This is a genomic window from Sphingobium fuliginis (assembly GCF_015074805.1).
Classification (GTDB): domain Bacteria; phylum Pseudomonadota; class Alphaproteobacteria; order Sphingomonadales; family Sphingomonadaceae; genus Sphingobium; species Sphingobium fuliginis.
Window position 1 is genome coordinate 339,857 of sequence record NZ_CP060037.1, and the last position, 47,736, is coordinate 387,592.

The 47,736-nt window shown below is 63.0% G+C and carries 49 protein-coding genes (1 of these 49 running past the window's edge); 26 read left to right on the forward strand and 23 right to left on the reverse strand.

What is annotated here, in order from left to right:
* Positions 1-340, reverse strand: the 5' portion of a protein-coding gene (locus H5V43_RS23090) for a hypothetical protein (RefSeq protein ID WP_146001642.1). The gene continues 47 nt to the left of window position 1, outside the view; 340 of the gene's 387 nt are visible here — the first part of the coding sequence; it begins with the start codon at positions 338-340; its stop codon lies off the left edge, out of view.
* 227 nt (positions 341-567) lie between these two features.
* Entirely contained in the window at positions 568-1,134 is a 567-nt protein-coding gene (locus H5V43_RS23095) for a hypothetical protein (RefSeq protein ID WP_021245252.1), read from the reverse strand.
* A 221-nt stretch (positions 1,135-1,355) separates the two neighbouring features.
* Between H5V43_RS23095 and H5V43_RS23100 the strand changes: the two genes are divergently transcribed.
* The 20 genes from H5V43_RS23100 to H5V43_RS23195 all read left to right on the forward strand — a co-directional run bounded on the left by H5V43_RS23100 (position 1,356) and on the right by H5V43_RS23195 (position 19,042).
* Positions 1,356-2,117, forward strand: coding sequence for a helix-turn-helix transcriptional regulator (locus H5V43_RS23100; RefSeq protein WP_022684250.1), 762 nt, complete (start codon positions 1,356-1,358; stop codon positions 2,115-2,117).
* A gap of 16 nt (positions 2,118-2,133) precedes the next feature.
* Positions 2,134-2,877: a LuxR family transcriptional regulator gene (locus H5V43_RS23105; protein WP_021245254.1), complete on the forward strand. Its 744-nt coding sequence runs from the start codon at positions 2,134-2,136 to the stop codon at positions 2,875-2,877.
* Between the two features lie 72 nt (positions 2,878-2,949).
* The gene (locus H5V43_RS23110; protein WP_021245255.1) at positions 2,950-3,561 is read left to right on the forward strand and encodes an acyl-homoserine-lactone synthase; all 612 of its coding nucleotides are present in this window, start codon (positions 2,950-2,952) and stop codon (positions 3,559-3,561) included.
* Positions 3,562-3,571: 10 nt separating this feature from the next.
* A complete protein-coding gene (locus tag H5V43_RS23115) occupies positions 3,572-4,519 on the forward strand; it encodes a phytanoyl-CoA dioxygenase family protein (RefSeq protein WP_099186291.1) in 948 nt (315 codons plus the stop codon).
* A gap of 50 nt (positions 4,520-4,569) precedes the next feature.
* Positions 4,570-4,911, forward strand: a complete 342-nt coding sequence (locus H5V43_RS23120) for a hypothetical protein (protein ID WP_021245257.1) — start codon at positions 4,570-4,572, stop codon at positions 4,909-4,911.
* The gene (locus tag H5V43_RS23125; RefSeq protein WP_021245258.1) at positions 4,908-5,576 is read left to right on the forward strand and encodes a lytic transglycosylase domain-containing protein; all 669 of its coding nucleotides are present in this window, start codon (positions 4,908-4,910) and stop codon (positions 5,574-5,576) included. The genes H5V43_RS23120 and H5V43_RS23125 overlap by 4 nt, the downstream gene beginning before the upstream one ends.
* The gene (locus H5V43_RS23130) at positions 5,573-5,911 is read left to right on the forward strand and encodes a TrbC/VirB2 family protein (protein ID WP_021245259.1); all 339 of its coding nucleotides are present in this window, start codon (positions 5,573-5,575) and stop codon (positions 5,909-5,911) included. The genes H5V43_RS23125 and H5V43_RS23130 overlap by 4 nt, the downstream gene beginning before the upstream one ends.
* On the forward strand, positions 5,908-6,258 hold the full coding sequence (locus H5V43_RS23135) for a VirB3 family type IV secretion system protein (RefSeq protein ID WP_021245260.1): 351 nt from the start codon (positions 5,908-5,910) through the stop codon (positions 6,256-6,258). The genes H5V43_RS23130 and H5V43_RS23135 overlap by 4 nt, the downstream gene beginning before the upstream one ends.
* Complete coding sequence (locus H5V43_RS23140) at positions 6,251-8,662, forward strand: VirB4 family type IV secretion/conjugal transfer ATPase (RefSeq protein WP_021245261.1); 2,412 nt, start codon at positions 6,251-6,253, stop codon at positions 8,660-8,662. The genes H5V43_RS23135 and H5V43_RS23140 overlap by 8 nt, the downstream gene beginning before the upstream one ends.
* Before the next feature lie 3 nt (positions 8,663-8,665).
* Complete coding sequence (locus tag H5V43_RS23145) at positions 8,666-9,382, forward strand: TrbJ/VirB5 family protein (protein WP_025546718.1); 717 nt, start codon at positions 8,666-8,668, stop codon at positions 9,380-9,382.
* Positions 9,382-9,585 carry an EexN family lipoprotein gene (locus H5V43_RS23150; RefSeq protein WP_076605730.1) on the forward strand — a complete coding sequence of 68 codons (204 nt, stop codon included), beginning with the start codon at positions 9,382-9,384 and terminating at the stop codon, positions 9,583-9,585. The genes H5V43_RS23145 and H5V43_RS23150 overlap by 1 nt, the downstream gene beginning before the upstream one ends.
* A gap of 17 nt (positions 9,586-9,602) precedes the next feature.
* The gene (locus H5V43_RS23155) at positions 9,603-10,547 is read left to right on the forward strand and encodes a TrbL/VirB6 family protein (RefSeq protein WP_021245263.1); all 945 of its coding nucleotides are present in this window, start codon (positions 9,603-9,605) and stop codon (positions 10,545-10,547) included.
* Between the two features lie 334 nt (positions 10,548-10,881).
* The gene (locus H5V43_RS23160) at positions 10,882-11,580 is read left to right on the forward strand and encodes a VirB8 family type IV secretion system protein (protein WP_021245264.1); all 699 of its coding nucleotides are present in this window, start codon (positions 10,882-10,884) and stop codon (positions 11,578-11,580) included.
* Complete coding sequence (gene virB9, locus H5V43_RS23165) at positions 11,577-12,434, forward strand: P-type conjugative transfer protein VirB9 (RefSeq protein WP_021245265.1); 858 nt, start codon at positions 11,577-11,579, stop codon at positions 12,432-12,434. Before H5V43_RS23160 ends, virB9 begins: the two co-directional genes overlap by 4 nt.
* A gap of 3 nt (positions 12,435-12,437) precedes the next feature.
* On the forward strand, positions 12,438-13,661 hold the full coding sequence (virB10, locus tag H5V43_RS23170) for a type IV secretion system protein VirB10 (RefSeq protein ID WP_021245266.1): 1,224 nt from the start codon (positions 12,438-12,440) through the stop codon (positions 13,659-13,661).
* Between the two features lie 3 nt (positions 13,662-13,664).
* A complete protein-coding gene (gene virB11 / locus H5V43_RS23175; protein ID WP_007684605.1) occupies positions 13,665-14,669 on the forward strand; it encodes a P-type DNA transfer ATPase VirB11 in 1,005 nt (334 codons plus the stop codon).
* Positions 14,653-16,614, forward strand: coding sequence for a type IV secretory system conjugative DNA transfer family protein (locus tag H5V43_RS23180; protein WP_021245267.1), 1,962 nt, complete (start codon positions 14,653-14,655; stop codon positions 16,612-16,614). The genes virB11 and H5V43_RS23180 overlap by 17 nt, the downstream gene beginning before the upstream one ends.
* Positions 16,604-17,467, forward strand: a complete 864-nt coding sequence (locus tag H5V43_RS23185) for an LPD7 domain-containing protein (RefSeq protein WP_015449348.1) — start codon at positions 16,604-16,606, stop codon at positions 17,465-17,467. The genes H5V43_RS23180 and H5V43_RS23185 overlap by 11 nt, the downstream gene beginning before the upstream one ends.
* A gap of 45 nt (positions 17,468-17,512) precedes the next feature.
* Positions 17,513-18,205 carry a HEPN domain-containing protein gene (locus tag H5V43_RS23190; protein ID WP_015449349.1) on the forward strand — a complete coding sequence of 231 codons (693 nt, stop codon included), beginning with the start codon at positions 17,513-17,515 and terminating at the stop codon, positions 18,203-18,205.
* Positions 18,206-18,265: 60 nt separating this feature from the next.
* Positions 18,266-19,042, forward strand: coding sequence for a protein NO VEIN domain-containing protein (locus H5V43_RS23195; RefSeq protein ID WP_050983539.1), 777 nt, complete (start codon positions 18,266-18,268; stop codon positions 19,040-19,042).
* A gap of 36 nt (positions 19,043-19,078) precedes the next feature.
* On the opposite strand, the gene H5V43_RS23200 is transcribed toward H5V43_RS23195, so the two are convergent.
* Positions 19,079-20,053, reverse strand: coding sequence for a helix-turn-helix transcriptional regulator (locus tag H5V43_RS23200; protein ID WP_235600804.1), 975 nt, complete (start codon positions 20,051-20,053; stop codon positions 19,079-19,081).
* Here H5V43_RS23200 and H5V43_RS23205 point away from each other — a divergent pair.
* Positions 19,934-21,769 (forward strand): DUF3320 domain-containing protein, encoded by a 1,836-nt coding sequence (locus H5V43_RS23205; protein ID WP_235600805.1) that lies wholly within the window; start codon positions 19,934-19,936, stop codon positions 21,767-21,769. The two genes, H5V43_RS23200 and H5V43_RS23205, sit on opposite strands and share 120 nt — an antisense overlap.
* A gap of 168 nt (positions 21,770-21,937) precedes the next feature.
* On the opposite strand, the gene H5V43_RS23210 is transcribed toward H5V43_RS23205, so the two are convergent.
* Positions 21,938-22,207: a hypothetical protein gene (locus H5V43_RS23210; protein WP_017182168.1), complete on the reverse strand. Its 270-nt coding sequence runs from the start codon at positions 22,205-22,207 to the stop codon at positions 21,938-21,940.
* Positions 22,208-22,329: 122 nt separating this feature from the next.
* Here H5V43_RS23210 and H5V43_RS23215 point away from each other — a divergent pair, with 122 nt between their 5' ends.
* Entirely contained in the window at positions 22,330-23,007 is a 678-nt protein-coding gene (locus tag H5V43_RS23215; protein WP_007684587.1) for a hypothetical protein, read from the forward strand.
* On the opposite strand, the gene H5V43_RS23220 is transcribed toward H5V43_RS23215, so the two are convergent.
* The 9 genes from H5V43_RS23220 to H5V43_RS23260 form a co-directional block, all read right to left on the reverse strand.
* Complete coding sequence (locus tag H5V43_RS23220; protein WP_017182166.1) at positions 22,987-23,619, reverse strand: DUF6088 family protein; 633 nt, start codon at positions 23,617-23,619, stop codon at positions 22,987-22,989. The genes H5V43_RS23215 and H5V43_RS23220 overlap by 21 nt on opposite strands.
* 138 nt (positions 23,620-23,757) lie before the next feature.
* Entirely contained in the window at positions 23,758-24,864 is a 1,107-nt protein-coding gene (locus H5V43_RS23225; RefSeq protein ID WP_017182165.1) for a relaxase/mobilization nuclease domain-containing protein, read from the reverse strand.
* Complete coding sequence (locus tag H5V43_RS23230; RefSeq protein WP_017182164.1) at positions 24,857-25,393, reverse strand: plasmid mobilization protein; 537 nt, start codon at positions 25,391-25,393, stop codon at positions 24,857-24,859. The genes H5V43_RS23225 and H5V43_RS23230 overlap by 8 nt, the downstream gene beginning before the upstream one ends.
* A 251-nt stretch (positions 25,394-25,644) precedes the next feature.
* A complete protein-coding gene (locus tag H5V43_RS23235; RefSeq protein ID WP_015449366.1) occupies positions 25,645-26,577 on the reverse strand; it encodes a ParB/RepB/Spo0J family partition protein in 933 nt (310 codons plus the stop codon).
* Positions 26,577-27,341: a ParA family protein gene (locus tag H5V43_RS23240; protein ID WP_021245271.1), complete on the reverse strand. Its 765-nt coding sequence runs from the start codon at positions 27,339-27,341 to the stop codon at positions 26,577-26,579. The genes H5V43_RS23235 and H5V43_RS23240 overlap by 1 nt, the downstream gene beginning before the upstream one ends.
* Positions 27,342-27,354: 13 nt before the next feature.
* A complete protein-coding gene (locus H5V43_RS23245; protein WP_017182162.1) occupies positions 27,355-27,531 on the reverse strand; it encodes a hypothetical protein in 177 nt (58 codons plus the stop codon).
* A gap of 183 nt (positions 27,532-27,714) precedes the next feature.
* On the reverse strand, positions 27,715-28,107 hold the full coding sequence (locus H5V43_RS23250; RefSeq protein WP_021245272.1) for a DUF3768 domain-containing protein: 393 nt from the start codon (positions 28,105-28,107) through the stop codon (positions 27,715-27,717).
* 423 nt (positions 28,108-28,530) lie between these two features.
* The gene (locus H5V43_RS23255; protein WP_017182161.1) at positions 28,531-29,052 is read right to left on the reverse strand and encodes a hypothetical protein; all 522 of its coding nucleotides are present in this window, start codon (positions 29,050-29,052) and stop codon (positions 28,531-28,533) included.
* Between the two features lie 93 nt (positions 29,053-29,145).
* Entirely contained in the window at positions 29,146-29,310 is a 165-nt protein-coding gene (locus H5V43_RS23260) for a hypothetical protein (RefSeq protein ID WP_007682673.1), read from the reverse strand.
* A gap of 306 nt (positions 29,311-29,616) precedes the next feature.
* Between H5V43_RS23260 and H5V43_RS23265 the strand changes: the two genes are divergently transcribed.
* On the forward strand, positions 29,617-30,051 hold the full coding sequence (locus tag H5V43_RS23265; protein WP_025546704.1) for a thermonuclease family protein: 435 nt from the start codon (positions 29,617-29,619) through the stop codon (positions 30,049-30,051).
* A 75-nt stretch (positions 30,052-30,126) separates the two neighbouring features.
* On the opposite strand, the gene H5V43_RS23270 is transcribed toward H5V43_RS23265, so the two are convergent.
* From H5V43_RS23270 to H5V43_RS23290, 5 genes are all read right to left on the reverse strand, one after another.
* The gene (locus tag H5V43_RS23270) at positions 30,127-30,534 is read right to left on the reverse strand and encodes a single-stranded DNA-binding protein (RefSeq protein WP_007682669.1); all 408 of its coding nucleotides are present in this window, start codon (positions 30,532-30,534) and stop codon (positions 30,127-30,129) included.
* 432 nt (positions 30,535-30,966) lie between these two features.
* Positions 30,967-31,602 (reverse strand): hypothetical protein, encoded by a 636-nt coding sequence (locus H5V43_RS23275; RefSeq protein ID WP_017182158.1) that lies wholly within the window; start codon positions 31,600-31,602, stop codon positions 30,967-30,969.
* Between the two features lie 110 nt (positions 31,603-31,712).
* Entirely contained in the window at positions 31,713-32,654 is a 942-nt protein-coding gene (locus H5V43_RS23280; protein ID WP_017182157.1) for a DUF2493 domain-containing protein, read from the reverse strand.
* Positions 32,655-33,211: 557 nt separating this feature from the next.
* Positions 33,212-34,396 (reverse strand): Na+/H+ antiporter NhaA, encoded by a 1,185-nt coding sequence (gene nhaA, locus H5V43_RS23285; protein ID WP_021245275.1) that lies wholly within the window; start codon positions 34,394-34,396, stop codon positions 33,212-33,214.
* A gap of 167 nt (positions 34,397-34,563) precedes the next feature.
* On the reverse strand, positions 34,564-35,868 hold the full coding sequence (locus tag H5V43_RS23290; RefSeq protein WP_017183728.1) for an SLC13 family permease: 1,305 nt from the start codon (positions 35,866-35,868) through the stop codon (positions 34,564-34,566).
* 307 nt (positions 35,869-36,175) lie between these two features.
* On the opposite strand from H5V43_RS23290, the gene H5V43_RS23295 reads away from it, so the two are divergent.
* Positions 36,176-36,838, forward strand: coding sequence for a hypothetical protein (locus tag H5V43_RS23295; protein ID WP_235600929.1), 663 nt, complete (start codon positions 36,176-36,178; stop codon positions 36,836-36,838).
* A 290-nt stretch (positions 36,839-37,128) separates the two neighbouring features.
* Here H5V43_RS23295 and H5V43_RS23300 read toward each other — a convergent pair whose 3' ends face one another.
* The 5 genes from H5V43_RS23300 to H5V43_RS23320 all read right to left on the reverse strand — a co-directional run bounded on the left by H5V43_RS23300 (position 37,129) and on the right by H5V43_RS23320 (position 45,785).
* The gene (locus H5V43_RS23300; protein ID WP_031291232.1) at positions 37,129-38,049 is read right to left on the reverse strand and encodes an ArdC family protein; all 921 of its coding nucleotides are present in this window, start codon (positions 38,047-38,049) and stop codon (positions 37,129-37,131) included.
* Positions 38,050-38,139: 90 nt separating this feature from the next.
* The gene (locus H5V43_RS23305) at positions 38,140-40,152 is read right to left on the reverse strand and encodes a ParB/RepB/Spo0J family partition protein (RefSeq protein ID WP_022684360.1); all 2,013 of its coding nucleotides are present in this window, start codon (positions 40,150-40,152) and stop codon (positions 38,140-38,142) included.
* A gap of 111 nt (positions 40,153-40,263) precedes the next feature.
* Entirely contained in the window at positions 40,264-44,463 is a 4,200-nt protein-coding gene (locus H5V43_RS23310; RefSeq protein ID WP_193666903.1) for a strawberry notch-like NTP hydrolase domain-containing protein, read from the reverse strand.
* Between the two features lie 66 nt (positions 44,464-44,529).
* The gene (locus tag H5V43_RS23315; protein ID WP_022684358.1) at positions 44,530-45,396 is read right to left on the reverse strand and encodes a DUF7146 domain-containing protein; all 867 of its coding nucleotides are present in this window, start codon (positions 45,394-45,396) and stop codon (positions 44,530-44,532) included.
* A 62-nt stretch (positions 45,397-45,458) separates the two neighbouring features.
* Entirely contained in the window at positions 45,459-45,785 is a 327-nt protein-coding gene (locus tag H5V43_RS23320; protein ID WP_017183648.1) for a single-stranded DNA-binding protein, read from the reverse strand.
* Here H5V43_RS23320 and H5V43_RS23325 point away from each other — a divergent pair.
* Both H5V43_RS23325 and H5V43_RS23330 read left to right on the forward strand, forming a co-directional pair.
* The gene (locus H5V43_RS23325; RefSeq protein WP_128830639.1) at positions 45,769-46,065 is read left to right on the forward strand and encodes a hypothetical protein; all 297 of its coding nucleotides are present in this window, start codon (positions 45,769-45,771) and stop codon (positions 46,063-46,065) included. The genes H5V43_RS23320 and H5V43_RS23325 overlap by 17 nt on opposite strands.
* A gap of 386 nt (positions 46,066-46,451) precedes the next feature.
* Positions 46,452-47,540: a replication initiation protein gene (locus H5V43_RS23330; protein WP_017183650.1), complete on the forward strand. Its 1,089-nt coding sequence runs from the start codon at positions 46,452-46,454 to the stop codon at positions 47,538-47,540.
* Positions 47,541-47,736: the final 196 nt, after the last annotated feature.

Genomic DNA, 47,736 nt, shown 5'->3' on the forward strand with positions numbered 1-47,736 from the left:
CCTTCACGCCGAGCGGCCGTCGCTGCGGCTCGAAAGTGCCCGCGCTGGCGGCCAGCGCGAGTATCGCCGCCGGCGCCTGATCGGGGACGATCAGGCCGGAGCCGCCATCGGCATGGTGGTGATGACCGCCGGCAAGATGCCCGACAGGATCGTCGTCGCTGTCGTCCGGCTGCGGGCTGTGATGATCGTCGGCATGATCCAGCTCGAGCGAAAGATCGCCCAGGAGCATGTGCTCATGGGCGATCGGCGCGCCCGGCGCATGCTGGATTCGGTCCATGGAGTTAGACAGCGACATCCCCGCAAACACGAAGACGAGCGCGATGCAGAGCATCGCGGTCAACCGCTTTACGATGGAGGTTTCGCTGGTTTGCACATTGAGTCACTAACCGTCCGCTTGTTTTCAGGCAAGCCAACTCGGCATGAGCAAAGCAATCTTGGCTTTTCTAATGAAGCGGGCGCGCTTTGCTTCGCGGATTGCCGTTGTAACAGCACGACGACAGTTAGCTCTGAAAACTCCAAGCCATCGGCAGGATCTCTGCCGGTGGTGCAGGGCGGACTGGCGTATCCTCACCTCATAAGAGCGAGTTCGCCCTGTGCGGCATGTTTCGTGAGACTGGTCGCAGACACGAGGCCCCGGGCGTCGCCGATCAAGGTATAGACGGCGTGGCGCTGCCCGCCGCGGTTTCGATGGTCGACGTGATAGCCCTGATAATGACGGCGCATGAGATCGGCGTTCACCAATTCGGAGACGGCGCGGCTGAGGTTACTCTTCCCGGTGGTTCGCATGCGTGCGCGCATTTCCTCTGCGATCGTTCGTTGCGTTTCCTGTGCATCGCCGGTGAGCATTCCACTTCTGTCCAGATCCCTACGAACGCGATCTGCCAACGCTGCGCTGCGGGATACTCGATGAGACATCGGTGTGAGCGCGTCGCAGAGCCAGTCGCGCAGCGAAACAAGCTCGTTGTCCCGCTTGATCCAGGGACCGGCGCTCCCGTCGGGGCCGGCGACCTGCGCAATCAAGTTGAGCAGCATGAAGGCATAGCGGGGACGGCTTGAGACCTGCGCCAATCTCTCGAGCACGGCTGCGATATCGCAGCTGCTGGAAGATTGGAGAGGAGCGCCGGGATGAAACATAACGCGACTGAATCAAGCACAGACGAGGATCAATGTGAATCCGAAATTCGCACCGTGGAGCGTCCTTTGTCGCCTATGACACTTTACCAGCAGGCAAAGTGTCATAGGCGATTCATCCAAGCAGGTTTGTTGCGAATCGTTCTCAACTCACCGTGATAATCGCGGAGCTGGCCGCTTAACGCTGGACGAGAAGTTCTTTTGGCGACGAGCTTCGACCGTCTATGGCGAACAGGATAAGAGACTGCGGCCGCCTGGACGACCTCACGCGTTTCGCACAGGAATGTGCGCGTGCTGGAAACCTCGGCGATTTGCAAGGCACGATCGATGCGGCCGTGCGCGAACTCGGCTTCCGCTGGTTCACGCTGCTCCACAATGTCGATCTTCGGCACGGAGGCGGGCAGCGCCTGTTCCTCACCACCTATCCGCCGGCCTGGCTCGAAGAGGTGCTCGAGGAGCGCCACTATATCGAGGACCCCATCCACGCGGCCTGCGCCCGCACGCCATCGGGGCTCGCCTGGGATCGGGTGGGCGACGTGCTTGAGCTTTCGTCGCGCCAGCGAAGCATCCTGAAACGCGCCAGGGATCATGACCTTGCAGCGGGCTATAGCTTGCCGATCAGGACGCCGGGTGAGCCTGAGGCGATTTTCACCGTCGCCCGACCGCGTGATGAACCGCTGGATGCGGCGGAAATTCTCACCGCCCGGTTGCTGGGATCGGTCGCTTATGACCGGGCGCGCGAACTGCTCGGCGAAGAGATAAGGACCTTGGCGTTCGTTTCCCTCAGTCCGCGCCAGGTCGAGTGCATCGCGTTCGTGGCCCAGGGTAAGAGCGATTGGGAGATTGCCCAGATTCTCGGGCTTAGCCGCGACACCGTGCATGAATATGTTGAATCCGCGCGTCGGCGCTACGGTGTGCGGCGCCGAACGCAGCTGGTGCTGCGCGCGGTTCGCGACGGTCATCTCAATATGGACGCGCTCCTGTGATCTCGCTCGGGCCGTGATGATCGGGCTTGGGCAAGTTCAGGACTTCTGCGCGGTCGCCGCGATAATCAAGGACAGCCAAGCACTGGCCGGCCTGATGGCCGAAATTACGCGTGCGATGGGCTTTCGGTACGTTTCTCTGGTCCACCATATCGACCTCAAGCCAGCGGTGAGCTCTGTCCATATCGTCGATTATCCACCAGAATGGGTGGAGCGTTTCCAGGCGCGTCGCCTCTATGCCAGTGATCCGATCCACCGGGCCAGCCATCGCACTAATATCGGCTTTGCCTGGTCGGCAGTGCAATCCCTTATCACGCTTAGTGCTGCTGATCGGTCGATCCTGGCGGAGGCGCACGACGCCGGGCTGGGCGATGGTTTCACGGTTCCTGCCCATATTCCGGGGGAAGTGAATGGGTCCTGCTCATTCGCCATGGGGTCAGGCGACGTGCTCGATCAACGACAGCTCCCGCTCGTCCAGCTGATCGGCAGCTTCGCATTCGAAGCCGCGCGCAGGCTTTCCCGTCAAACCCCAGCTCCATGCGAAGGCCCGTGCCTGACTGAGCGGCAGGCCGAATGTGTGGCGCTGGTAGCACGCGGGAAAACCGACTGGGAGATTAGCCAAATCCTCGGCATTGGGCAGGAAACGGTGATCCAGCATGTCAAGGATGCACGCGACCGCTACGGCGTGACGAAGCGCACGCTGCTGGCGATCCGCGCATTGTTCGATGGACAGATCAGCTTCGCAGATGTTTTCGGGCGATGATCTCCCCAGGACAGGGGATAACCGAAAGAACGCGGGCCTGATCGACTGACCGCCTCACCAAAGGAGGCTGTCATGCATATCGCAACCGGCGCTGCCCGCGCCATGGAAAACCGCCTGTTCTGTTCGATGTTCGAGGAACGCAAACGGGTATTCGTCGATCTTCTGCGCTGGGACGTGCCGGTCTTTGCCGGTCGTTATGAAATCGACCAGTTCGACAATGACCGTGCCGTCTACATCGTGATAGCCGACGCCGAGGGCGAGCATCTTGCCTCGGCGCGGCTGCTTCCGACGACCGGTGACCATATTCTCGGCACCATTTTCCCCGAGCTGTGCGAACAAGTGCCTCCCCGGGGTGGTGCGATCCTCGAGATCACGCGCTTTTGTCTTGCACGACGATTGCGCGCACGAGAGCGCCTGGAGGTGCGCAATCGGCTGGTGTCCGCGCTCGTCGAATATGCGCTCGGCAATCATATCGACAGTTACACCGGCGTTGCTGAGTGGTTCTGGTTCCAACAGATCCTGAGCTTTGGCTGGGCATGCCGTCCCCTCGGCCTGCCCGCCTCAACAAGCAGCCGCTGCCTTATCGCCTTACAGATCGACATCAATGGCAGCACCCGCGAGCAGCTGCAGGCCAGCGGCATCTGGCGCTCGGTCGGCCTTGCCGATCTTGCCAAGGCTGCTTGAAGAGGGCACCATGACAAATCTCTCCCCCTATCGCCCAGCTGCCGAACCTGCGGTCGATGACGATTTACAGCGGCACGGCTTCTGCGTGTTGCGGGACATCGCATCCAAGACAGAGGTCGCGGAGATCGATCAGGCCCTCGATCCGCGGTTTGCCGCCACACCCTTTTGCCAGGGCGGCTTCTACGGTCCGCTCACCAAGCGCTTTGGCGGCCTTTTGAAACGCGTACCCACTGTCGAGCGACTCGTGCGCCATCCTGCGATCATGCGCCTGGTGCGGTCGGTTCTCGACCCCTGGTGCGATACCATCCAGCTCAACCTCACGCAGGCGCTCGAACTGCATCCAGGAGCGCCGGCGCAGTTTCCTCACAGGGACCAGGATATGTGGCGCGGCCCGGCCGGCGAGCTCGAATATCTCGTCAACGTGATGTGGCCGATTTCTCCGTTCAAGGCTGAAAACGGCGCCACATTGATCTGGTCCGGGAGCCATAATGCCGGCTCCATGGTCAAGGACGCGCAGCCCATGGCGGTTGAGGCGGAGCCGGGCTCGGCGATCCTCTTCCTCGGTTCTACGCTGCATGGTGCCGGCGCCAACATGACCGGCGCGATCCGGCGTGGCATCATCGTCAGCTATTGCCTGGGCTGGCTGAAGCCCTACGAAAATAAATGGCTGACCTATCCGCCCAATGCGGCCCGTGCGTTCGATCCAGACCTTGCCGCGCTGGTCGGCTACCAGCAGCACCGTCCCAATCTCGGCAATTATGATGGCCAGTGTCCGTCCGTCCTGCTTCGGGGCGAACCGCCGGAATATCTGGCTGCCACCGATGCTCTGCGACCCGATCAGGAAAGTGCGCTGGCCGAATTTCTGGACCAGCAACGCACGAGCCTACTCCCCCCGGCTGGGGGGATTGCCGAAATCGGGGCCGGGCGGAACAAAAGAGAGGTGAAATCCAACGGATAGCTGACGCCAATTCCCGACGCGGGAGGTGTCTCTCACGGGGGAATGACCCGATGCAACGCGTGACTCTCAGCCTGGCGGTGCTCGCCATGGGCACCGCCCTTCAACCGACTCCCGCGCGAGCGAATGACTTGGGCTGCCAGGTTCTCCTGTGCCTTTCTAATCCTGGTGGCGCGACGCAATATGCCCAGTGCGTCGCGCCCATGACCAAGTTGTGGCAGCGCTTGGCCACCGGCGGCTCTTTTCCCGGCTGTAGCGGCGGCGGTGTTGCTCGTACCAAGGTCCACGATCGCGATTCCGCAACGCGGCGCCGGGTTGTCATGACTTTCAGCGATGGACGCCGCGAGACCTACTCGCTGGCCCATATCGAGCGGCTGCAGGATCTCGCTCGATGATCCTCGACGTCGCCAGTCTTCTCGCCCTTGCAGGCTCATGCGCGCCAAGCGTGGCGCCTGAGACGCTGATCTCGATCGTTCACACGGAAAGCCGATTCAACACGCTGGCGATCGGGGTCAACAGTCCGGGTGCGCGCAAGCCGGTGCCGGCGACGAGGGCACAGGCGATTGCCGCCGCGCGTCGCCTCATTCGCCAAGGCTACAACATCGATTTGGGCTTGGGGCAGATCAACAGCGCCAACCTCGGATGGCTGGGTCTGTCGGTGGAGGATGCCTTCGAGCCGTGCCGCAACCTTGCCGCCGCCGCGCGGGTGTTGACGACCAACTATCAGTCGGTGGCGCACTCCGCCCAGAGTTCGGACCATGCGATCGCAACAGCGCTCTCGCTCTACAATACTGGCGATCGGCGGCGCGGCTTTCGCAATGGTTATGTCGCCCGGGTCTATGCCAGCGCGTCAACCGTCATTCCCCTGATCCGCGGCAGGCACCCAGCGTCGGTGATGACCGCGCCTGTCCGGCTTGCCGATGCGGTGATCGCCAAACCGCAACCCACTGCGCTCGCTGCGACGCAGGCCGCTGGTTGGAACATCGCCGCAGATGCCCGGCAAGCCTCGCTCATGGTCTTCGGGGACGGGACAACTTCTCAGAAAGGACAGCATCCATGACAGCGATCACCGCCCGCCTGGGCTCCCAGCCCCAATGGGCGCGTCTTCTGCTGCGCATCGCCGGCATCGTCGGCCTGGCGATGCTTCTCTCGTTGCTGCTGAGTGATCCTGCTCATGCGCAAGGTGCGGACGGCATCACCTCCATGGCCGAGAACATCAAGACCTGGCTAACGGGAACCTTTGCCAAGACGATTGCGGTGATCGCCGTCGTCATCGTCGGCTTCATGTTCTTCACCGGACGGGCGAGCCTCGGCCTTTTGGTGACGGTCATCGTCGGCATTTTCATCGTCTTCAGCGCGCAGTGGATCGTCGATACCATCACCGGTGGCGCGTGAAGGAGGCCGCGCCCTCGAACGAGCGGCTGCGCGAGGAAACGCTTTTCCTTGCGGTGACCCGGCCGACGATGTGGCTGGGCGTGCCGCTCGAAGCATCCTTGCCGATTGCGCTTGCTGCCTGTCTCACCCTGATCGTCAGCGGCAATCCGCTTTACGCGGGGGCGATCGGCGGCGCGTGCCTCGCGGTGGCGCGCCTCATCGTGCGCCACGACGCCAATGCCTTTCGCCTGCTATGGTTATGGACTTTGACCAAGGCGCGCTGCCGGAACCGCGGCTGGTGGGGCGGCAGTTCCTATTCGCCGCTGCCGGTCGCGGGGATGAAGCGCAAGGGTTTCGCGCGTGGCTAGCGCCGCCGCCCAGCTGCCGCCGCGCAAGACGCCTTGGCGGGTTCTGACCCGAGAAGCGGAGCCCGGGCGCTATCTTCCCTATGCCCGCCATGTGACGCCCGATGTGATTGCGCTTGATAGCGGCGATCTCATGATGATGTTCCGCCTCGAAGGCATGGCTTTCGAGACGGCTGATCCGATCCACCTCAATGATTGGCACGAGAAGCTCAACGGCACTTGGCGCAACATCGCCGACGATCGGCTTGCGATCTGGACCCACATCGTCCGCTCAGCCGTAGGGGACTATCCCGAAGGGCAGTTCCGCTCAAAGTTCGCCGCCGAGCTCGACGCTAAATATCGGGCGCGCGTCACCGCCAAGCGGATGTTCGTCAATGAGCATTATCTGACGCTTCTCATGCGTCCGGCAGTCGGATCGGCCGACCGGACCGGGCTGCTGCTCAAGCGGATCGCGAAAGCCAAGGCCGCAGAGGAGGAGGTCGATCCCGATGAACTGGCGCGCTTCGAGGAGAAGGCGCGCGACATCGAGAAGCTGCTCCGCCGCTGCAGTCCGGCGCGCCTTGCTCTCTACGAGCATAATGGCCTGATCTTCTCCGCCCCGCTTGAGGTGCTCGAGCAAGTGATGATGGGTGCGCGATCCAGGGTTCCGCTCGTCCGCGGGCATCTGGGATCCGCGCTTTACGGCGAGCGCGTGATCTTCGGACGTGAGACGGTCGAGATCCGTGCCCATGACACGAGCCGCTGGCAGGGAATCTTCGGCATCAGGGAATATCCCGCGCTGACGCGCCCGGGACAGATGAATGCCTTGCTCGGCCAGGATTTCGCCTTCGTCGTCTCGCAATCCTTCACCTTCATGGGCAAAGCGCGGGCAGCCGAACGTCTGCGCCGCCGGCAAAACCAGATGGCCTCGACCGAGGATGCCGCAGCGAGCCAGGCGCTCGATCTCGCCGATGCAGCCGACGATCTGCAAAGCAACCGGTTCGTGCTCGGGGAGCATCATTTCTCGCTGGCGGTCTTCGCCGACAGCCAAAGGCGACTTGCCGACAATCTCTCGGCCGCGCGCGCGGCACTGGCCGATGCTGGTTTGGTGGCGGCGCGCGAAGGACCAGCGCTCGAAGCAGCGTTTTGGGCGCAGCTGCCCGGAAATTTCGCATGGCGGGCGCGGCCAGCGGCGATCACCTCGCGCAATTTTGCTGCCTTGGCGCCGTTCCATACCTATCCCGCAGGCCGGGCCAAGGGGAACCATTGGGGGCCTGCGATCGCCATGATGAAGACGGCCGCGCAATCGCCCTATTATTTCAACTTCCATGTTGGCGACTTGGGTCACACACTGATCATCGGTCCTTCCGGCGCGGGCAAGACCGTCGTCCAGAATTTTCTGATGGCGCAGCTCGAGAAGACGGGCGCGCAGCAGATCTTCATCGACAAGGACCGCGGCGCGGAGATCTATGTCCGATCCGCGGGCGGGATCTATCTGACGCTGAAGAATGGTGAGCCTACGGGTTTCGCTCCGCTGCGGGCACTCGACTATGGTCCGCGCAATCTTGTCTTCCTGGGGCGCCTGATCCGGCAGCTGGTGACGCCGGTTGGAGGCCAACTCGGCGTCACGCAGGAGCGCATGATCGATGAGGGGCTGGCCTCGCTCGGACGCCTTGCGCCGGAGGACCGCTCCATTCTCGCGCTTCGCCAGCTGCTCGGTCAGCGCGACCCGGAAGGCATCGGTGCCCGGCTGGAGAAATGGGCGCGGGGCGGTTCGCTCGGCTGGGTGTTCGACAATGAGATCGACGCTTTGTCGCTGGAGGCGCCGTTCGTCGGCTTCGACATGACCGATTTTCTCGACAACCCCGAAGTGCGCACGCCGCTCATGATGTACATGTTCCACCGGATCGACGGTCTCCTCGACGGCCGGCGGCTTGTGATCGATATCGACGAATTCTGGAAAGCCTTGGGGGACGATGCGTTCCGCGCCTTCGCGCAGGACGGCCTCAAGACCTACCGCAAGCAGAATGCCTTTCTTGTCTTCGGCACGCAAAGCCCTGCGGATGCGCTGCGTTCGGACATTTCGCACAGCATCATGGAGCAGGTTGCGACCAAGATACTGCTTCCCAACCCCTATGGCCGCGAAACGGACTATGTCGATGGACTGGGTCTGACCCAGGCGGAATTCAAGCTCATCCGCCACGATCTGAATCCGGAATCCCGCCGGTTCCTGGTCAAGCAAGGCCATGACTCAATCGTCGTCGAGCTCGATCTTGGCGGTCTCTCCGACGAGCTGGCAGTTCTCTCGGGCACCACGGAAACGGTGACGCTGCTCGATGCCATCCGCGCCGAGGTCGGCGACGATCCCGAATACTGGCTGCCCCTCTTTCACCAGCAGCGTCGATCTCCATCGAGCAGGAAAGGATGAGCTATGCGTAAAGGCGGATTCGCAGCGATCGGTGCGATTATCCTGGGAACGGCGGGTCCGGCCGCCGCCCAGGGCATACCGGTCTATGACAGCTCCGGCTATTTGCAGGCGCTCGCCACGGTCAAGAACACCCTGTCCATGATCGACCAGGGCAAGGAGCAGATCGCCGAGGCCAAGCAGCTCTACGGTAGCTTCAATCAGGTCACCGACGTCAATGGCATTGCCCCGTCGCTATCGACCGATGCCATGCGCCATCTTCTGCCGCCTGAGGCCCGCGACCTCGGCAGGCTGATGTCGTCGGAAAATGCCAGCCTGGGATCGCTTGGCAGTGCCGCGACCCGCATTCGCGATGCCAACCGCATTGCACTGCCGGAGCTGCGGCCTGGCGCATCCGCTTATGAACGGGCGTCGCGCGACAACCTGTTGCGAAACGGCGATCTGGCCGCCCGCGATGCTGCGATAGCGGAGTCGGCCTACGGCGTCTCGGCCCAGCGCACCGCAGGCTTGGAAGAACTGCGCACCTCGCTCGATACGGCTTCGGACGCCAAACAGGTCATGGACATCCAGGCAAGGGTAGGGGTCGAAAACGCCCATATCCAAAATGATGCCCTGCAGTTGCAGGCGCTGCGGATGCGGCAGGAGTCAGGACGTCGTCTTCAGATGCAGCGCGACGATGAGCAGGATTTAGCCGACCTATCGGCAAGTTTGGGAGGCTCGTAATGCTCCGGGCCATTGTCGTAAGCGTTACTTTGGTTGGCTTGCTCGGGTGCAAACCGCCGACCGGAAAAGATGAGTATCGCAGTAACTCCGATCTGCGGAATCAAACGCTCAGGGATTGCGCGAACGGAACCCATCCAAGTTCCCGCGAGTGCGTCAATGCTCAGGACGTTAAAGATCTCGATGACCTGAAGCGGTCACTTTGACGGCGAGCTGACCCGCAATGGCCTCTACACTGTTCAACGATTTCTATATGCAGGTCGACAATCAGTTAGACCTGTTCCTCAACGAGCGTCTTCAAAACGTCGTTGAGGTTGTTCGCGGGCCGCTCGCCGTTGGGCTTGTTATTTATATCGCTTTGTTCGGCTACATGGTGATGCGCGGCATTATTAGCGAACCCTGGGGCGAACTATTCTACCGAATGGTCAAGCTCTGCCTGCTGTATATTGCCGCAACGACGGTCGCCTATTCCGAGTGGATCACCACGCCTCTTTTTCATGGGATGCCGGACGCACTCTCGCAGGCACTCTCCGGGCGGACCATCACCAGCGTGGGCGCTGCATTTGATGACTACTTCAATCAAGTCGACAGCATAGTTCTCATAATTCGCGCCAAAGCTGCGACGTATATTGAAATTAATCCGATGCGTTTGGTGCTGATCGCTCTAGCCGTTTGCCTCTACGCGCTGGCAGGATTGTCTGCCGCGATCGGTTTTTCAATTACTATTTTTGCCAAAATAGCGCTGGCCATTATTATAGCTCTCGGGCCAATTTTCATTGCACTTGCATTGTTCGAACCTACGCGCCGCTTCTTTCATGGATGGCTCGGGCAGGTCTTCAACTACATAGTCCTCATGGGAGTGATCATCGCGATCACGACGCTCATTTCTGATTTGGGCAGCATCGCAATCGCGGCTGCAGAATCAAAAGCTGATGTGACAATCGGTGCGGTTCTTTTCGCCGTTTATCTCTTCCTCGGGACCATTTTCTTTTTCCAGGCTCCGGCCATTGCCACCGGCATTGCGGGCGGCGCCGCTGCGGGGGTTGGTGCCTTCGCCGGGACCGCCTGGGGGACGATGGCATCTCCCCTCCGACAACGCCGCATTGCGCGCAACAGCCGCAATCTGGAGCGCGCCGCTCGTCGGGGCGGCTCCATCGAAGCGGCATAGTGAGACATCACCATGACCTTGCCCTGTCCTCAAAAATCGACGTTCACCATCCGCCAGGTTACTTTCTGCCTGATCGGCAGCCTTCCACTGCTGGGCCTCGCGGCATGCGCGTCCGGACCCAAGAAGCTGGCCGTTTGCAACGGGCACCATCTGCGTGACGTGAACATCTATGGGAGCGTTCTGCCCGGATCGCCGGTGCGGGCGACTACAGCGCCGCGCCCTGCGCCGCCCATTCCTCCCTTGTCTCATCCGCAGGTGGGCGATCCACCGCCTCCGCCCGCAGTGCCAGCGCCTCCGGACGACAAGGTTTCCTTTGCGCCAAAGGACATTCGTTATGCGAGTTGCTGACGATGACGCGGAGGCGGTGCCTACTTCCGGGCTCAAACGCTATTTCCAGGAAGCGCGAAGCTGGGACCAGGACAGGGTTCGATCGGCATTGCGATCGACGCGTATTGCTTGGACCGTGGCGACGGTAACCTCGATCCTTGCGGCCGCATCCATTTTTGCTGTCGCCGCGCTGGCCCCGCTCAAGACCGTCGTGCCCTATGTCATTCGGGTCAATCAGACTACGGGCGCGGTGGATGTCCAGACGGCGCTGACCCAGCGGCCGATGCGCTATGATGAAGCGGTCACCAAATACTTTCTCGCGCAATATGTCCGGACGCGTGAAAGCTGGATACCGGCGGCTGCCGAGGAGAATTTCCGCTTCGTGACAATCCTGTCGCAGCCGGCGGAGCAGCAGCGCTGGGCACGCTTCTTCAGCAACAACAATGCTGCCAGTCCCCAGAACGCCTGGGGGAAAAACGCAGTCGTCCAGGCGCGGGTGCGCAACATCGCCTTCATCAATGATCGGGTTGCCAATGTGCGATTCACACGGATCGTCCAGACCGAGACGGATACGCAGAGCAGCGATTGGATCGCCACGGTCACTTTCGCCTATGCCAACGCGCCGATGGCCGAAGGTGATCGCTATCGGAACCCGCTCGGCTTCCAGGTCGAGAATTACCGCTCCGACCCGGAGGTAGTCCGATGAAAACATTGGTCGCTGCGGTTTTCATCGCGTTTGCATCCCTTTCTGCTGCCCATGCGGTTGAGGTCCCGCGTGGCGCTGCGTCTGACCCACGCGTCAAGTTCGTCGATTATGAGGAAGCGCAGGTCTATCGCATCGTCGGGACCTTCCGGACAGCAACCCAGATTGTCCTCAGCGAGGACGAAACGATTCAGCACGTAGCGCTGGGCGACACCGTCTCCTGGGAGGTGGCGGTGGCCGGCCACATCTTGTTCCTCAAGCCGCGCGAACGCGCTGGACCGACCAACCTTATCGTCACCACGTCTCGCGGCGGAACCTTAAGAAGCTATGCCTTTGAACTCACGGCTCGTAGTGGTCCGATCATCGGCCGCAACGGCCAGGCCTATTTCCAGGTCCGCTTCCGCTATCCGCGGGACGAGGTGGCGCGGGCCGAACGCCTGAGAGCGGCACAGATCGCGATGCAAGCGGCGGCGCTGGAGGCCCAGGCTGTTCGCGGTGCCCTCGACCATGCGGTGATCGAGGGTCCGCGCAACATGAATTATAAGGTGCAGGGTTCGAGCGATTTGCAGCCGTCGGAGGTCTCCGACAATGGCCAATTCACGGTTTTGCGGTTTCCGGCGAACCGGGAAGTTCCTGCCATTTATCTGGTGAGGCCAGACGGGTCCGAAACCCTGGTTCCCTTCGACGTTCGCGATGAATTCGTCGTCGTTCATTTGGTGGCGCGCCAACTGCGCCTGCGCCGGGGCGGCGAGGTGCTGTGCATCTATAACCAGGCGCCCGAACCTTATGGCGTCGATCATGGAACGAATACCGGATCGTCTCACGTCGAGCGCACCATCTCCCATCCGCAGGAATGAACCATGGCCGATGAACCGTCCCCTGTCGTGCGCCCGCTGCCCGGTGCCGATCCAACGCCCGAAAGGCACGAAATTCTTCACGAGCGTGGAATCGAGCCGATCGGCGGCACGACGCCCGCGCGGCGCAACACCGCGCTGATCTTCGCCGGCACGGCAATGGTCCTGGGCATTCTCTGGGTGAATTCCGGCACGGGCCAGCAATCCTCGTCTCGTGACCTCACCGCGCCGGCAGGTGCAGCCCGGGAACGACCCGATATCGTCGCTCGGGAAACAGTCGATTATGCCGCGGTCGCCCCTCAACGCCGACCGCTCGGGGCTGCCCGCGCGGACCCCAACGCGCCGGTGCTCAATCCTGCCGCTGGCGTTCCCGGACCTGAAGGCCAAATTGTGCCCGCCATGCAGCCGGGCGCGGCACCGAGCGGGACCAGTGCCGCTCGGCCAACGCTTGCCGAGCAGGCGCGGCGGTCCACGCTGATCGCCTATGGAGGTCGCGATCTTGGCCGCGAGGCCGGCGCGCCCACAGCTGCAGGGGCTGCCGGGGAAGCGCCCGACAACGCTGCCGGAGCGCCAGAGAGCGGCGAGGGCAGGGCGCCCAACGCGCTCGATCTTTTGCGGCAAAGCTCCTCGACCGGGGAAGCGCGGGCCTCGATGCTGCCGAACCGCAATTTTCTGATTACGGCGGGCACATTGATCCCCTGCATTCTGCAAACCGCCATCAATTCCGCGCAGCCCGGTTACACGTCCTGCCTGATCCCGCGAGACGTCTATTCCGAGAATGGCCGGGTCGTACTCATGGAAAAGGGCACGCGCGTTCTCGGCGAATATCGCGGCGGCATCCAGCAAGGGCAAAATCGCCTGTTCGTCCTCTGGACGCGAGCGGTAACGCCCCAGGGCGTGCGGATCGATCTTGCCTCGCCTGGCTCCGATGCACTCGGCCGAGCCGGGCTTGCAGGCGCGGTCGACAGCTTCTTCTGGGCGCGTTTTGGCGGCGCCCTGCTCCTCTCACTCGTCGATGATGCCGCCTATATCGCCGGACAGGCCGCCTCGAGCGGCAATGGCAATTTCAACAATGTGACCCGGGCGCCCAGCGAAGGCGCGGCGATTGCCTTGCAGAACAATATCAATATCCGGCCGGTCCTGAAGAAGAATCAGGGCGAGGAGGTCGGCATCTTCGTCGCCAAGGATTTCAACTTCGCCGACGTCTACAATCTGGAACTGCGGCGGTAAGCCATGCGCGATACCGCCGTCCTGCGCCACTATCTCGCGCCGCTCCTGCCCCTCCTGGAACCGGAGGATGTCACGGAGCTGGTGGTCAACCGCCCGGGAGAAGCGGGGATCGAGGACCGCCAAGGGTGGCGCTGGCAGGAGATGCCGGAGCTGGACAGCGACTGGCTTTCTACCCTGGCTGTTGCCGCGGCGAGCTTCACGCACCAGGATATCGATGGTCAGTCTCCGATCTGTTCGACAGTCCTGCCGGGCGGCGAGCGCTGCCAGATCGTCATACCGTCGGTCACCCCAAGCGGTTGCCCTTCCTTCACGATCCGCAAACCGTCGACCGTGACCCTGCCGATCGACCAACTGGCTGGGGCCGGGCTGTTCCGGATGACGCGCGCCAGCGCCAAGGGTCTCACCGATGTCGATGCGCGGTTAGTGGCGCTGCGCGACGCGGGCGACTGGCCGGAATTCTTCAAGGTCGCCGTTCCGGCACGCAAGAACATTCTGGTCAGTGGCGCCACGGGTTCGGGAAAGACGACCCTCGCGAAAGCGCTCATCCAGCTTATCCCACCGGAGGAGCGGTTGCTCACCATCGAAGACACCCGTGAGCTGGTCGTGCCTCATCGCAATGTCGTCCATATGGTCTATTCGAGCGAGGGGCAGGGCCTGGCCAAGGTTGGCGCCAAGCAGCTGCTCGAAAGCGCGCTGCGCATGCGGCCCGACCGCATCCTGCTCCAGGAGCTGCGTGACGGCACCGCCTTCTTCTATCTAAGGAACGTCAATTCCGGGCATCCCGGATCGATCACGACCGTCCACGCCGGTTCACCCGCCGGCGCGTTCGAACAGCTGACGCTGCTCGTCAAGGAATCGGAAGGCGGCCGCGATCTCGCCCGCGACGATATTCGCGGACTCCTTCGCATGCTCGTCGACGTCGTTGTGCAGACACGCCGTCACGGCGGGCGGTTTGAGGTCGACGAGATCTATTTCGAGCCGAGGATGGGCGATGCTGGCGCAGCGTAGTCCCTGGGCGATTGGCCTGTGCGTGATCGGCGCAATTCTGTTGTGGGCTGTCATTACCCTGTTCGTTGCCTTGTTCGGACTCGGGCAGATCGGACCTAATATCGATCTCGGCACTCTGCCGGCCTGGCTCTGGTATTATCGTGGTGATCCACTGCTCGGGGATTGGATCAAGCGGGGTGCGATGGCCGGCGCCGCCGTAATCGCGCTTCTTGTCCTCACGATCCTGCGGCGAGGCCCATCCTTGCACGGCAGGGCTCGGTTTGCACGCGAGGGCGAAATCCGACGCGAGGGGCTGCGTGCCCCGTCTGGCATTGTCGTTGGACGCAAAGCAGGGCGTTTCCTCATTTTCGGCGGAAACGAGCATGTCCTGCTCGAAGCGCCGACGCGCGCCGGGAAGGGCGTCGGTGTTGTCATCCCCAATCTGCTGACCTGGCCGGATTCGGTCGTCGTGCTCGATGTGAAGCGGGAGAATTGGAGTACCAGCGCCGGTTATCGCCAACGTGCCGGTCAATCGGTTTACCTCTTCGATCCGTTGGACCCTGAAGGGCGGACGGCACGGTACAATCCCCTGGCGCATATCCGGCGAGCCGATGACACCGAAGTCGTCAACGAGCTTCAGAAAATCGCAGTCATGCTCTTCCCCGCGCCGGAACGATCGGACCCGTTTTGGGCCGAAGCGGCGCGGGCGGCCTTCATCGGCGTCGGCGCGCTCGTTGCTGCCAATCCTGGCATGCCCTTCACGATCGGCGAGATCTATCGACGGCTGACCACTGGGGATCCCAAGAGCGATCTTCCCAAGGCCCTGGAAGAGGCGAGGGGGGCAGGACAGCGCCTAAGTCAGGCATGCGTCTCGGCAATCCAGGATTTCGCCTCGGCTTCGGACAACACCTTTTCCGGGATCAAGCAGACGATCACGGCGCGGCTCAATCTCTGGCTCAACCCCGTGGTCGATGCCGCGACCTCGGCAAGCGATTTCGACCTGCGCGAAGTCCGGGCGCGGCGCATGTCGATCTATCTCGGTGTCTCGCCCGACAATATCGACCGGATCGCGCCGGTTTACAGCCTCTTCCTGCAGCAGCTGGTGGATCTCAACACGCGCGATTTGCCCGACGCTGCCAGCAATGTCCCAGTCCTGATCCTGCTCGATGAATTCGCAAGGCTGGGGAAGGCCTCGGTCATCGCGGGCGGCTTTTCCTATGTCGCTGGATACGGCTTGCGCCTGCTGCCGGTGATCCAGAGCCGGGCGCAGCTGCGGGCCATTTATGGTCCCGATGTTACCGACGAAATCATCGCCAATTGCGGGCTTGAGGTGGTGTTCACGCCCAAGGAGCTGAAGGTCGCGAACGAGCTTTCAGAGCGGCTCGGCTTCTTCACGATGAATGTAAAATCGCGCAGCCGAACGATTCATGGGCTGTTGGCCAATCGCAGCATATCGGAATCCGATCAGCGCCGCGCCCTCCTGCTGCCGCAGGAGCTGATGCAGATGCCCAAGACCGAGCTCTTGTTGCTGCGCGGCGGGATCGCGCCGGTTCGTGGCAGGAAGATCGCCTTTTATCGAATGCCGCGCTTCACAAGGCGCGTGTTGGCGCCGCCCATTCTGCCGTCGCGGCCTATCCCCGCTGCTCAGCCCCCAACTGTTCTGCCGCCAGGCAAGCATCAGGTGGTGTCCCCTTACAATGACGCGGAGAAATCAACGGCGAAGAGCACGGGCGGGGCCTTGCTGGAAGAGACCAAGATGCGGGAAATGACCGATGGTGAACTGGCGGGGGCGGCTAAGATTACCGATGATATGTTGGTCCTGGGCAACCTGACCGACTTGCCGCCGCCCGGCGATGAGGCAGCGGCCATCGCTTTTGTGTCATCGATGATCGAGCGGGCGCTCGTGCAGACGGAAGGGGCGTCATCTTCACCCCTCATCCAGGAAAGGACAGATCATGGCCGCTGAAAAACCTGTGGTGCCACGCGGTATGAGCAAGCGTAGCAATACGATCGCTCAGGACGCGGCAGCCAAGTCGGCGAACGCGGCGCAATCGTCGCCCGAAGCAACCAAGAAGGGGAAGTCGATCGATCCGTCCGTTCTCCAGGCGGCGTCGTCTGGTGACATTCCTGATGCCTTGCGAAAGCGCTATTTCTCCACGACGAACAAATGGTCGGGCGAGCCTGCTTATTTCACGAGTGCGCAGGCTAAGGAACCGGCGTTCCGTGACCAGGGCAGACGGCTCATCACCTCCAGCGAGAGCGACGAAGTTGTGCGCGATCTCGTTGCCATCGCTCGCCATCGCGGGTGGTCACACGTCCATGTTACCGGCAGTGAGACGTTCCGAAGGGCAGCGTGGCTCGAAGCCAGTCGCCAAGGTTTGGAAGTACGGGGATATCGGCCGAGCGAACGGGATTTGCAGGAGCTGGATCGCGTGCGGCGCGATGCTAGTCGCAACAGCATCGCCCCTGCCGTCACTGCGCCGGCGTCGCGCGAACCTGGGCGGGATCGACGCCAGCCCGATGAGGCGTCTAGGCAAACATCGTCGGAGCAAAGCCGGGTGAAGAATGCGCGGGCGGCCCAGAGCCAGCTTCGCGTGATTGAGACGGTGGTGCGCGCGGCCTTGTTCGACAATCCCGATGCCGTTGCCAGGGTAATGAAGGTGGCAAACGACAAGGTGCAAACGCATCTGCAGGCAGGTCGGCAGTTTCAGGCAGCCAAGGTGCGGGACACCTCGGTCCGGGCGGTTGAGCCGTCAGGCCGGAACCGGCAGGAACCCGGCAAGGAACGAGCGCCGCTGCAACGATCTCGAGGCCGTTGATCGAGAGGGATTGAGCCTGACCAGCAAGGCTTTACCATATCGGTCATGGCCTATCGCTATCCGCCCGGCAGCCCGCTGCACCATGAGATCTTGAAGGCCAAGCAGCGCGAGCTGCGTGGCGATTTTCCGGAGCCGCTGACGCTCAGGGTGCATCGCGCGCTGTCGTGGCTGCGCCGTGCCGAGGCCGAGCAGGCCGATGAGGATGTACGTTTCATCCTGCTCTGGATCGGCTTCAACGCTGCCTATGCCGGCGACGTTGAAGCATCGCGGGTGATTGGTATCCCCGAGGGTGAGCGGGGATTGTTCCAGGCCTTTTTCGCAACCCTTGTGGGCTTTGATGGCAAACATCGCATCTACGACATGGTCTGGCAGCGCTTCCCTCAGGAAATCCGGGTGCTGCTCGCAAACCGCTATGTCTTCCATCCCTTTTGGCAGCATCACAATGGTGCGTCCGGCTATGCCGACTGGGCTGACAGGCTCGAGCGGTCGCGGACAGCGATAGGCGCCGCACTGCGCGATCATGACACGGCCAGGATACTCTCGATCCTGTTCGACCGGCTTTATGTGCTGCGCAACCAACTGGTGCATGGTGGCTCGACATGGAACAGCGATGTCAATCGCGCCCAGGTCAGGGATGGCGCCGCGCTGCTCGGCTGCTTGCTGCCGATCTTCATCGATCTCATGATGGACAATGCCGGGCATGAATGGCCGATGCCGAACTACCCGGTGGTGGAGTAGGGCGTGGCGGAAGTCTGGTCCGATCAGGAAATTGATCACATCGTCGCCGACTATTTCGCCATGCTCACCGACGAGCTGGTTGGTCGCTCCTTCAATAAAGCGGCGCGAAACCGCGATCTTCAAGCCGTGATCGACCGTAGCAAGGGCTCAATCGAGTTCAAGCATCAGAACATCAGCGCGGTCTTGCTCGGCCTTGGTCAGCCTTGGATCGAGGGCTATAAGCCGGCCGCCAATTTCCAGAATGCGCTGGTCGATGGCGTCCTGCGGTGGTTGGAGGCGCGGACCGAATGGCTGGCTCCCGACAGGCTCTCACGAGCTGCCCTGAACGTACCGGAAGCGCAAGGATCACTGCGGATCGGGCCGCCGCCCACGGTGCGCAACGAACCGTCGCCGATCGATCCAGCGTTCATGGCCGCGATCGGCCGCAAATATGATGTCGCCGAGCGCGACGCGCGCAACCGGGCGCTTGGCAAGGCGGGTGAAGAATGTGTGCTGCATCACGAGCGCCGTCATTTATCTGCCGCGGGCCGCGACGATCTCGCGGACAAAGTCCGCTGGACATCTGTGCAGGATGGCGATGGTTTTGGCTTCGATATCCGGAGCTTTGAGGCGGACGGGCGCGAGAAGCTGATCGAGGTCAAGACCACCAACGGATGGGAGCGCACGCCTTTTCATATCTCTCGCAATGAGCTGGCCGTCGCCGATACGAGGCGCGAGGAATGGTGCCTCATGCGGCTGTGGAATTTCGCCCGTGCGCCAAGCGCCTTCACGCTGCGCTCGCCCCTGAGCGATCACGCACAATTGACGGCGACCAGCTTCCTCGCCGAGCTCAATTGAAAACCGCCGCCACGAAGGGCGATACAAATCGGTCAATCAGGGCAGGGCCGGGAAGTCGGGACGCGCGTGGCCTTCGACCAGCGCCCGCAACCCCGCCGGTTCCAGCACCTCGACCTTGTCGCCCCATTGATAGAGATGCCAGGCCATTTCCAGCCAGCCTGCGGCTTTAAACCGGACAATCAGACTGCCGTCGTCCCGATATTCGGCCGACTGGTTGGGGTGGAACTGGAATTCCGCCGCACGCGAGGCTGCCTCGGGAAGAAACCGCCAGACGATCTCGCCATATTGGGCGGGGTCCTGATAAGCGCCGAAGGCCTGCGCCGCATGATCGTTCAAGGAAAAGCCGGATTGGATGGGAAAACTCTCATCGAGACATTCGGCGCTGTGAATGCGGTCCAGGCGAAAATGGCGGAGATTCTCGCCTCGATCAGCCTGGCGAGCAACGAGATAGCTGCGCAATCCCAGCAAGAGCCCATGCGGCTCGACCGTCCGGGTTTCTGCATCGGTGTCGCCATAGACAATGCGCATCTTGAACGGTCCGCGCAGCGCCTCGATCAGAACGTCGGTGACCTCAGGTCTCATCGCGACCTTTGGGCCTGGCCGCGCCACTTGGCTCAAAGCCGATAGCACCGCCTCCGCATCGGCTTCCGAGCGCAGCGCGTCGCGCGGGGAGAGGCGCGTGATCAGGCTGTCTCTTAGATCTTCCAGCGCACGGGCATGGCGGAGCCGGTTCTCATCACGGGCTGCGCGAGCGGCGATTTCCAGAGCCTCGATGGTGTTCTCCTGGCGCGGTTGCAGCCGCTCAGGGATGGGACTTTGCCGATGGCATCCGAGCGGCTGGATCCGCCTTTGATTGACGTTTTCGTGGAGGACGGCTTCCGCAAGGGAGACGTGAATGTTCCCGAGGCGGAATTCATCGTCTCTGAGATCGCGGCGATCGCGGAAGACGAAAGGATGTCGAAGCGAACGATCGGCGTCACCACATTGCTGGGTCAGAACCAGGCCGCGCACATTTACAAGGAGATCGAGCAGCGTCTCGGAACTGAGGTGATGGAGCGCCACACAATTCGGGTTGGTGATCCGACCGCTTTCCAGGGTGATGAACGGGACATCATGTTCGTCTCGTTGGTGGCACAGCGGGAGGATAGCCCGCTCTCAGGCAATCGATATGAACAGCGCTTCAACGTCGCCTTGTCGCGGGCTCGAGATCGAACCTACCTTGTTCGCTCGGTTGAGCTCGATCAGCTGCGCACGAGCGATCAACTGCGTCGATCCCTCCTGGAGCATTTTCGATGCCCCTACCCGGCTGAAACTTCTGATCTGAAGGATCGGCGTGATCGGTGCGAATCCGATTTCGAGCGGGAAATGTTCGACTTGCTTTGCGAACGCGGCTTCCGGGTCAACACTCAGGTTCGTGTCGGAAACTTCAGAATCGATCTCGTGGTCGAGGGTGACAACGACCAGCGCATTGCCATCGAATGCGACGGGGATCGCTACCACGGGCCCGACAAGTGGCCAGATGACATGATGCGCCAGCGTATCCTTGAGCGTGCCGGTTGGACGATCTGGCGTTGTTTTGCCTCGCGTTTCGTTCGCAATCGGCAGGTAGTAGTCGATGAAGTTGCCGCATTTCTTGCCGCGCGGGGAATTGAACCGATCAACGATGGCGAAGAATGGATAAGCCGCCATACAGAATTGCGGACTTGGCGGCTTCCGTCGCCTGAAGATGCTGAGCCTGCACCTGCCGTAGGGCAATCACCGCCTGATGATGGTGAAACCGATGATGCTTGGCCGGCGCCAGCTCAAAATACGGGTGTCCTCAGCGCCGCCGAAGCGCCTGATTTCAATATGAACTTGACGCGTGTCACCGAGTCACAAGTTCAGGATGCCATTCTCAATCTGATGTCTGATAAGCTCGTTTGGTCCAATGGTGAGTTAAAAAGGGCGCTCGTGGACGTCTTGGCTCTGTCCGATGCTGATCGGGCACCCGCCAACTTTCGCCCGGGCGAGGAAAAGTGGGAAGAACTGGTAAACAATGCCCTTTCCCCTTCTCGTGGAAATTCGCTTCATTCAAAGGGCTTGGTCAAGAGCGCAGGGCGCGGCCTGCATGTCCTGTCTGATGACGATATGGCAGGGCCCGTCGACAAAGCCGCCGTGGTCCGCCCCTCCAGCCCCGAGGATGGCGAGAAAAGTTATTCGCCTCCTGCAATCGAAATCGGCACCGAATACCAAATCGCCTCTCTGGTTGTTCCATTGGAAGAGATCGAACAGATCTATCAGCCAGAGTATAAGCCAAGACTTGAAAGGCTGATCGACGCCACACTTCAGGCCGAGGGGCCAATGTATGAAGACATCCTGATTGAAAGGATCGCCCGCGCTCACAAAAAGGAGCGAGCAGGCCGGATTATTCAGGATATCGTTACACAGGCAATTTCCGATCGTCATCCATCGGTGCAAGAAGATGGCCGGAACGTGGTATTCCACGAAACGATGGATACTGGCCAGTTGGTTGCGTATCGACCGGCCCGATCAGATTGGCGATCTCACCGCGACATTCCTCTCATTGAACTCGCGAGCCTGGCGTTGCCTCTTGTCCGAAGAGGCAAGGCGGAAGCCGATGTCCTTGCCCATTTTGCACGGACTTTCAGCTTGGCTCGATTGCGGGAGCCTACGAGGAAGCGGTTTGAAGCTGCTATCGCAATGGCAAAAGCGACGCGCGAGAATTGATGTCAGGCTTGTGAACGCCCTGCGTTATCGCGGCCGTGCAAGAAAGCTGGCAGCCGTCGAACGTGGGCACCCCACTACTGAAGCTCAAACTACGGCAATTTAACATAAGATATATTATCAAACTTTTATCGTTTTATATCAATCATTTATCATCTGAAAGAGCAAGGGTCATTCCGGTGAATTGATATCCGCCCAATAGGTGATCTCCTCGAAAAGGTGCATGCCTTCCGGAGCTTCCCATCCCTTACGCCCGTCATCCCATCGGCCGATTACGGGGCGATCTCCTTCCCAGAGCAGCATGAGGCGACCGTCCTTTCGGTCGTCGGGCATCGCGCCAATCGGGTCCCACGGGATGTATTTCGCTGTGATCACGCAAAATCTCGTCGCATGCCGGCGGCGCGCGAGTTCATTCACGCTGCGCTGCTCCAGCAACGGCATTGAAGATCGAATCGACGATGTCTAGAAATAAAGTGCCCCGACGGTTTGCAAAGCAGGGACCGCCGGGGGATACCCAGTTCATATGGCGCAAGGGTGCCTAAAAATCAAGTGAAAAGGTTCCCGTGCCAACGTTCGTTCATGCCTTGTCCGCTGACCGCTTCGACACTTATCTGAAGTGGGCCGGAGCCGATCAGACGCTCGCAGAGCGCCTGTACACCTATAATGTGCAGCTTTCCGCAGCCCTCTATGGCCCTCTACACATGCTCGAGGTCGTGCTGCGTAACATGGCGGACGCGCGGCTTGCGGCCCAACATGGCGCCGCCTGGATCGACGATCCTGCGATCCTTGTGACGAACTATCAGACGGGCGCAATCGCAAAAGCACGGCAAACGCTACAGAAAGACGGGAAGGCAGCGACCCGTCCGCAGATCGTAGCGGAGTTGAACTTCGGCTTCTGGGCGTCACTCTTCGGCCCCAAGTCACACCACCTCTGGCAAAGCCTGCGACCCATCTTTCAGGCCAAAGGCGTACAGCGCGGTGTGATCGCGCGGGACTTGCGCGACCTGCGTATATTGCGCAACCGCGTCGCCCACTATGAACCCATCATCGCGCTTCCGCTCGCGCAGCGCTATGCGAGTATCACGACCTTGACGGGCTGGCTGTCGCCAAGCGCCGCGACATGGATCGCCAAGTATTCGACATGGCCGACACTTTATCCGGCCGTACCCATCCTTGTGCCCGACCCTGCATCTGGAGATTTGCTGGTGGCGCCAGCGGCGCTACCCTTTCTCCCTGCATGACCTATCTCTCCGCGACGCCTGAATCTTCAGGACAATGTCGCCCATCCAGCCCGGCATGGCCGGGCGGCCCGCGACGAGCGCACGCGTACCGGCATCGTCGAGCCGCGCGGCGAAGCGCCCGATCGCATCCGCGTCGATATTGCCCTTCCCCAGATGCGCGAGCGCCTGAACGATCGCATTCACAGACTCCGGCGCGTCGAGCACCGGCGCGCGGCTGTGCTTCAAGGTAACGCTGCGGCCGCCAGCCTTGGCGGTGCGGGTGCGACCGCTGGTGGCGTAGCTCGCCCGGGCGGGCACCTGCGTCGAGAGACCAAGGCTATTGGCCGCCGCCGCTCCCGACGGCGCGAGCGCATCGCCGCTCTGCGCGGAGAGCGCCTGGGCCACCTGCCCGGGATCCGGGCTCAGGGCACCAAGCTTGTCATGCTGGCGGGGATAGTCGTAGAGACCACGGCCGATCCGACGGATGTCACCGGCATGCGCGAGACGCGACAGCGCCATGTCGACCGAGCCGCGCGTGCCGAAGTCGACAAACTGCTTGGGCGTAAACACCCAGCCACGGCCCTTGCCGCGCACACGCTTCATAATCCGATCAGCCACCGCAGACATGTCCATGCTCCTGTCTGTTAGATAATAGCATGGTTTTTTCTAACAAGCCATGACCACAGAAAGCGCCAGTTCCCTCGACTTTCCAAGACATTCTAGCACATGGTAGTGGGAGCATCCCTTCGCAAGATCAACCACCCATGCGAATCAACGCTCCCGCCCACGCTCCGGCACTGGCCGCTCGGGACCAGCTCCACCCTCCAGCTCGCGCGCCGGCTGTGTCGCTTGCCGCCCCTGCATCATCTCGCGGGCCAGGGCCAGACGTCGGGAGACCGCCGGCGGCATAGCCGCCAGGAAACCCGCAATTTCGTCGGAAAGCGCCTGGTCGTCGGCCTCGCCGGTACGTGCAAGCGCCACCGCCGCCTCCGCATAAGCACCGCGTATCTGCTTCTGGCGAACCAGCGCCATCACGTCTTGCGGCCGCCGTTCCTCATCGCGCGCGTGCGCAAAGGCCCGGGCGCGCAGCACGTTGAGTTCATCCATATTGAGCCGGCGCCCCTCCTGACCGATCCGAGCATCGAGATGCAGCGCTGCAGAGCGCACACGCTTTTGAACGTGACCGCGTGCGCGTCTGGGCGTCGCCTCAGCCGCGATGCCGCGCGCCCGTAGCTCATGCGCGAATGTCTCTCGCATATGATGGAGGTCGGCCTTGCGCGGATTGAACCGCGTGCCGTCCGCACCTTCGGTGGCCACCGCCAGATGGATGTGCGGATGATCGGTATCGGTGTGGAGCGCCAGCATATAGGCGTGATTGTCCTCAAACAGGATGCGGGCGAACGCCTGGGCGGCATCCTGCAGCGTCTCGGGATCGGTCGAACCGCCGGGCATGGAAAGGACCAGCGACAGCGAGGTCGGCCGGTCGCGGCCATGCTCGTTCATCGCCTCGTCGAGCATGGCCCAGTCCTGCGCGATCTCCTTCAGCCGTTTGGGATCATTGATGATCTCACCCTCGCTCGAGCGCACCGCAAGCTTCCCGTGCCGCGCAACATAGCCGAAATGCTCCGATAGATGATGCGCGCCATATTGCTTGCCCGAGACCTTGACCATGACCTCCGGGGCCTTGCGCACGATCCGCTCGAGCTTGGCCCGAGCCTCGGCCTGGCTCAGCGGCACGGACCGCCCCTGCCCTCCCCGGCCCGGTGCGCCTCGTCCGATGCGGACATAGGCCCCCCGCAGTGTCCGTTTACCGCCGGTGGGCGGCCGCCATGCCTCCATGAGGCTGGGCAGCGGCAGGATGCCCTCCTCCTCAAGCATCGAGGCTATCCCAATAGGCAAGATCGCCCTTGAGCGCGGTGCCGAGACCGGCAAGCGCCATCCGGATTTCCGTCTGAAAGCTTGCCACCCGTGCCGCCTCGCGCGCGACATCGAGCCCGGATTCGACCATCACCGATGCGTTGAGCGCCCGCGTCGCCTGATTGAGATTGATGCCGATCCGGTTGAGCTCGCGCCACGCCTGGGCCACTGCCGCCCGTTCTTCAAGCGGCAGCGGTGCCGCCGAATGCAGCCGGCAGCGCACCAGCCTCGTCACCCAGTCGGTTCGCTTCATACCCAAAGCATCGGCCTCGGCATCCAGCGCGGCAATTTCCGCTTCGGTCAGCCGGATCTCAAACCGCCGTGTTGCTCGCTCCCGCCGGCGGACTGGCCCCGACCTCTCGCCCTCCTCCGCGTCCACTGCATTCATGACGAGGCGCCGCAGCAAAACCGAGCGGCCACCGGCGCTCTCCGCCACAGCATCGAAGCGCTGGGCGATGTCATCGTCGAGACGGAAGGTGAAGACGGGCATGCATCAAAGGCTATTGTCATACATCCCCGGCGTCACGCCTATCCGGCCCTCACCTTCACTCAACTCATCTGATAGTCTGCTTGAGCAGACTTCGACCATATTTGGGAAAATGCGCCTATCATTCACGCCTGATCCACGAAGGGCGGCGCCAACGGCGCCGCCCCAGCTCGGACCTGCGCAAAAGGCCGCACCCCGAAAGGGGCACGGCCGACATACACACGAACAGGATATGCGAACGCGGAGGAAGAGGGTCAGAGCATCGCGGCGTCGGGGCGTCCCTCAGACGCGGAGCAAAGTCGTTCGGTCGCCACCTCTTGCCGAGAACCATCGCCGAAGATCACGACGACACGCGGGCCAAGGACAAGACGCGCGGGACGGCCATCAACTTCAACGGCAAGGCTGGCCTCTGGCGTTTGCTCCCCTGGTCGCGCGACTGGCTCAGTCCCTCCCCGCGGTTCCGGACGAGCGACGGTCACTGCCGCGGCCTGCATCGGCGTTGCCTCGATGCTGGGAATGTCCGCCTTACCCTTCAGCCCGGCAATGAACCGCGCGCCTTCCGCCAATGTCGCGCCGCTCTCATCCCAGGCGCCCACATAGGCCTCGACTTCCGCAGGATAATCCCTGGCTGTGCGATGCAGGTCATAGAGCAGCCGGATCGGCGCGCGCGGGAGCGCCTCCCTGAGATAGGCAGGCATGTCACCATAGGCCGCATAGAGCGAGACGAACTGCTTGGAGCGTCCCAGCGCAGCAGCGATTTCGACCTGGCTCATGCCGCCCTTGAGCATACGGGCAATCGCATGAGCGAGCTCGACCGAAGACAGGTTCGCACGCTGATCGTTTTCAACGATCTGATCGGCCAGCAGATGGGTTCCCTCGCCCTCGGCCACGATAATCGCCGGGATCGTCACCCGGCCCGCGAGCTCGGAGGCACGAAAGCGCCGCTCGCCCAACCGGATGCGATACAGGCCAGCGGCGTCGGCGGGAGCAACCGTGATCGGCTGCAAGACCCCGCGGGCCGCTATGGACGCCGCAAGCTCGGCCAGGGCGTCGTCGTCGAAACTGCGCCGGGGATTGCCGGGGTCGGGGATGACCCGCTCCAAAGGAATATCCTCGACCCGGCGCGCCATTTCATGCGCGCCGACCAACAGGCCAAACTCCTCGATGCGTTCATCGAACTTACCCATCAGGCGGCGGCCGCTGGCGCTGAACCCAGTCGCCGTTCGATCTCGGCGAGGATCGGCCGAATTTCCTCGGCCGCCGCCTTGGCGCCGCCACCCCCTTCCATCCAGACCGGTCGATGATTTTCCGCGGCATGCTTATAGGTCGGTCGCGCCTTGATGAAGGCAGGGAACATCAGCCGCTCGCCCACCGCGTGGGCGAGCTTGACGGCATTGTCTATTTCGCGCCGGTCGAACGGGTTGACCATTGATGGCAGCAATCCGAGGAAATCGATCTTGCGCCCTGCCCTCGCCGCCTCGGCCTTGCGCAGCGCGGTCAGCAGCATCTTGGCGCATTCGACTGAATCTTCGGCGACCTGGACCGGCGCGATCACTGCGTCGGCGACCGCGAGAGCGCTCAGGGTAAGCTCGTCCCATTTGGGACCGGTATCGATCACGCACAGGTCGAAATGAGGCGCGAGCGCAGGAAAGCGGCCGAGAAAGTCGCGCACATCCTGTGCCGCCTTGATCATCTGCAAACGCTGGTCGGCAGCGAGCAAAGTGAGCCCGACCTGGCCATCGGCGGCAAGCGCCGCCGATGGATCGAAGAGATCGGCCGCGAAGCCACCCGGCCGCTCGCCGGCCAGACGGCGCGAGGAACTACCTTGCGGGTCCAGGTCAACGAACACAACCCTGCGTCCCGCCGCTTCGGCCAGATACCAGGCGAGATGCGTGGCGAGGAAGGTCTTGCCTACCCCGCCCTTGAGAAGGCTCACAGCGATCGTCCTCATCGGGGCGGCCAGCTCAACAATAGTCTTCCGGACCGTCGCGCAGATTGCGCTCATAATGGTCACGCGATGACCAGTCGCCGCCACCGCCAATGCCCGGACCGACATAGCGGAACAGGTAGACGGTGAGCGCAAAACAGCCGAACGCAAAGAGGATCGCGTGATCGGGATGGGCGGCGAAATAAGCGGACATGGCGTTAACTCCTCAAATGGTCTGATCCCGCGGCGGTTCACGGCTTTGCACCGGCCCGGGGGCGATGCTCCGGTGCACCCTCCCCTCCCCGAGCGCACTTGGTGCGTGGACATCCTTTGCGCGCAGTCTGCTCAAGCAGACTTTTCACGGCCATCCCCCCGGTCAGGGGGATGGCCGTGCCGATCAGTATTCTTCGGCGAGTAGGATCGTCAGAACCCGAGTGGTGACGTCGGGATTGGCTGGATCGGGTGAGCCCCAGGCAAGCTCGAGATCATAATAATCGATCTTCCAGTAGAGAATGGCGCTGTCATATTCGAAGCGACCAAAATCATGCTCGCCCAATGGATCGTTGTCGGAATTGAAGCTGTCATAGTTTCGCACCGTGCGCAGGATCTCAGCGCGTCTGCGAAATCCGCGGAAGAGGGACACATCCCCGACCAGCGCGGCAACGCCTGCGGTCATGACGATCTGGTTTCGGCCAGGGCTGCAAATAGATCTCCGCAGGCTGTCATTCAGTGCGGCGATGCGGTCGATCCGCTCGGCTCGGTCTGCCGATTGTTGAGAAGGCTGCGACATGGCTGTGACTCCGGTCTGGATCAGCCCCGCCCATCGGGGCCTTCCGACAGGCGCCCCAAAGGGCGGCGTCATAGCGGGGTCGTGCACCCGGAGGGTCGCAACGCAGTGGAGAAGCCCGCCTATGCGGGCTTGCTCGGCCCCGCGCGCCGACCAGGAAGCCGACAACGGAAAAGGACCCAATGGCGTGGACACCTGTCCGGTGTCGCACCCGTGTGATTGGCGCTCTCGGACTGCAGGAGACTCACCCTCTCGATTACGCCCATCTCAAGCCGAAGTTCGAGATCGGTGGGAATGCCGAAGCAGCAGGCAAATGATGCCACCACCGCTCACGGCAGGGATCGTCACCCTAATGGGCTGAGACTTGGAAATCCAAGTCTCAGGGCGAAGCCTAGAGCCCGATCCGGGTTCGCCGGAGCCGCCCGTTCAGCTCTTCACGGTTCTCCGGAAATTGCCGAGAACAGAGCACAGCTTCTGGCTTTTACGCTTCAGATCAGCGAGCCTTTCTTCCGCTTCGGCTTGCTCGCAAAGCAGCATAAGGCGTTCAGCCTGCTGTCCGCGGATCGAGACATGGCGCAAGATCACGATCCATTTGCCGGTTCGTTCAAGCGCGATCTTCGCCTGACCATGGGCAAGAAACGACCGTAGGCCCTCGAGTGTGCGGAGATTCGAAAGGGCCTTGGCGGCCGCCTTGCCTTCTTGAGCGAAAGCGCCTTCTGCCTCGATAAGTTTGCTGAGGTCATCGAACCGCTGACCGATCAAATGCCGCAGCCGTACTGTCTCCCCTCGACCCGGAATGGCCTTGAGAAGGAGCAGCGTTTCGGTGACGGCCGCTTCAGCCGCCGAGAAATGCTGCAAACACGCGCCTCGCCACGCGTTCACATCTTGGATCGCCTGGTTCCACAAGGGATCATCGTTGGCAATTTCGATTGGCGCACCTTCATCCATGCCAAACGCCTAGCGCTGCCGCCTTTATTTTCCTTGAATCAATGACACGCCCTCCATGGCAAAGCCGGGAGCCGTAGGCTCCCGGAGAAGCCATCAGGCGAATGGATCATATTCGGCCACCAGGGCAACGCTGCCGTCCGCATCCTCTGCGGTGATGACCCCATATTGCTGCCCGATCGCGATGACGAAGGTGACCACCATGAGGCTGCGCGAGAGACTGAAGGCGTGACGACGAGCGGTTGCAATGTCGGTGAACATGTCGGGGTTCCTTTGCGCGCCGGCGGGTCCGTCCCGCTCGACTGGCGCCCGATGTGTCCAGCCGGCGGCCGCGATCACTTTTTTGGCGCAGCCCAAAAAGCCGTAGCGCAGCGACCGGACCCCTTGCGGGTTGATCGCAATAGGCCGCCGGTCGGACCAAGGATCGCGCCTGATTGAGAGCGGGTGGACCCGCCGGCCATGACCCCCATGATCCCGCCGACTTTTGCCCCGGCGGTCACCCCGCCCCGCCGGTCCGACGATGGCATACCCATGACAAGCACGCGCCGCTGGGCTAGCGTCGCCGCGATGCTGTTCGCACTCCTGCTTGCCGCCACCGTCATTCCCGATGGCCAGGTCTTCACCTGCACACCGACGCGCGTCTGGGATGGAGACGGGCCGATCTGGTGCCGCGAAGGTGTGCATGTCCGTCTCGCCGGAATTGCGGCCCGCGAGATGGACGGCAGTTGCCGGCCAGGTCAGCCCTGCCCCGAGGCGAGCGCCCTCGCCGCCCGTGACGCTCTTGTTAATCTGCTCGGCGGCGCTCAGGGGCGGACCAGCACGGGCCACATTCTGGTCGATGGTCCCACCATGCGCTGCCTTTCAACCGGCAACGCACGCGGCAACAGGACCGGTGCCTGGTGCGCCGCGCCCTCTATCGGCGACCTGAGCTGCGCCATGATCCGCACCGGCACCGTGCTGCGCTGGGATCGCTATGCCCAAGGGCGATGCCGATCCCGCTGATCCGCTTGCCTCCTTTCCCGCCCGAGCAGGGAAATAGGCCCGGCGGCGAGGCCGCCGGGCCTGATGGGACCGATTTCAGAATGGGATTTCATCATCCTCGGGCTCGTGGCCGCCGCCCGCATTGTCGTTCGCCTTGGCGCGGGTGAGGAAGGTCACCTCATCGGCGATGATCTCGACGCCGTAGCGCTCGATATTCTCGTTGTCGGTCCAGCGGGTGTAGTGAATGCGGCCACGGACCATGACCTTCATGCCTTTGTCGACATACTGCTCGACCGTCTTGCCGACCCCGTTGAAGCAGGTGATCCGGTGCCATTCGGTATCCTCGAGCCGGCGGTTGTTGTCGTCGCGGAGGATCTTGCCGTTGCTGTCGCGCTTCGGACGCGAGGTGGCGAGGCTGAAATGCGTGATACGGGTGCCGCCCTGGGTGGTGCGGGCTTCGGGCGTGGCGCCGACATTGCCGGCGAGGATGACGAGATTCTGCATGGCTGGAGTTCCTTCGAACTGGGTCCAAGGGACCGTCCCTTCGACTGATCCCCGGCCAAGGCGGACAGGACGGATCATCCACCGGCAGGCGCAGCGCCGGGAAACCCCGAGACAAGGGGTGGTGCGGGCAGCCGTGGTACACGGCAACTCGGCCCGAAGGATCGCGGGTTGGATGGACCGGACGGCCGACTTAGGGGTCAGATGAGGAGAAAGACGGCTCGTCGCTTGGCCGTGCCAGGAACCCCTCATGGTAATCACGGGCATCCCCGACCTATAGGGCCACGCCGGTCCAATGCCTTGGCGAACCTCAAGCTCGACTTTGCCCCGCCCGCCGCCCAAGCCGCGCGGCGAAACGGACCATATCCCGCGCCGCCGTCCGGCGGAACCCAAACCATGGCATGCTCATGCTAGGGGACGGGCAAGAAGGCGCAGTTACGGCGTCGGCATCGGCAGGCTCAGTCCGGCCGCCACGGCATCGAGGAACGAGCCAGTCGCGCGCAGCACGGCCGCGAAATCGCAAACATAACCATCCGCCACCAGCGCGTCGATACGATGCCCGGCATAGGCGGGACCGAGGCTTGTAAGCAAATCGACGAGAATACGGCCAGGGGACGGGAGGCCAAGCCGCCGCGCTTCGTCGAAGGCGGCGATGAGGTCGTGACGAATATCGCGCGCGACCTCCTCGTGCGACCAGACCCAGCTCATAAGATAGGCTTTGAGCCCCAGCTCGCAGGATATCGCCAGCAGGTGCAGCGCGGGAGCAAGAGCAACGGTGGCTCCAAAGCATGCCCCTTCGTGAAACTCGCGCGCGCGATCAAGGAAGATCAAGGCGGTCTGCCGATCGCCGGGCTCCGCCAATCTCTCGATCGCGCGCCAGCGGCGTGGCGACAGCTGGCCGAGCCATGCCGGGCCGCCTTGGTTGCGCAACTGGCGCAGGCAGGCGCCATTGGCCTCTTCGACGTCGCGGCCGGTCGACCACAAGAATAGCAGCTTCGCTTTCCAGCGGTGGCCATGCGCCGCGCGAAAGGCAAGGAGTGCGCGCGCCGTGGGATGATCGGGCATGAACATGATGCAAACCTCCGGGAAACAGGACGCACCCGCCCTGCCATCCTCCCCTCCGGCATTCGCAGCATTTCGAAACGGGGAAAGCCGGCCGCCGAAGCGGCCGGCGCGGCGGATCAGCCGCAGGGTCGCGACGCTGGCGGTGTGCCAAGCGGTCCGCGACGATCAACGACGTGGATGCCGCGCGCCTTGGCCTCGATCACCAGCCTTTCGGTGACACCATTGCCTTGAAAGGCGATGACGTAGCGCGGCTTGACCGCTAGCATCTGCTCATTGCGGCGGAACCCGGCGCGATCGCCGAGCTTGCGATCGAGCCCGAACCGCAGCTGCTGGATACCGTTCTGCTCGGCCCAAGACGCGGCCAGGCGCTCAATGCCTTTCATGTCACCGCCATGGACGAGATACATGTCGCCCACCCGCTCGCGGACGGCATTGAGCGTTCGCAGCAGGTTATCCGCAAACTGCTTGGCGTTGTCGTCGCTGGCGAAACGCAGCCGCCCGCCGGCGAAGATCACGGGCGTGCCATGGACCATATTGGCATCGCGCACCTTTTCTCGCCGCGCCTGGAGATAGGACCGGCCATCGACGATCGCCGCGGTCGTGCCGAGCGAAATGCGGTTGCCCGACGCCGGCACCCAGGAACGGCCCGTCTCGTGGAGATAATGGCGGGCCGCCGTGTCGCGCATGGTCTCATAGGCCTCGGCGGACTGTTCGATCTTGCGGGCGAGATCGATCTTGTCCTCAAGGTCGGCGGTCGCGACTTCCGAGCCATCCTGCTCGGCGAGCAGAAGCCGAATCTCGTCCGTCAGCCGGTCGATCATCTGGTGCTTCTTGGCGGCGGCGCGGTGGAAGAGATTGACCAGGCCCCAGCCCAGATCCTCGATGTCGCGCTCGAGCGCACTAAAGGGGAAAAGCGCGAAAAGATCGCTCCAGACAGCGCTGACGGTTTGTTCCATGGCTTCGGCGGGGGGCGGCGCCTCCAGGGTGCGCAGGTCGCCAGTGTGATCAAGATGACCAAGTTCGAGGGCGGAGAGTATCGCCGAGAGAGTGCTGGTCATGAGCTTTGCCTTTCGTTCCACTTGGGGCCGGCGGCCCATCCGCCGGATGCGCAGCCTCCGGGCCATCGAAGGAAGCGGCGGCAGCACCGCCGGGCAAAGCCCAAGGGAAACCCGGGACAATGCCGGGTGGAGCGGGCAGGCGCGCAAGCGCCAACACGGCCGGATTGGCCCCGGATTGCGGCAGCCAGCGCGATGGCCCAAGCATGCGCATTCTCTGGCGAGGGGCTGAGGCTTCATGGAATCAAGGAGCAGCGATTTTCCAGCGATCGTGTCAAATCTCGGATGCTGGATCTCGTCGCATCATGATCGACGCCTCCCGAACAGGCAGAGCTTGGGACGTTTCTGCCGTTCCCAAGCGCGTCCTTGGATGACAGGTTTTGCCGAAACCCGTCATTTCCAACTTAGCGATCCAAGCCCATCGGCCCTTCAAATACCGCACCAAGCCGCGAGATTGCACCACCCGATGAGTTCATCGATCCAGTGATCGCTGGTGGTGCCTCTCGGCTTCAGATCGATCCCATGCCCTCTGCGGGCGGCGTGCGATGCGGTGGGGCTGCTCAGACCGCGTCGGATTTTTGCCGGCGGATGGCGAGGGCCAGCACGCCATACCCCAGGAGTCCGGAGACAAGTGATCCAATGAGAACGCCAAGCTTCGCCTCCGCCTGAAGCATCGGCGCGCCCGGAAAGGCCAGGAGCGTGATGAAAATGCTCATCGTAAAGCCAATCCCGCATAAGAGAGCGACGCCGAGCATATGCAAACGGGTCGCATGGGCTGGCATATGCGCGATGCCAAGCCGGATCGCGAGTATCGAAACCCCGAGCACGCCAGCGACCTTGCCAAGCAGCAGACCCAGCGCTGCCCCAAGCGTCACCGGTGCGGCAAAGGCGCCCGCCGGGAGTGCTAGCACCGGCACACCGGCATTGGCGAGGCCCAAGATCGGCACGACCAGGTAGCCAACCGGCAAATGAAGCCCATGTTCGAGACGATGAAGTGGACTGCGCGCGTCGCCATCAGGCCGCGCGGGTGTGCGGTCCATAAGGATGGTGAACGCGAGAATAACCCCGGCGAGCGTGGCATGGATGCCCGAGCGATAGACGAAGAACCACAGGGCTCCGCCCAGGATCAGATAGGGTAGGAGGCGATGCACACGGAGGCGATTCAGGCCGTAAAGCATGCCGGTGAATATGCCGGCACCGGCAAGGTCAGGCAGAGACAGGTCAGCGGTATAGAAAAGCGCGATGATAAGGACAGCACCCAGGTCATCGATGATCGCCAGCGCCGCGAGGAATATCCTGAGCGATGCGGGGACGCGATTGCCCAGGAGCGCGATCACGCCGAGCGCGAAAGCGATGTCGGTAGCGGCAGGGATCGCCCAGCCTGCCGCAGTTGGCCCCTGGTTGAAAGCAAGGTAGACGAGCGCGGGCACGGCCATGCCGCCGGCGGCAGCGATGCCCGGCAGGACGCGCCTCGGCCAGGTGGATAGCTGGCCGTCCAGCATCTCACGCTTAATTTCCAGCCCGACGAGCAGGAAGAAGAGGGCCATCAGGCCATCGTTGATCCAGTGCGCCAGCGAAAGCGGACCGAGGTTTGAATGAAGGACCGCCTCATATCCGGAGCGCAAGGGCGAGTTCGCGATGATGAGTGCCAGCGCAGCGGCCGCCATCAACACCAGGCCCGCAGAAGACTGGCTGTTGAGAAAGGCGCGAATGGCGCTGGGGTGTAAGACACGGAAAGTCTTCATGAGACGGGGCTCCAGGCACAGCTATCGTGCTGGCGGCCCGACCAGCACGAAGTCCTGCCCGTCCCTTATCGGGGGCGAACACCCAGGGACGCTATTGCATCCATGGCGTGAGCGCACAAGTTGAGCTGCTTGGCCTTTCGAAGCCTAAGCGGCTCAAGAGAGCGGCATTAAAAAGGAAAGGCCGCCTGGATCGCTAGGATCGCCACTGCAAACGTGATCAGATTGAGCGGTAGCCCGACGCGGACGAAGTCCATATAGCGGTAGCCCGCCATCTGGTAGACGATGACATTGGTCTGATAACCAAAGGGTGTCGCGAACGCCGCGCTGGCCGCCATCATGACGGCAATAAGAAACGGACGTGGACTGACCCCCAGACTGTCGGCCAGCGCAACAGCAACAGGCGTCACCAACACCGCGACCGTGGCGTTGGAGAGCAGTTCGGTCAGCACCATGGTGACGCCGTAGAGCACGATGAGTGCAACGAGCGGGCTCAGCCCCTCAACGCTGGCGATAAGCAGTCGCGAGGCCTGCGATGCCAATCCGCTCTGGTCCATGGCTATGCCCAGCACGACCATCCCGGCGATCAGGATAAGGATTTCCGGTTTGAGACCAGCATAGGCTTCATCCGGGCTGATCACGCGAAGCAGGATGAGCGCGACAGCGCCTGTAAGCGCCGTTGCGGCGATCGGTGCAATGTTGAAGGCCGCAAGCGTGATCACGGCTACGAATATACCGGCCGCCAGTGCGGCCTTGCGTGGTTGCAAGGCGCGCGGCTCTGCGAATAGAGTGGCGTCTCCGATCTGCGCGCTGTGGATCGCATGCGGGTCGATCGCCTTGGGGCGTATCGGCGTTTCCTCTTCGGGCCGGGCAAGCATGCGCCCGCTCACCAGGAGAAGATAGAGACCGCCGACGATCGCAACGGGCAGTCCCACAGGGGTGATCTCGAAGAAGCCGAAGCGCGGCTGTCCCGCGACGCGCGCCATGTCGTCGACAAGCAGGTTGGTGGAGGTACCAATCAACGTGCAGCAACCGGTCAGCACGGTGATATAGGAAAGCGGCATCAGATAGCGCTTGGGCGACTGACCCAGCGACTGGGCGATATCGCGGATAACAGGAGCGCCCAGCACAACAATGGGCGTCGAGTTAAGAAAGCATGAGGCGCAGCCAATCATGCTCAGGAGCAGCCAGATCCCCTTAGACCCCATGCGCTTGCACAGGCTCACCCCTAAAGCGATCGCCCGGTCGAGCAGGCCGCTAAGCTCCAGCGCGTAAGCGATGACAAAGAGCGAGGCGAGCGCCATGATTGCTGGGCTGGCGAAAGCGCTCTGCACCTCGACCGGCCTCACCACCCCGGTAATCAGCAAAAAGGCCGCGCCGCTCAGCGCTACTACGTCCGCACGCACCTTGTCCCAGATGAGCGCGGCAACGACCGTGGCCAGAACCAGGAGAGTAAGAAGTTGATCGAGCGTCATTGCGTCTCTGCCTCGGTCCAAGGTCGCCGTCTGTCAACGGAAGACGCGCCAACAGGTCTTCGGGGTGGGAGAGCAGCGGATGCTTTGCTAGGAGGGTCCTATGCAGGAGCCGACCCCTCATTCCAGTCGATTGGCGTTGGCCGGCGGGCTCATCGCGCTGCTGCTCGTGGGCGGCGGTGGCTTTTTGATCGGCCGCACAACGGCGCCTAAGCCCCCCGCTCCAACGTCGACCGCTACGACGCCCCAGCCCGCACCGCCGCCGCCGCCAGCAGCCATAGCGCCGCCACCGACTCTGGAACGCGCAGGCTTGATCGACCTAGTCGCCGACGCAGTAGATGCTGCCAGTGCTTCACGTCCTCTGCCGGAGGCAGTACGATCAGCGGCGGGCCGGCGCTTCGATCTGGTGCTCCCGTTCGGCTGCGAGGGGCTCGTCGATAGCGACCGGACGGCGCCGTTCGGATGGCAATATGACGCAGCAAAGACCACGCTACGCGTGTGGATTAATCCCACGCGATGGGCACGCAGCGCATGGTTGTCGGCAGAGACCGAGGCAGACAAGGCCGCGCTCGAAGGCTTCTGGATCGCCAGGCCCTGGTCGAAGGCAACACATTGTCCGGCGTCCGCGCCGGGCGGTGCGGCGCACGTCGCCGTACCCAGCCAGTCTCAAGGCGAGGTTGCGATCGCGCGCTTCATTGAAGGCGACGCGGATAAAAGTGCGCGCAGGCTCGAGATCGTCAAGCGGATGGAGCCGGGTGATTTTGATCCGGCGCGCGGCTTTGCGCTGAGGATCATCGGACGCATGCAGTCGGTCGAGGCGGGCGGGCCGGTACAATGTCTTCAGCGAACGGGATGGCAGCAAAGACCACAATGTATGATCGTCGGCGACTTTGCTGAGTTGCGCGTCGAAAATCCAAAGACGGGCGATGTGCTCGCCGTGTGGTCGATCAGCGGGACCACCCAACGCGATTGAGACAGATTGCACCGTTTCTCCAAAACGCAGTTCTGACTCGCTCATCCCAAAACAGAACGCTGCCTCTCCCTATCGCCCACCGCGCCATCGCTTATTTCCGCGCATGGGCATGCTTTCGCCGAATGGCGGCTCCGCTCCGACTCAGGCGTTCGCGCCGGTTCGAGTGGATGACTGAGTTTGGTCGGGAGCAGACATCTGGCGTTTGCCGACCCCTCCCGGAAAGACGCGGACTGTGGTCATTGGATCCGTCATCGCGATGATCACATGAACAGGCAATACTATCGACCGGCTCAAGCGGCGGCCTGCTCATCCACATCCTCGCGGGCAAGACCCGTTGCGCGCAGCAAGTAGCCTGCGGCCTCCTCTGCCCGCGCCGCCGCCGTGAGCAGAGCACGATTATCCCTGCGCAGGATCGAAAGCCAGGAACCGATATAGGCCGCATGATCGTCGAGATGGGTGGTTGGGAGACCCACATCGGCGCCAACCAGCGCTGCCGACAGTTCAGCCACCAACTCCTCGAACGCATAGGCCTGATCGCCGAAGCGCTTGCCGAAGGATCGGGCAAGCCGGTCTGGATGACCCGTCCAATGACCAGCCTCATGCGCGAGCGTGGCCGCCCATGCAGCACGCGTGTCGAACTGTTCGACGGGCGGCATCGTGATGAGGTCTGCGCGCAGGTTATAATAGGCGCGATCGCCTCCAGTCCGCAGCCGCGCCGGCAGGCGATCGACGAAGCGTTGTGCCCGCGCACCGAGCCGGTCGCCCGGTGGGACGAGCGATAGCGGTTCTGGATAGAAATCGGACGGCAGCGCGTCGATCTGGTCTGCATTGAAGACCGCATAGGACCGCATCACCCGGCGATGCTCATCGACCAGCTCGCCGGGACGTTCGCTGGAATCGACCTTCTTCGAATAGGCCTTGTAGAAGATTGCAAATTGCGCCTGCTCACCGGCACGGACCTGCCCGCCAAGGGTCTGCGCCTGGCGGTAGGTCATCCAATGCCGTGACCGATAGCCGCATTGCTCGGCAGCCAGCCACAGCCAAAAGGTGTTCATGCCGCGATACGGCTCGCCATTGGCCCGCAGCGGACGCCCCTGCGCCGCACACGAACGCCAGGGCCGCACCCAGGGTCGCACACCGGCCTCGAGCCGGTCGATGATGGCGCACGTGATGGTCTCGGCCGGCGAGGGCCGGCCCGATGATCGAGTCATGGTGGATACTCCACGAAAGAGCGGCGGCCAGCGCCGCCGATGAAGGACTGCGGGCGACGCAAGAGCGCCGCCGGCCATTACGCGTTGGTCTCAGGCCGCCTCGTCGAGGTCATCAGCATCGCCATCGGGGGCGATCTCCCCTGCCCCGCCGTCGCTGTCGTCTTCGTCGCTGAGGAAGGCGGAATAGCTACGGAAGCTTTCGGGCTTCTCCACCGCGCCAAACCGCATCTCATCGGGCAGCCAGCAGAGCGCCTTTTCCCGGACTTCGGCCTCGACGATGCCCTGCCCGGAACAGAGCGCCGCGCAGGCATTGGCAAGGTCACCCTTCTTGGCGTCCTTGTAGCGGCCGCGCAGTACTGGCCCGCCGATCTCTTCAAGCGCTTCGAGCATGACGTCCTTCTTCACGCGTCCGAAAAAGTTCTGGGCATCGGGCCGCCACCATTGCGCGACATCAATGTCGAGCAGACGTCCGAGATGATCGTGGAAGCCGTTGCGGCGCCCGCCATCGTCGACGTTGAGCGTCGGTTCGAGCGTCTGCGCCACGACATGGGCAAGCCAATCGGCGCGCGCCTGTTCATCCAGTTGCCGGAAGGCATCGAAACGCGACGACAGCGTGTTCCCGCCTGCCCAGCTCACATCGAGCCCCTGGCGCTGTTCGGCCAGGACGTTGCTGGCCGCGCTGCCTTCGTCGCGGAAGCCGACGATCGGGAAGCTCGCGGCGGCCGCTTGCAGCGTCGAGTGGTCCCGGACATAGCCGCTGGCGAACACGGTCCGGTGCGCGATCAGGAATATCGCGAGGTCGAGCGCGAACCCCGCGTCCGAGGCGACATGGGACGCCAGGATCTGCCGCCGCTGGGTCGCGAGTTCGTCAACCAGCGTCGCGCTGAGCCGGGAGGCCGCGACCTTGCCGGACGGTGCTTCGGGTTCTGCGTCCGCGCCCGCCTGACGAATGGCGCGCTCGCTGAACATGCGGCTGTGCACCCGCGGACTGCCATCGGGCGCCAGATAGATGAAGGTGCCCAGCTGGTCCTTGATCGCATCGTCGACCATCGTGCGCGCCGCCTCGATCGCATCGAGTTCCCGCTCGATGTCGGCGAGCCGCACCGAAGCCGCCTCGGCCTCTGGTGTGCCGTCCTCAAGTTCGGTTTCCAGTTCACGGATGAGCGCATCGCCCTCATCGGAAAGACTGTCGACGCGATCCTGCTCGTCCTCGCTCAATTCGCGCAGCGCCGGATGATATTCGTAGAGCTGGCACTCCATGTCATAGGGCACATGGGTCGCGAGGACCGGTGTCACGAATGCCAGCTTCTGCTCGGCAGCGAGTATTTGTGCCGCTGCTTCGAGCTTCTGGGCGGCAAGCTGCTCGATGATCTCCACGTCGATCCAGCTCTCGTCCGCATCATCGCCGAACAGGTCGCGCTCGATCCGGCCGCCCGCACCGACATAGGCATCGCGGCCAACGAACCGCGCCTTCGCATCGGTCGCCTTCACCGTCCCGTTGAGGAGCGCACGGCGGACATTGTCGGGATTGTCACCATAATAGGACCGGCTCATGCTCTCGAACACGCGCGCCTGGCGATCGACGTCGGGCGTGACGGCATAAGCCTGGGCGACCCCCAGCGTGATCTCGCCCGCCGCCAGCGCCGCGAAGACTACCGGAGCCAGTTCGGCAAGCCGGACCCGCTGCTCGACGAAGCGGGTCGTGACCCCGAAGCGTTTCGCCACATCCTCGGCGCTCGCCCCCCGGTCGAGGAAGTGCTTGAAGGCCGAGCATTCATCCGCCGGGTTCATCGCGACGCGATGGAAATTCTCGGCAAGGCTCGCTTCGGCCGATCCGGCATCATCCTCGAGCACCAGCACCTGAACCTCATGGTCCGCGGCAAGCCGGTTCGTCTCAATCAGGCGTTGGAGCGCCCGCAAGCGGCGGCCGCCCGCCTTGACGGTGAAGTGCCCCGCTTTTTTTAGCGGCGTGACCACGAGATTCTGCAACAGGCCATGCGCAGCGATATTCTCGGCCAGACTGTCGAGGTCGGCATCGCGATTGGATTTGCGGACATTATCCTTGGAGAGCGAGAGGTTCTTGACCTTCACGGACTGGATCATCGGTTGTCTCCTTCGAGGGTTGCGCCGACGTCGTCGGCCGGCTTGAGCCACTCAGGCCCACCCGGCCGAAGGCCCCCTCCCCTCTCTTCGATCGCTTGACGCTGCCGCTGCTCAGCCTGCTATCTCGCCAAGGATCTCGACGGCGCGGCTCGGTGGGACGAAGAGCCGCGTGCGGTGTTGGATGATCTCGGTGAAGCAGCCCGCCGCCTTGAGATGAGGAAGGGCGTCGGACTTCCAGTCGAGCAATTCGAGGCGTTGGTCGCCGGCGACCAAGGCCCGCTTCAGCCGGAGCGACCCGATCGGCATGATCTCGCCCGAGGTGCGAACGTGCTCGACCCGCGCGCCTAGATCGATCGCGACATGGGCGGCGATGCCGAATGCGCTGGCGATCCGCTCCACCAGCGGCGCCGGAATAAGACGCCCGAGAAGCGACTGGCCGTCATCGCTCGTCAACCGCCAGACCTGGACATGATCGTCGGGCAGCTTTCCCCAGACCGGGAGCAGCAGGCCCGTGACCAGATAGATGATCTGCGTACGCGTCTGCGCGGCCATCGCGTCGCATTCGGCCTGCCAGGCTTCGTCGAAGCTCGCGCGGTCCACGTCGGTCCAATGGGTTTCGGCGAAGAGGTCCTGCCGGTGCCGTTCGGTGCGCGTTGGACGCACCAGCTCGTAGCGGCGCACGGTCCGCCCCTCTTCGTCCGTCAGCGAGAAGGTCGGCCGGCAAATGGCGGCCTTGCCGGAACGCGGGTTGATCAACCCGCGCGCTTCCGGGTCGGCCAGAAGCCAATGCGCTCGTTCCAGAGTCAGCGGCCGATATCGTTCCTCGGTTTCGATACGCAGGATCTCGGTTTCGGCGCCGCTCACGGGATCGCGCCGGATCACCGTGCGGTCGAGGATCGAAATTCGGTCGGCCGCGATCGTTTCGACGCCAAGATCGAGGGTGCCAGCCTCGCGGGCCTTTTCCACCCGTGCTTCGATCAAGCCCAGATATTCGTCGAAGATCGCGTTCTGCAGGTCGATGCGCAGTGCCAGGATGCGGTTCAACCACCGCTGGATCGTGGGCAAGGTCTCAGTGAGCCCCCCACCCTCCCCGGCCAGGTTCAAACCGGTGAGCGACTGGAATTGATCAAAGCGCACCGATTGGAGCTTTCCCTGGAACAGTAGGCGAAACCACTGGTCGAGCGATTCCCGCGCGAAGTCGGACTCCAGATTGTCGCGGGGGTCGAAAAGTCCCTGCCCGCCGGTCTGGCGTTGGCCGCGGGTCAGGGCGCCCAAGCTGTCGAGGCGCCGGGCGATGGTCGAGATGAACCGCCGTTCGCCGCGGCAATCGGTGGAAACGGGCCGAAACAGGGGTGGGCTGGCTTGGTGGGTGCGGTGCGTGCGGCCCAGCCCCTGGATCGCCGCGTCAGCACGCCAACCGGGCTCGAGGAGATAGTGAATGCGGCGCCTCTGATTGAGCGCGTCGAGGCTGGCATGATAGCTCCGTCCCGTGCCGCCGGCGTCGGAAAAGATCAGGATACGCTTTTCGCCGCGCATGAAGCTGTCGGTCTCCGCGAGGTTCGTGCGCGCGCTGCGCCGTTCGATCCGCTGACGGCCCTCGGCATCGACGATGATCCGCCGGCTGCGACCCGTCACCTCGGCCACTGCCTCCGTCCCGAAATGCCCGATGATATGATCGAGCGCCGAGCCGACCACCGGCAGCGCACAGAGTTGCTCGAGGAGCTGGTCGCGCATGGCCATCGCTTCCCGGCACAGCACGGGCTGCCCAGCCTCGTCGATCATCGGTTCCGAGCGCACCGTGCCGCTATCGTCGGTATAGGTGCGCATCCGGCGCACCGGAAAGGCCGCCGTCAGATAGTCGACCAGGAATTCGCGCGGGGACAGCTCGATGTCGAGCCAGGCGCGCTCCTCAGGGGACAGGTCGGCAAGGGCACGATCGAGCATCGCTTCCGACGTCGACACGAGCTGGACCACGGCGCAGTCGCCCCGCGCGAGATCGGCGGCGATCGCCGGGATCAGCGACGGCAGCTTCATCGACAGCAGGATCTGGCCGAAGAAGCGTTGCTTGGTCGATTCGAAGATCGACAATGCCGCGGCCTTCGCGCCGCTATTGTAGGTGGCACCGCTGAAACCGTCGGTGACGCGCGTGGCGGCGAGCGCGGCCTGCAGATTGTTGTGAATGATCGCCCAGGCATCGGCATAGGCATTGTATACGGCGATCTGTTCTTCGCTGAGCCGATGCTCGAGGATGTCATATTCGACGCCGGCGAAGCTGAGCGCCCGCGCGGCATAGAGGCCCTGCGCCTTGAGGTCGCGGGCGATCAACTCCATCGCTGCGATGCCGCCGCGGCGAAGCGATTCCACGAAGGCCCGCCGGTCGGCGAAGGCCGTCTGCGGTCCCCACAATCCGAGGCGTGTCGCATAAGCGAGGTTGCTGACGTCCGAGGCGCCCGTCGCCGAAGCGTAGAGAATCCGGGCGCGCGGAGCGAGATTTTGGAGGCGGACGCCGGCGATGCCCTGTTCGGATCCTTTCGTGGCGCCGAACCGGCCCTCGCCACCGGCCACCCCGGCCATCTCATGCGCCTCGTCGAAGACGATGACGCCGCTGAAATCCTCACCCATCCATTCGATCAGCTGGCGCAGCCGCGTGCCCCTGTCACCGCGGTTGGAGCGCAGGGTGGCATAGGTCAGGAAGAGGATCCCATCGCCCAGCGCGATCGGGGTGCCGAGCTTCCACTGGTTGAGATGCTGGATGTCGAGCGGCAAGCCGCCAAGCGCCGACCAGTCGCGCCGCGCGTCTTCGATCAGCGTCTCGCTCTTGGATATCCAGAGGTGGCGGCGGTTGCCGCGCAACCACTGGTCGAGGATGACGCCCGCCACCTGCCGCCCCTTGCCGGCGCCCGTGCCATCGCCAAGGAAAAAGCCCGTCCGATAGGCATTGCCGGCCTCTGCCGGCAACAGCGAAAGCCCCTCCTCGCTAGATACGAACCGGCCCGGAAGGTCACGCTCGAACGCCGCGCCAGCGTAGATCAGCGTTTCGAGCTGCGCGTCCGAGAGCAGGCCGTCGTCCAAGATCCTGGCCGGCAGCACGGGTTCATAAGCGACCGAGGGTGCGGCAATCGATCCCATTGCCTGCGATTCGACCAGCGCGCTTGGGTGCTCACGGGCATCGGCAATCAGCAGACGGCTCGGCCGATAGGGCAGGTAAATCCCTTGCGGTTCGCCCGCGGGCGCCGGCGCGTCGAGACGGTGATAGGCGACCGCGCGGATCGTGGGCAGGGTTACCGCCACACGCGAGCTTACGGGGCGGGTCCGCCGCGTAAGGCCCCGGAACAATCCGCTGGGGCGGGAGATCGGTTGCGGCGTGGGGGCGCACGGGGTCGCCATCGCATCGACGGCCGCGAGCGCAGCGCCGAACGTCGTACAGGTCTGGCGTGAGACGCAATCCCCTGCCCCGCCCTTTTCGAGGAGAATGAGCTGAACCGCTTGCCCGGTGCCGTGCTTGGTATAGGCATTGGGCGGCAGGTCGAGATGCAGCCGGAGATGTGCGCCCGCGGTGGCGTGCAGCCAATCCGCGTCCCCTGTCTCGATGCGATCGGGAAGAATGACGGCGCAGCGCCCGCCTGGTGCGAGGCGCAAGAGCGCGGAGCGCAGGTGGCGAAGCGCAGCGTGGCGGTCGCGCCCCCGTCCCTGGCTCCGCGAGAAGGGCGGGTTGATGAGCACGACGCTCGGCACCAGTTGCGGATCGAGCATGTCGTCGATCAATTCGCCGTCATGCGTGCTCAATGTGCCCTCGGGAAGGGCATGACGCAGCAAACGCGCGCGCCAGGCATCGATCTCATTGAGGAGAAGGCGAGCGCCGGCAAAATGACCGTGTACGGCCAAGAGCCCGGTCCCGGCCGAGGGCTCGAGTACGATATCGCTTGCCGTGATCGCGGCTGCCCTGGCGGCAAGGAAGCCGATCGGTGCCGGTGTCGAGAATTGCTGGAACGCGACCTGCGTTTCGCTACGCACGCTGTGCGTCGGAAGCGCCGCCGTCATGGCGATCAGCTGGGCGAGCCGCACATTCGCATCTGCCGGGAGTGTTGTGTTCTTCAGATGGAGTATCTGCGCGAGTTCGAGCACATCATAGGCGTCGCGCAATGACCATGAGCCATCCGCGCTCGAGCCACCGAAGGCGGAGGTCATCCCGGCAAGGAGGTCGTTACGTGCAACCGAACGGCCTTCGGACAGCCGGTCGGCTATGCCTTGAGCAGCGGTCCGGGCGGGATCATCGAGCGGCAGCGTGAGCGCGAGGGGTTGTGTGGCCATGGGGTATCTCCGGGTCTGACACCTGGCATCAGCGCCAGGTCATCAGCCTGAAGGCCCCCTCCCCTCTCAGGCCGCCTCGGTGGCCCGGCGGACACGCCAAGCATCATTCCAGTCCGCGTGCCGTTCCGGGAGGCGGAGCACCAGTTCGCGTCCATGGGCTGTGAGATGCGGCCGAGCTTTTTTGAGCATGGCGGCAGCGGCGGCACCGCGATCGCCATAGACGATGATACGCTTGACCCGTTCGGGGATGGCGACAAGCCCAAGGCGTTCGACCCCGCCCAGTGCCCAGGTCGGCGTTCCGAACCAGGCCATTGCTGAAAGGGCGTCCTCGATGCCTTCGGCAAGGCCAAGCTCCTCGTCGGCCGGCGCCAGACGAATGGCCGCGTCGCCGAGAAGGCCAAGGGCAATCTTCGGTTTTGGCAAGGGTTTGTGCAGGATGTCGGCGAGATCGAGGCAGGTCCGCTGGACGGCGACAACTCCCAGATCATTCTCGACCGCGGCGATCATCGCCGGAAAGTACCGGCGACGCTCACCGGCCCCGACGATGGTGCGCGGATTGTAGCGCAGACAACGCGGATAGGGAGGAGCAAGACCGCGTGCGGCAAGGTAATCGGCCGCTGGCGAGCCGGCTATGGGCTGGCTTGCCTTCCATAGCCGAAGCGCGAGAGCGCGATGGTCGGCCATCGCCTTCGGGCGCGGCATGGTGAGCGGCACCGCATCGTGAAGTTTCCGCCGGCGCAGGGCAGTCAGAACGTCGCGCGTATCGCAGCCAGCAAAGCAGTGGAACAAGATCGCCCGTTCGCCCAGGCGCACTGACAGGCTGGGGCCATGATCGTCATGAGCCGGGCAACGGCATTCGCCGCACGTCCCGCGCCACGTTCCGCCGAGGGCTTCGACAATGGCTTTGGCGCGATGGGAAGCAGCTAGGGGCATCAACTAATCCTTGCAAAGTGGTGGAGCGCCGCTGCCGGTTGCGCCCTCCCCTCTCCGCCAATTCAGCCAGGCATGCCCTTGGCTGCGAGGATACCGAATTCCTCGACGATGCGATCGGTTGTGTAATGGGTCACGCCGTCGCGTTCATAGGAGCTGTCCTTGAGCCGCCCGGCAATCCGCACCAGATCCCCGACTTGGGCTCGGTCGGCGATATGCTTGCGCTGGCCCTCGCTGAAGACGCTCACGCGGTTCCAGTGACTGTCTTCCTGCCATTCGTCATCGTCACCCTTGCGGCGGTAATTCGCGCAGACCGACAGCAGGGTGACTTTCGGTCGCGCATCGATTTCGCCGATCCGGCCGATGATCTCGAACTTGGCGAAGTTGATCATGCACCCTCCATTCGTGACGTCCTTTGGTGAGGAAGCCTATCGTGGACGGCCAACTTCGCGTATCCCTCCAGGCAGGGGGATTGAAGGTTTGCTTCAAGCGCAGCGCCAATCTCTTTCTCAAAATAAAAATATCAAAACGCCGCTGCTCGCAGCGGAAGCTTTTCCGATTCAAAAGGATTCAGATTCGGGAAGCCGAAAGCCCAGCGTTTCTGCGGGCTTGAGCAAGCCTATCCTGACCGGACGGGGGATTTTGCCTGCCCTTGTGGGGGCTCATTCCTGACCGATCGGGGGATGCAACCTGACCGGTTGGGGCTTTCCTGACCGCATGGGGGCCAGGCTCTGTTGGGCGCGATTCGCTCGTCATATCGCTCGTCAGGGACGTTCTTCGCCCTCCCCGCGGCCGTTTGCGAGGGTCAGATCGCTTTGAAACGCGACTCGGCGTACTTCCTTGTGTTTTGTCGTTTCGGGGTGAAGTTCCATCCTGACCTCTTGGGGGCCGAAACCGCCGTCTATCCTGCCCTGACTTGACGCAAGAGGACAGGTCAGGCAGATTTTCTTCCACGCCGGACGAATCGGTGCAGACTTCATGGCATGGATGACGAACAAGCCCTAGACCACGCTGTAACGCCCTCCCCCGCCGGTGATGATGCTTCTCCGGGGCGGGCGATGCGGGTGGCTGCCGCCCTGCAGGCCAAGGGCGGCGACGAGTTCGCCAAGCCCGGCAGCATCGTTGAGGTCAAGTTCGTCAAAGGCCAGTCGCTGAGCCTGACCGCTTCGCGTTTGCTTGCGCTGATGATTTTGACTGCGGGCGGTGATGCCTGGGAGGACCGCCCGCACAAGATGCGAAAGGCGGATATTCGCCGCGGCCACAAGGGCAATGAGCGCATCTCGGATATGCTCGAGGAACTGCATCGCACGCTTTTTGCGGTCGATGATAAGTCCTGGCGCGGCAAGAAGGCGACGCTGCGCTTTTCTCTGATCTCATCATCGCGCGAAGAAGTGGAGGACGAGGAGGGCGCTGAGGCAGGGTGGATCGAGTGGGAGTTCACGCCCGACGCTCGGAAACTGATTCAGGAATCGGAGACCTATGCGGTCCTGAACCGGCAGGCGGTGCTCGGCTTTCGGTCGACCTATGCGCTAAAGCTGTACGAGATCGGGGCATTGCGGTTGCATCGACGCCAGTCGCTATGGAAGGGCGACATGACGGCACTGCGTGCGCTGCTCGGCATCGCGCCAGACGTTTACAAGGACTTTGCGCAGCTGCGCCGCAAGGTTCTCGAAAAGGCGAAGGCCGAAATCGACCAGCTCGCTCATTTCCGTGTGGAGTGGCGGGAAATCCGTCAGGGTCGAACCGTCACCGAGATCGAATTTCGTTTTGAGCCAAAGGATGCGCCTGAGCAGATAGCGACCGTGGATGAAATTGCCCGACACTCTGCGGGGAGGAAGGCGAGGCGCGAGGACGAGGTCGAGACTGTGGCCGTCGAAGCCGTCACGCAGGCGGCGGTGGCGGCCTTGGTGTCAAAGGATAAGACTGGGGCAGGGGAGGTTACCTTCCCAAACGGCACGATCCGATTTGGGTCGGACACGCTCGCGGCCATTGGCCGTTCGGCCGGCGGTGGTTGGGACATCGACCTGATTGCCGACGCCTATCGCGCGCAGATGGGTGAGAGGCTGGCGAAGCTGAAGGGCGCCAAGCTGATCGCGTCCTGGACCGGCTTTTGCGAGAGCTTCCTGGCGCGGCGCGGGCGCCCTTGAGCCGAAATTGCACCGGTGCAATTTCAGGGTGGCTAGCCCCCAAGAGGTCAGGTTGTAGGCGTGCGCACGAAAGGCTGGCGACGCAATTCGAGGCAATTGGGCCGACCGGGCCTACTCACTTGCGAAAATAAGCCTTTCATTGACCTAAAAGTGCAAATTGAGCTATGGCCCCTACAGTTTCGCAAGGGGGCCTATC

Bases quoted from the DNA above. Each gene is read 5' to 3' on its own strand.
- H5V43_RS23275 (WP_017182158.1), bottom strand. From the start codon at position 31,602: ATGTTCATGCCCGATCATCCCACGGCGCGCGCACTCCTTGCCTTTCGC.
- H5V43_RS23260 (WP_007682673.1), bottom strand. From the start codon at position 29,310: ATGTTCACCGACATTGCAACCGCTCGTCGTCACGCCTTCAGTCTCTCG.
- H5V43_RS23255 (WP_017182161.1), bottom strand. From the start codon at position 29,052: ATGGATGAAGGTGCGCCAATCGAAATTGCCAACGATGATCCCTTGTGG.
- H5V43_RS23310 (WP_193666903.1), bottom strand. From the start codon at position 44,463: ATGGCCACACAACCCCTCGCGCTCACGCTGCCGCTCGATGATCCCGCC.
- H5V43_RS23230 (WP_017182164.1), bottom strand. From the start codon at position 25,393: ATGCCCGTCTTCACCTTCCGTCTCGACGATGACATCGCCCAGCGCTTC.
- H5V43_RS23105 (WP_021245254.1), top strand. From the start codon at position 2,134: ATGATCGGGCTTGGGCAAGTTCAGGACTTCTGCGCGGTCGCCGCGATA.
- H5V43_RS23315 (WP_022684358.1), bottom strand. From the start codon at position 45,396: ATGCCCCTAGCTGCTTCCCATCGCGCCAAAGCCATTGTCGAAGCCCTC.
- H5V43_RS23280 (WP_017182157.1), bottom strand. From the start codon at position 32,654: ATGACCAGCACTCTCTCGGCGATACTCTCCGCCCTCGAACTTGGTCAT.
- H5V43_RS23250 (WP_021245272.1), bottom strand. From the start codon at position 28,107: ATGTCGCAGCCTTCTCAACAATCGGCAGACCGAGCCGAGCGGATCGAC.
- H5V43_RS23305 (WP_022684360.1), bottom strand. From the start codon at position 40,152: ATGATCCAGTCCGTGAAGGTCAAGAACCTCTCGCTCTCCAAGGATAAT.
- H5V43_RS23130 (WP_021245259.1), top strand. From the start codon at position 5,573: ATGACAGCGATCACCGCCCGCCTGGGCTCCCAGCCCCAATGGGCGCGT.
- H5V43_RS23160 (WP_021245264.1), top strand. From the start codon at position 10,882: ATGCGAGTTGCTGACGATGACGCGGAGGCGGTGCCTACTTCCGGGCTC.
- H5V43_RS23235 (WP_015449366.1), bottom strand. From the start codon at position 26,577: ATGGGTAAGTTCGATGAACGCATCGAGGAGTTTGGCCTGTTGGTCGGC.
- H5V43_RS23145 (WP_025546718.1), top strand. From the start codon at position 8,666: ATGCGTAAAGGCGGATTCGCAGCGATCGGTGCGATTATCCTGGGAACG.
- H5V43_RS23100 (WP_022684250.1), top strand. From the start codon at position 1,356: ATGGCGAACAGGATAAGAGACTGCGGCCGCCTGGACGACCTCACGCGT.
- virB11 (WP_007684605.1), top strand. From the start codon at position 13,665: ATGCGCGATACCGCCGTCCTGCGCCACTATCTCGCGCCGCTCCTGCCC.
- H5V43_RS23220 (WP_017182166.1), bottom strand. From the start codon at position 23,619: ATGGACATGTCTGCGGTGGCTGATCGGATTATGAAGCGTGTGCGCGGC.
- H5V43_RS23290 (WP_017183728.1), bottom strand. From the start codon at position 35,868: ATGACGCTCGATCAACTTCTTACTCTCCTGGTTCTGGCCACGGTCGTT.
- H5V43_RS23225 (WP_017182165.1), bottom strand. From the start codon at position 24,864: ATGCTTGAGGAGGAGGGCATCCTGCCGCTGCCCAGCCTCATGGAGGCA.
- virB10 (WP_021245266.1), top strand. From the start codon at position 12,438: ATGGCCGATGAACCGTCCCCTGTCGTGCGCCCGCTGCCCGGTGCCGAT.
- H5V43_RS23320 (WP_017183648.1), bottom strand. From the start codon at position 45,785: ATGATCAACTTCGCCAAGTTCGAGATCATCGGCCGGATCGGCGAAATC.
- H5V43_RS23210 (WP_017182168.1), bottom strand. From the start codon at position 22,207: ATGCCGTTGCTGGAGCAGCGCAGCGTGAATGAACTCGCGCGCCGCCGG.
- H5V43_RS23330 (WP_017183650.1), top strand. From the start codon at position 46,452: ATGCGGGTGGCTGCCGCCCTGCAGGCCAAGGGCGGCGACGAGTTCGCC.
- H5V43_RS23245 (WP_017182162.1), bottom strand. From the start codon at position 27,531: ATGTCCGCTTATTTCGCCGCCCATCCCGATCACGCGATCCTCTTTGCG.
- H5V43_RS23115 (WP_099186291.1), top strand. From the start codon at position 3,572: ATGACAAATCTCTCCCCCTATCGCCCAGCTGCCGAACCTGCGGTCGAT.
- H5V43_RS23300 (WP_031291232.1), bottom strand. From the start codon at position 38,049: ATGACTCGATCATCGGGCCGGCCCTCGCCGGCCGAGACCATCACGTGC.
- H5V43_RS23155 (WP_021245263.1), top strand. From the start codon at position 9,603: ATGGCCTCTACACTGTTCAACGATTTCTATATGCAGGTCGACAATCAG.
- H5V43_RS23195 (WP_050983539.1), top strand. From the start codon at position 18,266: ATGCTCACCGACGAGCTGGTTGGTCGCTCCTTCAATAAAGCGGCGCGA.
- virB9 (WP_021245265.1), top strand. From the start codon at position 11,577: ATGAAAACATTGGTCGCTGCGGTTTTCATCGCGTTTGCATCCCTTTCT.
- H5V43_RS23125 (WP_021245258.1), top strand. From the start codon at position 4,908: ATGATCCTCGACGTCGCCAGTCTTCTCGCCCTTGCAGGCTCATGCGCG.
- H5V43_RS23110 (WP_021245255.1), top strand. From the start codon at position 2,950: ATGCATATCGCAACCGGCGCTGCCCGCGCCATGGAAAACCGCCTGTTC.
- H5V43_RS23150 (WP_076605730.1), top strand. From the start codon at position 9,382: ATGCTCCGGGCCATTGTCGTAAGCGTTACTTTGGTTGGCTTGCTCGGG.
- H5V43_RS23240 (WP_021245271.1), bottom strand. From the start codon at position 27,341: ATGAGGACGATCGCTGTGAGCCTTCTCAAGGGCGGGGTAGGCAAGACC.
- H5V43_RS23095 (WP_021245252.1), bottom strand. From the start codon at position 1,134: ATGTTTCATCCCGGCGCTCCTCTCCAATCTTCCAGCAGCTGCGATATC.
- H5V43_RS23265 (WP_025546704.1), top strand. From the start codon at position 29,617: ATGCTGTTCGCACTCCTGCTTGCCGCCACCGTCATTCCCGATGGCCAG.
- H5V43_RS23270 (WP_007682669.1), bottom strand. From the start codon at position 30,534: ATGCAGAATCTCGTCATCCTCGCCGGCAATGTCGGCGCCACGCCCGAA.
- H5V43_RS23185 (WP_015449348.1), top strand. From the start codon at position 16,604: ATGGCCGCTGAAAAACCTGTGGTGCCACGCGGTATGAGCAAGCGTAGC.
- nhaA (WP_021245275.1), bottom strand. From the start codon at position 34,396: ATGAAGACTTTCCGTGTCTTACACCCCAGCGCCATTCGCGCCTTTCTC.
- H5V43_RS23180 (WP_021245267.1), top strand. From the start codon at position 14,653: ATGCTGGCGCAGCGTAGTCCCTGGGCGATTGGCCTGTGCGTGATCGGC.
- H5V43_RS23120 (WP_021245257.1), top strand. From the start codon at position 4,570: ATGCAACGCGTGACTCTCAGCCTGGCGGTGCTCGCCATGGGCACCGCC.
- H5V43_RS23190 (WP_015449349.1), top strand. From the start codon at position 17,513: ATGGCCTATCGCTATCCGCCCGGCAGCCCGCTGCACCATGAGATCTTG.